The organism is Halobacillus litoralis (assembly GCF_009856355.1).
Lineage (GTDB): Bacteria > Bacillota > Bacilli > Bacillales > Halobacillaceae > Halobacillus > Halobacillus litoralis_B.
On the sequence record NZ_WMEW01000021.1, the window covers coordinates 1 to 47,468 of the forward strand.

General features: G+C 48.5%; 49 protein-coding genes and 2 riboswitches. Of the genes, 29 read left to right on the plus strand and 20 right to left on the minus strand.

The genetic code is table 11. The features are described from left to right. Nucleotides 1-150: 150 nt before the first annotated feature. Nucleotides 151-732 carry an SCO family protein gene (locus tag GLV97_RS19130; RefSeq protein ID WP_160890351.1) on the minus strand — a complete coding sequence of 194 codons (582 nt, stop codon included), beginning with the start codon at nt 730-732 and terminating at the stop codon, nt 151-153. Nucleotides 733-901: 169 nt separating this feature from the next. Here GLV97_RS19130 and GLV97_RS19135 point away from each other — a divergent pair, with 169 nt between their 5' ends. Continuing rightward, nucleotides 902-1,666 carry an alpha/beta fold hydrolase gene (locus GLV97_RS19135; protein WP_160890352.1) on the plus strand — a complete coding sequence of 255 codons (765 nt, stop codon included), beginning with the start codon at nt 902-904 and terminating at the stop codon, nt 1,664-1,666. A gap of 567 nt (nt 1,667-2,233) precedes the next feature. On the opposite strand, the gene GLV97_RS19140 is transcribed toward GLV97_RS19135, so the two are convergent. Continuing rightward, a complete protein-coding gene (locus GLV97_RS19140; RefSeq protein ID WP_160890353.1) occupies nt 2,234-3,679 on the minus strand; it encodes a hypothetical protein in 1,446 nt (481 codons plus the stop codon). A 102-nt stretch (nt 3,680-3,781) separates the two neighbouring features. After that, nucleotides 3,782-3,964, minus strand: coding sequence for a hypothetical protein (locus GLV97_RS19145; protein WP_160839639.1), 183 nt, complete (start codon nt 3,962-3,964; stop codon nt 3,782-3,784). 110 nt (nt 3,965-4,074) lie between these two features. Here GLV97_RS19145 and GLV97_RS19150 point away from each other — a divergent pair, with 110 nt between their 5' ends. The 9 genes from GLV97_RS19150 to GLV97_RS19190 all read left to right on the plus strand — a co-directional run bounded on the left by GLV97_RS19150 (nt 4,075) and on the right by GLV97_RS19190 (nt 14,363). Next, nucleotides 4,075-4,674, plus strand: a complete 600-nt coding sequence (locus GLV97_RS19150; RefSeq protein ID WP_160890354.1) for an NUDIX hydrolase — start codon at nt 4,075-4,077, stop codon at nt 4,672-4,674. 58 nt (nt 4,675-4,732) lie between these two features. Then, nucleotides 4,733-5,878 carry a trans-sulfuration enzyme family protein gene (locus GLV97_RS19155; RefSeq protein WP_160890355.1) on the plus strand — a complete coding sequence of 382 codons (1,146 nt, stop codon included), beginning with the start codon at nt 4,733-4,735 and terminating at the stop codon, nt 5,876-5,878. Between the two features lie 76 nt (nt 5,879-5,954). Then, a riboswitch (SAM riboswitch) is annotated at nt 5,955-6,063 on the plus strand. A gap of 133 nt (nt 6,064-6,196) precedes the next feature. Next, entirely contained in the window at nt 6,197-7,975 is a 1,779-nt protein-coding gene (locus GLV97_RS19160; protein WP_160839642.1) for a PLP-dependent aspartate aminotransferase family protein, read from the plus strand. 19 nt (nt 7,976-7,994) lie between these two features. Continuing rightward, nucleotides 7,995-8,978, plus strand: coding sequence for an aliphatic sulfonate ABC transporter substrate-binding protein (locus GLV97_RS19165; RefSeq protein WP_160890356.1), 984 nt, complete (start codon nt 7,995-7,997; stop codon nt 8,976-8,978). A 12-nt stretch (nt 8,979-8,990) separates the two neighbouring features. After that, a complete protein-coding gene (locus GLV97_RS19170; protein WP_160890357.1) occupies nt 8,991-9,827 on the plus strand; it encodes an ABC transporter permease in 837 nt (278 codons plus the stop codon). Between the two features lie 18 nt (nt 9,828-9,845). After that, nucleotides 9,846-10,559: an ATP-binding cassette domain-containing protein gene (locus GLV97_RS19175; protein WP_160839645.1), complete on the plus strand. Its 714-nt coding sequence runs from the start codon at nt 9,846-9,848 to the stop codon at nt 10,557-10,559. Nucleotides 10,560-10,571: 12 nt separating this feature from the next. Next, nucleotides 10,572-12,260: an acetate--CoA ligase gene (gene acsA, locus GLV97_RS19180; protein WP_160839646.1), complete on the plus strand. Its 1,689-nt coding sequence runs from the start codon at nt 10,572-10,574 to the stop codon at nt 12,258-12,260. Nucleotides 12,261-12,706: 446 nt separating this feature from the next. After that, a complete protein-coding gene (locus GLV97_RS19185) occupies nt 12,707-13,945 on the plus strand; it encodes a dicarboxylate/amino acid:cation symporter (protein ID WP_160839647.1) in 1,239 nt (412 codons plus the stop codon). A 190-nt stretch (nt 13,946-14,135) separates the two neighbouring features. Beyond that, nucleotides 14,136-14,363: a hypothetical protein gene (locus GLV97_RS19190; RefSeq protein WP_160890358.1), complete on the plus strand. Its 228-nt coding sequence runs from the start codon at nt 14,136-14,138 to the stop codon at nt 14,361-14,363. Here the strand turns inward: GLV97_RS19190 and GLV97_RS19195 are convergent. Further along, a complete protein-coding gene (locus tag GLV97_RS19195; protein WP_160890359.1) occupies nt 14,360-14,521 on the minus strand; it encodes a hypothetical protein in 162 nt (53 codons plus the stop codon). The two genes, GLV97_RS19190 and GLV97_RS19195, sit on opposite strands and share 4 nt — an antisense overlap. Nucleotides 14,522-14,652: 131 nt before the next feature. On the opposite strand from GLV97_RS19195, the gene GLV97_RS19200 reads away from it, so the two are divergent. The 3 genes from GLV97_RS19200 (at nt 14,653) to GLV97_RS19210 (ending at nt 17,827) form a co-directional block, all read left to right on the plus strand. Next, nucleotides 14,653-15,207, plus strand: a complete 555-nt coding sequence (locus tag GLV97_RS19200) for a methyltransferase family protein (RefSeq protein WP_160890360.1) — start codon at nt 14,653-14,655, stop codon at nt 15,205-15,207. Between the two features lie 12 nt (nt 15,208-15,219). Beyond that, nucleotides 15,220-16,734 carry a phytoene desaturase family protein gene (locus GLV97_RS19205; protein WP_160890361.1) on the plus strand — a complete coding sequence of 505 codons (1,515 nt, stop codon included), beginning with the start codon at nt 15,220-15,222 and terminating at the stop codon, nt 16,732-16,734. A gap of 106 nt (nt 16,735-16,840) precedes the next feature. Next, nucleotides 16,841-17,827 (plus strand): sodium:calcium antiporter, encoded by a 987-nt coding sequence (locus GLV97_RS19210; RefSeq protein ID WP_160839652.1) that lies wholly within the window; start codon nt 16,841-16,843, stop codon nt 17,825-17,827. Between the two features lie 57 nt (nt 17,828-17,884). Here GLV97_RS19210 and GLV97_RS19215 read toward each other — a convergent pair whose 3' ends face one another. Next, complete coding sequence (locus GLV97_RS19215) at nt 17,885-18,106, minus strand: hypothetical protein (protein ID WP_337192776.1); 222 nt, start codon at nt 18,104-18,106, stop codon at nt 17,885-17,887. Nucleotides 18,107-18,238: 132 nt separating this feature from the next. Here GLV97_RS19215 and GLV97_RS19220 point away from each other — a divergent pair, with 132 nt between their 5' ends. Then, nucleotides 18,239-18,883 carry a uracil-DNA glycosylase gene (locus GLV97_RS19220; protein WP_160839653.1) on the plus strand — a complete coding sequence of 215 codons (645 nt, stop codon included), beginning with the start codon at nt 18,239-18,241 and terminating at the stop codon, nt 18,881-18,883. A gap of 10 nt (nt 18,884-18,893) precedes the next feature. On the opposite strand, the gene GLV97_RS19225 is transcribed toward GLV97_RS19220, so the two are convergent. The 7 genes from GLV97_RS19225 to GLV97_RS19255 form a co-directional block, all read right to left on the minus strand. Beyond that, nucleotides 18,894-19,523, minus strand: coding sequence for a hypothetical protein (locus GLV97_RS19225; RefSeq protein ID WP_160890362.1), 630 nt, complete (start codon nt 19,521-19,523; stop codon nt 18,894-18,896). After that, nucleotides 19,516-20,082 carry a sigma-70 family RNA polymerase sigma factor gene (locus tag GLV97_RS19230; protein ID WP_202410683.1) on the minus strand — a complete coding sequence of 189 codons (567 nt, stop codon included), beginning with the start codon at nt 20,080-20,082 and terminating at the stop codon, nt 19,516-19,518. The genes GLV97_RS19225 and GLV97_RS19230 overlap by 8 nt, the downstream gene beginning before the upstream one ends. A 354-nt stretch (nt 20,083-20,436) precedes the next feature. Further along, a complete protein-coding gene (locus tag GLV97_RS19235) occupies nt 20,437-20,532 on the minus strand; it encodes a putative holin-like toxin (protein WP_156896547.1) in 96 nt (31 codons plus the stop codon). A 191-nt stretch (nt 20,533-20,723) separates the two neighbouring features. Beyond that, nucleotides 20,724-22,121, minus strand: a complete 1,398-nt coding sequence (locus GLV97_RS19240; protein WP_160890363.1) for an ammonium transporter — start codon at nt 22,119-22,121, stop codon at nt 20,724-20,726. A gap of 24 nt (nt 22,122-22,145) precedes the next feature. Continuing rightward, a complete protein-coding gene (locus tag GLV97_RS19245) occupies nt 22,146-22,487 on the minus strand; it encodes a P-II family nitrogen regulator (protein ID WP_160839656.1) in 342 nt (113 codons plus the stop codon). Nucleotides 22,488-22,676: 189 nt separating this feature from the next. After that, a complete protein-coding gene (locus GLV97_RS19250) occupies nt 22,677-23,714 on the minus strand; it encodes a ribonucleotide-diphosphate reductase subunit beta (RefSeq protein ID WP_160890364.1) in 1,038 nt (345 codons plus the stop codon). A gap of 16 nt (nt 23,715-23,730) precedes the next feature. Beyond that, nucleotides 23,731-25,962, minus strand: coding sequence for a ribonucleoside-diphosphate reductase subunit alpha (locus GLV97_RS19255; RefSeq protein WP_160842351.1), 2,232 nt, complete (start codon nt 25,960-25,962; stop codon nt 23,731-23,733). Between the two features lie 131 nt (nt 25,963-26,093). Beyond that, nucleotides 26,094-26,267, minus strand: a riboswitch (cobalamin riboswitch). 190 nt (nt 26,268-26,457) lie between these two features. On the opposite strand from GLV97_RS19255, the gene GLV97_RS19260 reads away from it, so the two are divergent. Then, nucleotides 26,458-27,141, plus strand: coding sequence for a class I SAM-dependent methyltransferase (locus GLV97_RS19260; RefSeq protein WP_160890365.1), 684 nt, complete (start codon nt 26,458-26,460; stop codon nt 27,139-27,141). A gap of 36 nt (nt 27,142-27,177) precedes the next feature. On the opposite strand, the gene GLV97_RS19265 is transcribed toward GLV97_RS19260, so the two are convergent. Further along, nucleotides 27,178-28,068, minus strand: coding sequence for an alpha/beta hydrolase (locus GLV97_RS19265; RefSeq protein ID WP_237418659.1), 891 nt, complete (start codon nt 28,066-28,068; stop codon nt 27,178-27,180). Between the two features lie 208 nt (nt 28,069-28,276). On the opposite strand from GLV97_RS19265, the gene GLV97_RS19270 reads away from it, so the two are divergent. Beyond that, nucleotides 28,277-28,702, plus strand: a complete 426-nt coding sequence (locus tag GLV97_RS19270; RefSeq protein WP_160839729.1) for a pyridoxamine 5'-phosphate oxidase family protein — start codon at nt 28,277-28,279, stop codon at nt 28,700-28,702. Between the two features lie 370 nt (nt 28,703-29,072). Continuing rightward, the gene (locus GLV97_RS19275; protein ID WP_160890366.1) at nt 29,073-29,225 is read left to right on the plus strand and encodes a hypothetical protein; all 153 of its coding nucleotides are present in this window, start codon (nt 29,073-29,075) and stop codon (nt 29,223-29,225) included. A gap of 43 nt (nt 29,226-29,268) precedes the next feature. Here GLV97_RS19275 and GLV97_RS19280 read toward each other — a convergent pair whose 3' ends face one another. Next, nucleotides 29,269-30,153, minus strand: a complete 885-nt coding sequence (locus tag GLV97_RS19280) for a cation diffusion facilitator family transporter (protein WP_160890367.1) — start codon at nt 30,151-30,153, stop codon at nt 29,269-29,271. Nucleotides 30,154-30,277: 124 nt separating this feature from the next. Then, nucleotides 30,278-31,651 carry a DUF2254 domain-containing protein gene (locus tag GLV97_RS19285; RefSeq protein ID WP_160890368.1) on the minus strand — a complete coding sequence of 458 codons (1,374 nt, stop codon included), beginning with the start codon at nt 31,649-31,651 and terminating at the stop codon, nt 30,278-30,280. Between the two features lie 117 nt (nt 31,652-31,768). Between GLV97_RS19285 and GLV97_RS19290 the strand changes: the two genes are divergently transcribed. Both GLV97_RS19290 and GLV97_RS19295 read left to right on the plus strand, forming a co-directional pair. Beyond that, on the plus strand, nt 31,769-32,218 hold the full coding sequence (locus tag GLV97_RS19290; RefSeq protein ID WP_237418660.1) for a GNAT family N-acetyltransferase: 450 nt from the start codon (nt 31,769-31,771) through the stop codon (nt 32,216-32,218). A gap of 74 nt (nt 32,219-32,292) precedes the next feature. Then, entirely contained in the window at nt 32,293-33,747 is a 1,455-nt protein-coding gene (locus GLV97_RS19295) for an aldehyde dehydrogenase family protein (RefSeq protein ID WP_160890369.1), read from the plus strand. A gap of 140 nt (nt 33,748-33,887) precedes the next feature. Here the strand turns inward: GLV97_RS19295 and GLV97_RS19300 are convergent, their stop codons facing one another. Together GLV97_RS19300 and GLV97_RS19305 are read right to left on the minus strand one after the other, a co-directional pair. Further along, the gene (locus GLV97_RS19300; RefSeq protein ID WP_160839665.1) at nt 33,888-34,052 is read right to left on the minus strand and encodes a hypothetical protein; all 165 of its coding nucleotides are present in this window, start codon (nt 34,050-34,052) and stop codon (nt 33,888-33,890) included. Nucleotides 34,053-34,212: 160 nt separating this feature from the next. Continuing rightward, the gene (locus GLV97_RS19305; RefSeq protein WP_160890370.1) at nt 34,213-35,385 is read right to left on the minus strand and encodes a pyridoxal phosphate-dependent aminotransferase; all 1,173 of its coding nucleotides are present in this window, start codon (nt 35,383-35,385) and stop codon (nt 34,213-34,215) included. Nucleotides 35,386-35,534: 149 nt separating this feature from the next. Between GLV97_RS19305 and GLV97_RS19310 the strand changes: the two genes are divergently transcribed. Both GLV97_RS19310 and GLV97_RS19315 read left to right on the plus strand, forming a co-directional pair. Beyond that, nucleotides 35,535-36,866, plus strand: a complete 1,332-nt coding sequence (locus GLV97_RS19310) for a CoA-disulfide reductase (RefSeq protein WP_160890371.1) — start codon at nt 35,535-35,537, stop codon at nt 36,864-36,866. Nucleotides 36,867-36,897: 31 nt separating this feature from the next. Then, nucleotides 36,898-38,031: a nitric oxide synthase oxygenase gene (locus GLV97_RS19315; protein ID WP_160890372.1), complete on the plus strand. Its 1,134-nt coding sequence runs from the start codon at nt 36,898-36,900 to the stop codon at nt 38,029-38,031. Between the two features lie 87 nt (nt 38,032-38,118). Here GLV97_RS19315 and GLV97_RS19320 read toward each other — a convergent pair whose 3' ends face one another. Next, a complete protein-coding gene (locus tag GLV97_RS19320) occupies nt 38,119-38,901 on the minus strand; it encodes a carbon-nitrogen family hydrolase (protein WP_160890373.1) in 783 nt (260 codons plus the stop codon). 114 nt (nt 38,902-39,015) lie between these two features. Between GLV97_RS19320 and GLV97_RS19325 the strand changes: the two genes are divergently transcribed. The 7 genes from GLV97_RS19325 (at nt 39,016) to GLV97_RS19355 (ending at nt 45,847) form a co-directional block, all read left to right on the plus strand. Next, entirely contained in the window at nt 39,016-40,761 is a 1,746-nt protein-coding gene (locus GLV97_RS19325) for a sensor histidine kinase (protein ID WP_160890374.1), read from the plus strand. Then, entirely contained in the window at nt 40,758-41,486 is a 729-nt protein-coding gene (locus tag GLV97_RS19330) for a LytR/AlgR family response regulator transcription factor (RefSeq protein WP_160839671.1), read from the plus strand. The genes GLV97_RS19325 and GLV97_RS19330 overlap by 4 nt, the downstream gene beginning before the upstream one ends. Before the next feature lie 137 nt (nt 41,487-41,623). After that, nucleotides 41,624-43,066, plus strand: coding sequence for a carbon starvation CstA family protein (locus tag GLV97_RS19335; protein ID WP_160890375.1), 1,443 nt, complete (start codon nt 41,624-41,626; stop codon nt 43,064-43,066). A gap of 566 nt (nt 43,067-43,632) precedes the next feature. Then, nucleotides 43,633-43,908 carry a GNAT family N-acetyltransferase gene (locus GLV97_RS19340; protein WP_160839673.1) on the plus strand — a complete coding sequence of 92 codons (276 nt, stop codon included), beginning with the start codon at nt 43,633-43,635 and terminating at the stop codon, nt 43,906-43,908. A 20-nt stretch (nt 43,909-43,928) separates the two neighbouring features. Then, nucleotides 43,929-44,411 carry a GNAT family N-acetyltransferase gene (locus GLV97_RS19345; RefSeq protein WP_337192777.1) on the plus strand — a complete coding sequence of 161 codons (483 nt, stop codon included), beginning with the start codon at nt 43,929-43,931 and terminating at the stop codon, nt 44,409-44,411. Between the two features lie 26 nt (nt 44,412-44,437). Continuing rightward, on the plus strand, nt 44,438-45,325 hold the full coding sequence (locus GLV97_RS19350) for a diacylglycerol/lipid kinase family protein (protein WP_160890376.1): 888 nt from the start codon (nt 44,438-44,440) through the stop codon (nt 45,323-45,325). A 93-nt stretch (nt 45,326-45,418) separates the two neighbouring features. Continuing rightward, nucleotides 45,419-45,847 (plus strand): YueI family protein, encoded by a 429-nt coding sequence (locus GLV97_RS19355; RefSeq protein ID WP_160890377.1) that lies wholly within the window; start codon nt 45,419-45,421, stop codon nt 45,845-45,847. A gap of 31 nt (nt 45,848-45,878) precedes the next feature. On the opposite strand, the gene GLV97_RS19360 is transcribed toward GLV97_RS19355, so the two are convergent. Further along, the gene (locus GLV97_RS19360) at nt 45,879-46,070 is read right to left on the minus strand and encodes a hypothetical protein (protein ID WP_160839677.1); all 192 of its coding nucleotides are present in this window, start codon (nt 46,068-46,070) and stop codon (nt 45,879-45,881) included. Between the two features lie 526 nt (nt 46,071-46,596). Here GLV97_RS19360 and GLV97_RS20230 point away from each other — a divergent pair. Next, nucleotides 46,597-47,235, plus strand: coding sequence for a lytic transglycosylase domain-containing protein (locus tag GLV97_RS20230; RefSeq protein ID WP_160890378.1), 639 nt, complete (start codon nt 46,597-46,599; stop codon nt 47,233-47,235). 32 nt (nt 47,236-47,267) lie between these two features. On the opposite strand, the gene GLV97_RS20100 is transcribed toward GLV97_RS20230, so the two are convergent. Beyond that, a partial coding sequence (locus tag GLV97_RS20100) for a hypothetical protein (protein WP_237418661.1) occupies nt 47,268-47,468 on the minus strand: 201 nt, incomplete at its 5' end.

Consider the following 47,468-nt stretch of genomic DNA (forward strand, 5'->3'; position numbering starts at 1 on the left):
CTCATAATTCCATCCACTCCGTTCATAAACTTATTTTCATTATAAACGGGTTAAATTTCTAGAGATAGAAATAACCCGAATAACGGGGCACTTTTTTATAAGTGTCCATTATTCGGGTTATAGTTCACCATACGGAGAACGGCTTCTTTTTTATGAATCCACGGCGGTTTTGGTATCTTCCACAATCTGTTCAAATGGAACATCTGTGTCCCCTTTGTATTTTTTCAGGACTTTCCCGTCTTCTCCGACTAAGTAAAAGGAAGAACCGTGGATGACCTGATCATTGCCTTCCGTTTTCTGGGCAGATGTTTTGAAACTCTCCTGTGCAAACGCCTGAATCTCTTCCTGCGTATATTCCGTCAAGAATGTCCAGTTGGATTCATCCACTCCGTATTTACTTCCGAATTCCTTCAGCTTGTCCGGAGTGTCGACAGTCGGGTCTACACTGAAGGAGACACTATGTACTTCCACCCCTTCTTCCTTCAACATCTCCTTCACTTTCACCATGTTTCTCGTCATGGGCGGGCAGACGGTATTGCAGTTGGTGAAAATGAAGTCTGCCAGCCATACTTCGCCTTCTAAATCTTCCGTAGAGAAGGATTCTCCATTCTGGGTTGTCCCTTCAAAAGATTGGACTTCCCAATCTAATGTATTCTCAAGTTCATTGGATCCGCAGGCCGCAAGGATGAAGGCGAGGCTGAGCAATCCGCCTAACAGTAACAAGCGCTTCATAGGTTTCTCCTTCCGGGATATAGAGTCCTTTCTAGTGTACGACCGCCTGAAACAACGTGTCAATCTGCTGATGGACTGTTCTTAAAATGGACATAAATACCCGGTTGAATAACCCGTTCGATCAAGGGAATCCTAAGAGTCCATGATAATCGATCAGGGAGTGACAGGGATGCCTTATTATACAGACAGCCATTCAGGGAAAGCGTTGTTCTATGAGGATTTGGGGGAAGGGCAGCCGATTGTTTTCATCCATCCGCCTGGGATGGGACGGAAAGTATTCAAGATGCAGCATGAGCTGGCGGAAAAGTACCGGATCCTCCTGCCTGATTTGAGCGGGAACGGAGACTCGGAAGTGGTGACTCACTCCCCTGACATTACCTGGTATGCCCGGGAAGTGGTGGCACTGCTTGATCATCTTCATTTGGAGTCGGCGGTCATCGCCGGTTATTCGTGTGGAGGTATGGTAGCTCAGGAAACAGCCTTGACATTCCCTGAGCGTGCTAAAGCGGTCATTTTGGCAGGGGGGTTTCCGAAGGTCGAAACCGGCGGGCTCCGCTTTGAATTTCACGGGGGGATGTACTGGGTGGAAAAAAGTCCGGAAACCCTCGCCAAGTTGTTAAGCCATTCCCACTTCAGGGACGGGGGATTGAAGCGGGAGCTGAATGAACATATGGCGAAGTCTGATCCTGAAGCGTGGTATGCTTTTTATGAACGGGCGCTTCATTATGACTGCAGTCACCGGTTGAGGAATTTAAGTCAGCCGCTGCTTCTCGTATATGGAAGCAAGGAGTTCTGGATCAGTGAACACAGTCATTTTTACCAGGGCTGTCCGCAGGCAAAAATGGTTGTGATTGAGCATGCCTATCACCAGACACCGGCCACCCACTATGACCGCTTCAATGAAGCGGCATCTCAATTCATAGACGCACTATGAAAGCAGAGGCTGCGCCTCTGCTTTCAGCTTGTAGAGAAACCCCGTTTCTTTACAAGCTTTTTTCTTTCTTACCGCCAGGAGCGAAAGCCCCTTCCCTTTCCGCGGACGAGCGCCCGAGCTTCCTCGCAAAAAAACCACGCTCGGCGATCTCGGACCACTCGTTCTTCCGCAGGAGTAGAAGGGGCACCGCTCCTTGGGGAGTTTTTTTCATATTCCGGCAGGCAGCTGCCACCAGCGCCTGTTCTTTCTCTTTTTCTTTTCCACGTAACCGGCAACAGCGCAGCCCTTACCGTTCTTTGGAATCGGCGAACCTGCATAGGGCACAATCTCTCCTATAAATTCTAACGTCGGCACGAGGAGTGTTCGGTGGTGATGCCCGCGCGAACAGCACAAGCCGAAGGTCCACTTGGGCAGGCGGTCTTCCTGGACAAGTCAGCGGAGCGCGAGCCCTCGGCATTCATCCACCAATAAGCGGAATGTGTCCCTTCACACGACAAATGGACAGCTCTCACTGGTTAACAAAGGCCTTTTCTACAGCCACAAAGCAGAGGCTGTGCCTCTGCTTTGTCATTGGGGTTTCAAATCAAAGGTCGCATCGACTTCTTTTGCATAGACCATTTGGTTGACGGTAACGGTGAGCGTCGAGGCTTCCTGTATGTCGTGGGTTGGGAAGGAGATTGTAGCCATCCCATCTGTGCCTGCATAATCGGCCTGGATTTCCCGGCCGTCATCTCCCTGTACAGAAACGAAAGAAGGATGTTCTTCCTGCCCTTTTCCTGATGCGGGAAGGGGGTGAAAGGATTCTCCGACCAGTTTTTCGCTTTGGTGGTAGTCGTGCGGGCTGTAGCTCAATTCCAAGCTCATGCGCTGGTCACTCGTCGTTTCCACGCTGTCCAGATAAATATCCGTTTGGCGTGCTTCGCCGATTTTTTCGCTGATCCGTTCCGAAGTAGACTCGTTCAAGTCCACACTGTCTATATCCACAGTAAATGAATAAGAGGCATCTTCCTTAAGGTGGACATCTTCCACAACAAGCGAAAGCTCGTCAGGGATCTCTCCTAATGGTTGAAACCGTCCTTCATACGTGTGTTCGTTTTCTTTTTGATCATATCCGAGGAATACCGGGATTCGTTCTCCTGTGTCCCTCTTAAGATAGGCCTGCATCGTATGGTTGAACGCATCATGTTCATCTTCAATGTGCATGTTCATTTTTCCGTAGGAGGCTCGGATCTGAACTTCTTCCGGTTTAATGACGAGTCCGCCTTTTTCGTACGTTTCGGTGGTAGTGAATGTTTTCAAGGTATTCGCTTCCTCATTATATACGTAGGAAACAGGGACAGCTTCTGTTTCATAGTCCTCCCCGTTAATTTGGAACGTCAGGGATGTCGGTACCGTCCGGTTAACCTCTTCAACCTTCATCTCAAAGTCACTCAGGTCCCAAGGGTCACCGACCGGCGGGGTGGAAATCGCTCCATACAGACGGTTTTCGTAGATGACAGCTTCCCGGTTCCCGGATCCTGCCTGCCTGAGGTCCAATGTCTGGGCGCTTTGGTCCTCCGTCGCTTTCATATGGATGGATTGCAGCAACGGCACATTTCCGATGCCGTCCGTACCTTCCGTATCAGAAAGGAGGGCGGATAAATCAATACGGTACAGGAAGTGAATAAACCTTTCCCCATGCCACACCTCGTAAATCCGGGCCCGGCCGTCACGACCCGGCAGTGAGGCCGAGGCGTCAGGTGTGGTGGTCAACCCTTCTTTCCGAGCAAGGGCCAGACCAGGAATGCGCTCTTCAAAATACTCATGCAGGCGCTCCTCGGATTCGATTTCCTTCCAGCTGCCGGGAACGTCTTCCATATCGACAGGCTTGGCCTTTCTAAGTAAGGAACTGTCTGCTTCGTGAACCAGTTTTGTGGAGTCCTGAGAACCTGTATAAATGTATGTACCTCCTGCAAAAATGATCAGGACAGCGCCAATGATGAGCCACTTCCATTTTGCTGTGTTTTTCCCCATGGTGTTTTCATCCTTTCATCATGCTTCTCACACTCCTCTCTATACTAACAGAATTTTCTATATTTTTGATGTGACATAAAAAAACCCGCGGGTAAACGCAGGTCATTTGTCGTCATCAGAGTAATGGTGGAGAAGGGAATCTCCTTCCGAATGGTTGTGATCTTCCTGTAAAGCTTCCGGTGGTTCGTGGGAAAAAGCCTGATTGAATTTGGCTGAACGGTTAAAGGCTTCTGCCGCCTCATTCGACTGCTCTACATGGCCGCGGCGTGTTTTCTTTTCGGTCATCGTTCCACCTCCTTTTGTTTAAGGTTTCCTCCTTGCTGATAAATTAAACTTCTGGATATCATAGACAGTAATTATGGAAACAGTCGTGTTTATGGAGAGGAGTAAAAGCGATGGATGAACTACTGGATATTTTTAATGAAAAAGAAGAAAAAACGGGGGTCAAAGCCCGGGGAGAGGTTCACAGAGACGGAGACTGGCACGAAACATTTCACTGCTGGGTTTTGGCAAAGTCGGATTCTGAATGGCATATGCTGCTTCAGAAGAGAGCTTTTGATAAAGCGGACTATCCCGGGTTCTATGATATAACGGCCGCCGGACACATCGAATCCGGGGAGGGGTTGATTCCAGGAGGCCTGCGGGAAATCAGGGAGGAACTTGGACTGTCCCTGGAACGTTCTGACTTAACCCCGGCGGGATATGTAAAAGAAGAATTGAGCGGGAAAGGCATGGTGGACAGGGAAATCTGCCGGTTGTTTTTCTATACATGGACGGGCGGGGATATGCCGATTGGACATGAAGTGGCAGATGTCCTTGCCGTTCCTCTGAAACAACTGTCTCCTTGGTTGACCGGAGAAAAAGAAAGGGTCACAGGTGTTTCTGTGTGCACTGGAAAAACAGAAGACATGAAGGCGGTGTCATGGGTTCCCCACACATCGGTTTACCGGCACCACTTGATCTCGGCCGTGTCTGAATATGTCGAAAAACTTTGACAATAACACCTTTCCATCGATATAATTCTTGATTAAGTGATCTGAAAGGAGTCGACCAATGACACAACCGAGCTTTGAAACAAAAATTGTCCATCATAAACAGGATCAGTCACAGGTGCACAACAGCAAGACTACACCGATTTACCAGACGTCCGCCTTTACTTTTAAGGATCTCGACCATCTTGAAAGTTATTATGAAGGAGAAAGTCCATATTTATATACAAGGGAAAAGAATCCGAATACCGATGAGCTTGCAGGCACCGTTGCTGAGCTGGAAGGTGCTCCGGCAGGGGTCGCTTCTTCTTCAGGTATGTCTGCAATCCTGGCAGGTATTCTGGCGGCTGTTGAACCAGGCGGCCATATCGTAGCCGCAGAGGATGTGTACGGAGGGACACATAAACTTCTGACGAAAGAACTGCCCGCCTTCGGAATCGAGGTATCCATGGTTTCCTTTACCGATTTGGAAGAGGTTGAGAAATCCATCCAGCCCCATACAAACCTGCTGTATACGGAATCGATTTCGAACCCCTTCCTGCGTGTGGAAAATTTAAAGGGCCTTCAGCAGCTCGCTCAAAAACACAGTCTGAAAACGATGGTGGATAATACATTTGCCACCCCTTACCTTGTTCAGCCTTATGAGTACGGAATAGACCTTGTTGTTCACAGCGCTACCAAATACATAGGCGGTCATAGTGACGTGACGTGCGGCGTTCTTGTCGGAGCGGAGCCATTGATTTCCAAGGCTTCTCAGAAAATCGTCACCCTGGGAGCCAATTTAAGTCCATTTGAAGCATGGCTGACCCAGAGAGGGGCCAAAACGCTTGCTCTGCGTATGAAGCAGCAGTCTGCCAATGCCCAAAGCGTAGCAGAAGCTCTTCAACAGCATGATGGGGTCGATCAAGTGTTTTATCCGGAATTCGTATCCGAGCGGGGAAATGGAGCCATTGTCACGATAGAATTATCCCGGCGTGTTAATGTGGAAACCTTCTTCAAGTCTCTCGGGTGGATTAAAATTGCCCCTACACTTGCAGGCGTCCAGACGACCGTATCCTACCCTGTCCGTACGTCGCACAGAGCTCTGTCAGAAGCGGAGCGCGAAAAAATCGGGGTGAATGATTACGTGATCCGCTTATCCATCGGAATTGAGAGCGGTGAAGATATCGTTCATCAGCTGAAAAGTACCATTGACGCTTCCATTATATAAAAATTCAGAATGTTATTGACACTTACGTGGAGAATCAGCTATAATTCACATTATAATCAAAATTAAATGACCATTACTCTTATTAAGAGCGGCTGAGGGAATAGGCCCTGTGAAGCCCGGCAACCTTCAAACATCGGTTTGAAAAGGTGCCAAGTCCTACAGATCATGGATCTGGAAGATAAGAGGAGGATACTCGAACGTTCAGCCCTCTTCTTATATGGAAGGGGGCTTTTTGCATGGCTGAAAGCACTGGAGAGGCCCCTTTTCTCAAAATGCTTATTAAAATGATGGGAATAATCAATTTTAGGAGGACATACAATGACCAATACTTTTGAAGGCTACGATATCGATACCATTTCTCTGCACGGAGGCCAGTCCCCGGATCCTACAACCGGTTCACGGGCGGTCCCGATTTACCAGACGACATCCTATGTTTTTCATGACACCGATCACGCCCAGAGCCTTTTTGCCCTTGATGAACCAGGAAACATTTATTCCCGGCTCGGAAATCCAACGGTGGATGTTTTCGAAAAGCGTATGGCGCTTCTTGAAGGCGGCGTGGCTTCTGTTGCGACAGCTTCCGGCATGTCTGCCATTGCTCTTGCTGTTTTGAACGTGGCGGGGGCAGGAGATGAAGTCGTGGCAGCCTCCAATCTGTACGGCGGAACTTATAATTTATTCGCCAATACTTTACCACGATATGGCGTTAAAGTTCGTTTTGTGGACCCAGTTGATCCTGAAAATTTCAGACACGCCATCAATGAGAACACGAAAGCGGTCTTCGCCGAAACGATCGGCAACCCGAGTCTTCACGTACTTGATTTTGAGAAAGTGTCCGCCATTGCCCACGAAAATGAAATCCCGCTGATTGTAGACAACACGTTTGCCACACCTTACACGTGCCGTCCGATTGAACACGGAGCTGACATTGTCGTCCATTCGGCTACGAAATGGATTGGCGGTCATGGTACAGCCATCGGCGGCGTCGTTGTCGACGGAGGTCAATTTGACTGGGGCAATGGAAAGTTTCCTGTTTTCACAGAGCCGGATCCGAGCTACAACGGAATTGTTTATACAGCGGATTTCGGTACGCTCGCCTATATTACCAAGCTTCGTGTCCAGCTGCTCCGTGATTTTGGTTCCTGCCTCAGTCCGCAGAATGCTTTTCTTCTGCTTCAGGGACTTGAAACGCTTCATCTTCGTGTTGAGCGTCATTCAGATAACGCCCTGGAAGTGGCTGCATACTTGGCGGAACACCCGGATGTGGACTGGGTTTCCTATCCCGGATTGAAAAACCATCCCGCTCATGAACTGGCGAATCAGTATTTAGAGGGCGGCTACGGCTCCATTGTCGTGTTTGGAATCAAAGGGGGAAGAGAGGCTGGAAGTCGGGTGATCAACAACATCTCGCTGTGGTCCCATGTCGCTAATGTCGGCGATGCGAAGTCTCTGATCATCCACCCGGCCTCCACTACGCACCAGCAGCTTTCCGTCGAGGAGCTCGCCGCAAGCGGCGTGACGGAAGAGCTCATCCGTCTTTCTATCGGACTTGAATCCAGCAAGGATTTGATTAATGACCTTGACCGTGCCATTGCCAAAGCGACGGGAAATGCATCCGAAAAACGCGCCATTACAGAGAATGACGAAGGAGTCATCAAGTGGGCGCTGAGCTCTGCGAAAATAACGGAAGAAGGAAAGACACGTCCGAAACGGCTGGCTGTTGTAGGTCTCAGCGGAAAGCCTTCCCGCCCGAGTCACCGTCTTGCAAGAAAAATGCAGCGGCTCGGCTATCAGATTGTGCCCGTGAACCCGCGGGAGGAAGAAGTGCTTGGAGAGAAAGCTTATCCAGATTTGAGATCGATCCCATTCAACGTGGATGTCGTCCAGGTCTTCCGAAGCCCTGAAGCGGCGATTGAAATTGCCAGAGAAGCAGCAGACATCCAACCCGGCGTGTTCTGGCTCCAGGAAGGTGTCATTTCACCAAAAGCAGCGGAAATCGCCAGTGAAGCGGGTCTTGAAGTTGTCCATAACCGTTGTACTTACAAAGAAGCACAGCGGCTGCGTGGAAGTATCGATACGTATGCATGCGAAATTTAAATAGGGAGTAGGGGAAAATATGAATTGGAAAAAAGCCATAGCTGTTATTGGAGCAGCGGCCGCTGTAGGGCTTGCCGGGTGCTCAAGTAATGCGGAAGGTCAGGAAGATAAGCTGGATACAGTGACCCTTGATTATGCCTATTACTCCCCAACCAGTCTCGTACTGAAAGAAAAAGGGTGGGCCGAAGAAGCTTTTGAAGACCAGGGTATTGAAGTGGAATGGGTGCTCAGCCAGGGAAGCAACAAGGCGCTTGAGTTTTTGAATTCCAGCAGTATTGATTTCGGTTCGACGGCTGGGGCGGCCGCGCTGATGGCTAAAGCGAACAATGCTCCTGTAGAATCCATCTACCTCTATTCCAAGCCGGAATGGACCGCTTTAGTGACGAATCCGGATGCCGGTATTTCCTCTGTAGAGGATTTGAAAGGGAAGAAAGTCGCTGCGACGCTCGGGACCGATCCTTATATCTTCCTTGTCCGTGCTTTAAAGGATCACGGTCTGAGTGTGGATGATATTGAGCTTGTCAACCTGCAGCATCCCGAAGGGGCATCCGCCTTGAACTCCGGCAATGTTGATGCATGGGCAGGGCTCGACCCCCACATGGCGCGTAATGAACTGGAAGCCGGGGCAGAGTTGTTTTACCGAAAGCCTGAATTCAATACGTACGGGACGTTGAATGTCCGCTCTGAGTTTGCAGATGAACACCCTGACGTCGTGAAAGATGTTATTAAAGCCTACGAAAAAGCACGGGAGTGGACGATAGAACATCCGGATGAAGCCGCTGAAATTCTAGCGGAGGAAGCCAATCTCGATCTTGAGGTAGCGAAGAAGAGTCTGGACCGCAACGACTTGTCCGGCCCGGTTCCGGGAGATGCTTTGAAAGAAACCATTCAAGGCGCCGGCACAGTCCTGCAGGAAGAAGAAGTGATCAAACCGGATGTGGATGTTGACCAGTTGACGGAAGAGCTTGTCCGGCCTGAATTTGCCGAAGAAGTGATTAAATAAGGAGGTCCAACGATGTCCAGTCGTACAGAAGCTGCTGTTTCATCACCAGCTGTGCAGCGAACGAAAATCAAGACGTCTCCGAAAAGGAAGCGGGGAGGAGCTTGGCTGGGACTGATTCTTCCGGTGCTGCTGCTCGTTCTATGGGAAACAGCTTCCCGGGCGGGATGGGTGGCCCCTTACCTGCTGCCTTCTCCAACAGCTGTTGTTGAGGAAATGACCGGTATGGCGCAGGACGGGGAATTATGGGGGCATATCAGCATTACCCTTTACCGTGTATCTGCCGGGTTTCTTGCCGGTCTGTCCGCAGCTGTTGTACTTGGAGCAGCTACAGGATACAGCCGCCTCGCCCGCCAGCTGCTTGATCCGATGCTTCAGGCGCTGAGGGCGATACCATCGCTTGCCTGGGTGCCTTTGTTCGTCCTTTGGATCGGAATTGGTGAAGCGTCGAAAATTACGCTTGTGGCTGTCGGGGTGTTTTTTCCTGTGTATTTAAATTTAACGTCCGGCATTCAGGGAGTCGATCGGAAACTGATTGAAGTCGGGCGTATCTATCAATTTACGAGTCTGCAGCAGATTAAAAAAATCATCCTGCCAGCCGCGCTTCCATCGTTTATCGTTGGACTCAGGAGCGGCCTCAGTCTCGGTTGGATGTTCGTCGTAGCCGCTGAGCTGCTGGGTGCCAGCCAGGGACTTGGTTATTTGATGGTGTATGGTCAGAATACGTCTGCCCCTGCCATTGTTATTGGAAGCATCCTTCTCTTTGCTGTTTTCGGCAAACTTACGGATGAGGTATTGAAGAGAATACAGACGAGAGCATTGAAGTGGCAGGATAATTTAGAAAATGCCTAACAGAAAGGAACGATCCATGTGCTGGCAGTCAATCAAGTGTCACGAACGTTCCAATCCGGAACGACAGGATTTGAAAATATAGATTTACAGGTAAAAAGAGGAGAGGTCGTCGGAGTGCTCGGTACGAGTGGATGTGGGAAGAGTACGCTTCTTCGTGTTCTTTCCGGTCTGGATCCGGAGTACGAAGGGAGCATCCGGACAAAATCTGAAAATCACGCCAATGCTTTCGGAATGATGTTTCAAGAGCCGCGTCTCATGCCGTGGCTGGATGTCCTCGATAACGTCACATTCGGTTTTTCCAAACCGTCCAAAAAGGAGGCCGCTTTGGAACTGATTGAAACGGTGGGGTTAAAAGGATTTGAGCATCATTATCCCAAGGATTTATCCGGTGGTATGGCACAGCGGGCCGCTATTGCAAGGTCACTCCTCAGCCGCCCGGACATCCTTCTTCTTGATGAACCTTTCAGCGCACTGGATGCTTTTACGAAGATGCAGCTGCAGGATCTTCTGCTTTCGATATGGGAACAGCATCACACTACAACCCTCCTGGTTACGCATGATATTGATGAAGCCCTTTATCTGTGTGACCGCATTGTCATCATGAGAGGGCAGCCGGGACGAATCGAGTCGGAGCTGTTCATCCAGAGACCGAAACCGAGAAAACGCGGCGATGCCGTTCTGGGTGAATTGAAAGAGCAGATTCTCCGGGAACTTGATTTTACGAAACGATAAGGAGGTACAACTATGACAACCGTAACTATTCCACCTGCGAAGGGAGATTATCAGGTCGGACGCGAATGGAGGGAAGGGGATCCGTTCCATTGGAAGGAAATCCACTCCAGATTCACCTGGCATGGGACGGGGAAGGTAAACATGGCCTATGAGTGTGTCGACCGACACGTAGCAGAAGGTAAAGGCGACAAAACAGCTCTGCACTTTTTATCTGAAGGCGAAGAGACCACGTACACGTATGCTGAACTTCAGCGTGAAGTGAACCGCTGGGCGCGTGTGCTCCAGCAGAATGGCGTGAAGAAGGGGGATTTCGTTTTTGTTTTCCTTCCCAAGCATCCTTTCTGCCACATCGCCATGCTGGCTGCCATCAAGCTGGGTGCTGTCGTCGGTCCACTGTTTGAAGCTTTTATGGAAGAAGCGGTAAAGGACAGGATCAACGATTGTGAAGGGGAATATTTAATAACCGACCACTCTTTCCTGGATCGTGTTATCCCGGAAGACATTCCAAGTCTGAAGACTATTTTTGTTACCGACAAACAGGACGGAGAGTACATTTCAATTACAAAAGAAGCAGAAAAGGAAACTCCGGAATTTGAAACGGTATGGGTCGATCTGGAGGACGGTTTAAACATTCATTATACGAGCGGATCGACCGGGAAGCCGAAAGGCATCATCCATGCCCACCGGAATATGATCCAGCAGTACCAGACAGGACGCTGGGTACTGGATCTCCATGAGTCGGATGTTTACTGGTGTACCGCCCACCCTGGCTGGGTGACAGGTACGGTGTATGGAGTGTTTGCTCCCCTGTTGAACGGGGTAACGACCGTCATTCATGGAGGACGTTTTTCTGCCGAGGCTTGGTACGGAGTACTGGAACGGGCGGGGGTAACTGTCTGGTACAGTGCACCGACCGCTTTCCGAATGCTGAAATCCCAGTTGGAAGGTCTTCATAAAGACTACGATTTATCCAACTTGCGGCATGTGCTGAGTGTCGGGGAACCGTTAAACCCGGAGGTTATTCACTGGGCTTATAAAACGTGGGGACTTCGAATCCATGATACGTGGTGGATGACGGAAACGGGGGCGCAGCTTGTAGCCAACCTGCCGACGAGAACCATTAAACCGGGGTCCATGGGACGGCCGATCCCGGGAATAAAGGCAGCTGTGCTGGATGAAGAGGGCAGGGAGCTTCCGGCCAATGAAACCGGTCATCTTGCTATACAGGCCTCCTGGCCGTCCATGATGAAGGAAGTATGGAAAAATCCTGAGAAATACAATACTTATTTTCCCTTCGGAGGGAACTGGTACCTGGCTGGTGATCTGGCCTATATGGATGAAGACGGCTATATTTTTTTCCAGGGACGGAGTGATGACATGATCAACTCTTCCGGGGAAAGGATCGGTCCTTTTGAAATTGAAAGCAAGCTGATGGAGCATCCTGCGGTCAAAGAGTCCGGGGTCATTGGGAAGCCGGATGATGTACGCGGGGAAATCGTAAAAGCCTATATCGTTTTAAATGAGGGATATGAAGGTTCGGAAGAGTTATCAAAAGACATCCGCGGCTTTGTGAAGAGCAGCCTGGCTGCACACGCTGCTCCCAGGGAAATAGCCTTTACAGCGGAACTTCCCAAGACCCAGATCAGCGGCAAGGTCCTGCGGAGAGAACTCAAAAAATGGGAAAAAGAGGGAGTTCTTTAATAAGAACGGCCGCTTCAGAGGCGGCCGTTTTTTTATGCATGAAATGTATATAATATGCACCCGGTTTTATATTTTTATAAAATTGTAATAAATTCTAAAATTTCTCATATTCCTGTAAAGACTGTCCTTAAGCGGTTCTTCCGGCCGGTGAATCGTATGAAAACTGTTCCTGAAGCGCATGCATAAAAAACTGCCAGCAAATTCTATTCAAAATTTAGTCATTCTGTGCTATAATCTATAAAGCACGATCCATCCATATGGTTGCAGCCAAAAGTTAATGATTGAAGCTACGTTTAGACACTCATACCCAAAGAGGTACAAACGCCCCACTGCGTACGTCTTTTTTTAATGGTTTAAGAATGCAATTTTTCACACTTTTTCAAAAAACTGCATTCAAAGGAAATAATAAGAAAGCGCTATCATATTTGTTTTCAGGAGGTTACGTCATGAAGTTAACAACCAAGATTTTTATAGGTTTAATCCTTGGTGCTGTCGTAGGTCTGGGCCTTCACTTAGCTGCCCCTGATCTATTTACGACTTTGGATGCCTATATTTTCAGTCCATTAGGGACGGTCTTTTTAAATCTTATCAAAATGCTCGTCGTCCCGATCGTGTTCTTCTCCATCACACTGGGAACAGCTTCCCTTGGGGATCCGAAGAAACTCGGGAGAATCGGCGGAAAAACCATCGGATTCTTTCTGGCTACGACTACTATCGCCATCTCCATTGCCATCGGACTGGCTTATCTCTTTCAGCCGGGCAATATTGATATCAGTACGACCGGTGCGGAGTATGAGGCTCAGGAAGCTCCTGGTGTTGTAGAAACCTTTACGAACATCATTCCGACCAACCCGATCCAGTCTATGACAGATGGCAACATGCTGCAGATCATCGCTTTTGCAATCTTTATCGGTTTTGCTCTGGCTATGCTTGGTAAGAAAACCGAAGGCATTTATAAACTGGTGGAGCAGGGGAACGAGATTATGATGTTCCTCGTTAATCTGATTATGCGTTTTGCGCCATATGGTGCTTTCGGTCTTCTGGCTTCAGCCATTGGAACGATGGGTATTGACGGTATGCGTGCGATGGGTATGTATATGTTTGTCGTCCTGCTCGGATTGTTTATCCATGCAATCGTAACGTATGGTTCAGCGGTTTCTTTCCTTGGTAAGATGAACCCGATTACGTTCTTCAAAGGATTTTTCCCGGCAATGACGGTTGGGTTCAGTACATCCAGTTCAAGTTCAACTCTGCCGATTTCCATGAAAACGGCTCAGGAAAACTTAAATGTTCCGAAATCCGTAAGTAGTTTCGTCCAGCCTCTCGGGGCAACCATCAACATGGATGGGACAGCGATTATGCAGGGTGTGGCGACGATCTTTATCGCTCAGGTTTATGGATCTGATTTATCCTTTGCTTCATTAATTATGGTCGTGTTAACCGCTGTGCTCGCGAGTATCGGTACGGCCGGTGTCCCAGGTGTCGGTCTGATCATGCTTGCCATGGTACTGAACCAGGTTTCCCTTCCGGTTGAAGGTATTGCGTTGATCATTGGTATCGACCGTCTTCTTGATATGACACGAACAGCTTTGAATATTACAGGCGATGCTGCTTGTGCCGTGGTTGTTGCCGAATCCGAGAAGAAACACGGATTGGAAGAAGAAACACAACGTATGCAAGCATAAACGGAACGCTTTAAAAGTGCAACCTTTTGGTTGCACTTTTTTTATTTTTTAAAGACTGCTGTGCCGGGCTTGAGAAGACATTTGGAAAAGTGCGGATCCCCTCCTGTCTTTAGTGTCTCTACGTGTAAGGGGAGCCGGCCCGGGGTATAGTAGAAGATAGATATAAAAGTAGGAAGAGGTGTTTGTTTCCATGTTTTACTCTGTAACGTTCCAAAAAATCATCTACTTAACCGCCATCGGAGTGATCATCGGGGCGATTGTCGGCTTTTCTGCCGTTCTCGGATTTGACCTCGGTGGAACATCCTTTATCCTTTCCATGTTTTTGAGCATCCTGCTCGTCTACGTGACAGCTATGTATGCCGAACTCTATCACATCCGTGAGGCCATCAATAAACAGCACAGGGACGAACGACGCTAGTGTGGACCGTTCAGCAGGCTGTAGGAAAGGACAAGCAGGTAGAAGAGGGCCAGGATCGCAATCGTCCAGTAGGTCCCTCTGGATAATTTCCTGAAGATCACAAAAAAAGTGGTGGTTACAGCGGACAGAATAAAAACCCAGTAAAATGCTTCCATCATAAAGCTCCTTCCTTTCTTTATATAGTAAAGACGTGCAGGACGATGGGCAAGACCTGTTTACGTTGGGAAGAACAGGGGAAAAAGGAGCATAGTAGCAGCTATGAAAGTGGAAAGGAGGGGGTTGGGCTGTCATGACTGTTTTTGAACTGCTTTTTATGCTCGTGACCGTCTTCTGGCTTGCGGAATTTTTCATTTTCCGTAACGACAGATCGGACAGTGATGATCAGGAGCACCGTTCCTTTCCACTGATTTTTATTATGGTCGTCTTGACTGTCGGCTCTTCTCTTATATTAAGGGAAGGGGAGGTTGGAATCACTACTGCCCCCTGGGTGTGGTGGACAGGATTAATCTTGTATGCTTCAGGGACCTTTCTCCGGTACTGGGGAATCCTTCATTTGAAGGAGCAGTTTACGAGAAACGTAGCGGTCCGTAGAGGGGACAGACTCGTCAGTTCAGGGCCCTACCGGCTGTTGCGGCACCCTTTGTATACAGGATTGTTTTTTATCATTGTCGGGTTTTGCCTTGGAACCGGCAATGTCTATCCCGCTGTTCTATTTGGCATAATGATAACAGTCGCTTTACTACATAGAATCCGGCTTGAAGAAGCGATGTTGACGAAAGAACACGGGGATATGTACAGGGAATGGTGTGTGAAAAGATACCGCTTCATTCCTTTTGTTTATTAAATTTGGAGGTGGATGGGTTTGAACAAGAAAACAGCGATTGTTGTAGGTGCAGGACTAGGTGGAATGTCAGCTGCGATCCGGCTGTCCGGAGACGGCTATGATGTAAAGGTCATTGAAAAGAACAGCAATATCGGCGGAAAGTTGAACCGAAGAGAAGGGAAAGGGTTCACGTTTGATACAGGCCCATCCATACTGACGATGCCGTGGGTGCTGGAGCAGCTTTTTGCCAGTGTTCACCGTCGTCTGGAAGATTACATTACAGTTGAACGGGTAGAGCCGCAGTGGCGCACGTTCTTTGAGGACGGGACACAGCTGGATGTAACGAGTGACCTCCCGAACATGCTTGAGGAAATGTCCAAAGTGACGAACCGGCCGAACCGGAAGTTGACGGATTTTCTCTCCTACAGCCAGGATATGTATGAACTGTGTATGAAGAGTTTTTATAAATACAGCATTCAGGATCTCAAAGATTTGAAGAAGCATCATAAGCTGAACGAGCTGATGCAGATGGATCCAATGAGTACCGTTGCGAAGTCCACACATAAACAATTCAACAATCCCTATTTGGAGCAGTTGTTCAACTATTTCGTCATGTATGTAGGGTCCAACCCGTATTCAGCACCGGCCATATTAAATCAGCTTGTTTATGTGCAGCTGGGGCTCGGGATCCACTATGTCAAAGGTGGCATGTATAAGATTGCAGAAGGTATGGGGCAGCTGATGAAAGAGCTTCGTGTGGATGTTCAGTTGAACACACCTGTGCAGCGCCTCGTTGTCGAAAACGACCGTGTGACGGGTGTGGAGACGGAAGGTGGTACTCTTCACGAGGCTGATATCGTCGTTTCCAACCTCGAAGCTATTCCGGCATACAGAAAGCTTGCGCCGAAGACATCCAAAGTGAAGAAGGAAACAAAATCTCTCGAGAAGAAGTTTGATCCAACGGTTTCCGGTCTTGTGCTGCTTCTTGGTACTGACCGTAAGTTTGACCACTTGAAGCACCATAACTTCCTGTTTTCTGAAGATCCTGAGAAAGAGTTCAAGCAGATTTTCGAAGAAGGGAAGCCGGCGGACGATCCAACGATCTATATCGGCATTTCCGCTCGTTCCGATGATACGCAGGCTCCCGAAGGCAAGGACAACTTGTTTGTGCTGACCCACGTACCGCCGATGACGGGCAAAAAACAGAAGCCTGTCGACTGGGATGCCTACCGGGAAGTGGTGTTGGATAAGCTGGAACGTATGGGAATCGAAGGCCTGCGTGATTCGATTGAGTTTGAATACCGCTTTACGCCTGAAGATCTTGAAGCTCTCTACGGTCCGAACGGAGGGTCCATTTACGGCATTGCGGCCGATAAGAAGTCGAATGGAGGATTCAAGATCCCTTCCAAGAGTCAGGTGTTTGAAGGCTTGTACTTTGTTGGCGGATCCACCCATCCGGGCGGCGGCGTCCCTATGGTGACGCTCTCCGGACAGTTGACCGCTGATTTGATCAAAGAGCATGAAAGTGAGCCCGTACCTCAATCCTGAGGCGTTATCCAGAAAAGACCAGCGTTTTCCGCTGGTCTTTTCGTTTATATGAGGGGGGACAGGGGAATGGGATAGAAGTTGCGAGAATGAAATTTGGAGTGATTATATGAGCAGCTGGATCATCTTTGCACTCTTTATCATATCAGGGATCAGTACATTTTTTGTTGCCTCCCGTTTATCGATATATGGAGATGCAGTAAAGGAAAAAACAAGAGCGTCCTCTGCGTTTATGGGAGCGATCATTGGGATCGCCATTTCCCTGCCGGAGCTGACATCAAGTGTAACAGCGATTATCATTGACAGCCCTGATCTGGCTGTTGGTAATTTAATCGGAAGTAACTTATTTAACATTATGGGGCTGGCCATTTTTGATATCATCTACAGGCGATATCAAATTCTGACCCATGCCACAGCGGAAAGCCGGATGTACGGATGGCTGGTTATTTATATGACGATCATTGTCATAGCTGGATTGAGCCTGACTCTTCCCACCCACATTTTCCACATCAGTTATACGTCCATTGCCGTCATTCTCCTGTACTTTATCGGTTCTAAATTCATTAATGACCGGACTTCCTACCAGGGGAGGAAAATAAAAAAACAGAACGACCGCTACAAGGACTACACTTATAAGCAGGTGCTGTTCAAGTTTGTGATGTATGCCTTTCTCATCATGGTCATCGGGAGTGTTTTGACCGTCACAGCCGAAAGGATATCTGTCATCACTGGAATTGGAGCATCGTTTATTGGTGCCTTCTTAGTAGCCATCAGTACATCACTCCCTGATGCGGTCAGTGTAGCCACAGCTCTGAAGCTGAGAAACTTCAATCTTGGGATCAGTTCGCTGCTTGGCAGTAATGCCTTCAACTTAATGATCCTGGCGATTACCGATTTGATTTATATCAAAGGAAACCTTCTTCAGCAGTCTTCCCCGGCCAACCTTTTTACGGGGGCGGCCTCGGTTTTGTTTATCCTGCTGATTATTTACAGCATTACAAGAAAAAAGGTGCAGTCGTGGAGCTATCTTCTGCCCTCGGTTTTAATCATTGTCAGTTATTTCGTAACGACGTATCTCGTTTTCCAGATCAAGTAATGAAGCAGGAGGCATGAGTCCTCCTGCTTTTTTACTTTGCTGAACAAACACAGACAGCTATGAATGATTATTTTGAGAGGCTGAATAGTACTGGATCCAGAAGCGGAATTCATCAAAGAACAAATCAAGGGAGAGGTCCATATGCTCAAAAAAATCCTCCAAAAGCTCCGGTTCCATTTCGTCCAGCAGTCCTGTTACATATAGAGGTGTCTTAAACCGATGATAGACGCTGCTGTATCCGTAGTCGCTGAAAATGTCAGCCATATCCTGTTCTGTCACAGACACTGCCTCCTTTTTCTTTTAGCGTGTCATCCTGGCTTCGGATTATACAGCAGGAGGATAAATCCGCTGTTCCGCGTGTAACGACCCGGACCTGGTGGAACATAAAAAAGAAAGAAAGGGAGGATGAATATGAATTGGCCGGAAGAGCTTGTGAAAGAAGCAGAACAGAACATGGAGCCTTACGATGTTGAAGGGTTTGTCCTTGGCGCGGGGGATGACCAGGCGGACATTATGATTGTGGGGGAGGCGCCGGGTGAGAACGAAGCCGTTAAAGGCCGGCCGTTTATCGGACGCGCAGGCGCCGAGCTGGATAAACACCTGGACTATGCCGGGCTTTCCCGGGAAGATGTTTATATTACAAGTGTCGTCAGAAGCCGCCCTTATAAATGGGTGGATACGAATAAGAAGGGGAGCGGAGGGAGGCGGAAGGCCAATCGGAAACCGAATCAAAAAGAGATTGACGCCCATGCCCGCCTGCTGGACTACCAGATCGCTGAAATGGATCCGGCCATCATCGTCGCTCTCGGAGGTGTCGCTTATCAGCGGCTGACAGGAAAAAATCATAAGATGACCGATGTGATCGGCCGATCCTTTCATGTTCCTGTCCAGAAAAAAGGTGACTCAGGGTATGAGCTGACCGAAAAGACGTATACCATTATCCCGTTGTACCACCCGGCTGCCGTTTTTTATAATCCCGGGATTAAGGATACGATATGGGAATCTTTAGATCATTGGAAGCGTGAAATAGAAAAGAACAGCCACCGGAAAGGGTGACCGTTCTTTTTCAGCTGTCAGAGCTTCCGGAAGGGTGTTTCTCGAAGACGAAGTATCCCTGTCTGCTTAAGGACGCCGGTCCGATACTCGTGCTGCGCCAGCTCTGAACGGCTACTTTATCTGTATGCTTTTCACCCTTGATCGTATAAATCTTCGCTTCAGGCTGGAAGTTGTTCACTCGTGTCAAAGGTTCCGCTTCCTCGCCGGGAGATTGGTGGCCGATGACCCCGACCACCTCACCAAGCTGCTCTTTTGAAACACGGGTGCTTGTCTGGTGGAATTCCTTGTCCTCATAAATGATATACGTTTCTCTTACGATAGGGGAGGGGGTGTGAGCCATATCGGCACCGGATGCACCTCCGTAAGTCTTCACATGACTTGAGATGGATTTATAGGCCATACGACCAGCTTCATCGGAAGCGGGGTGGTCTGCATTCCACGTCACTGTAAAAGCAGCGGCTGTAACGAAAGCGGGGACCCACAGCTTTTTTCTCATCCAGCTCCCGGACTTGGGACGGGGGCTTCCTTTATGCATCGACTGAATCACGTTTTTCTTCATATAGCGTTCATCAAAGGGGACATGGTCATATTTGACGCGGTGGTTCATTTTCCTTAATTTCCTGTCCGTCAAATCATTCACTTTGTGAACTCCCTTCCGTTGTCATCCGTTCTTGAAGCAGCTGGCGGGCCCGTCTCAGCCTTGTTTTGACTGTGTTAGGGCTGGTATTCAATACATCCGCCATGCTTTTGATGTCGAATTCCTCAAAGTAGTATAAGATGATGATTTCCCGGTATTTATCCTCTAAAGCTAACACGTGGGCAAGGAGCGCTTCATCTTCATCCTGACGCATCACCAACTCCTCCGGAGTCTCCCTTGGGGAAGGGATGGATCTGAACAGTTCGGTTCCTTTTTTAACGACACGCTTCATATAGGAGCTTTTCAAGTGATCTTTACAAAGGTTGACGTTAATTTTGTACAGCCATGTTTTTACAGAGGCTTCTTGTTTGAAGGATTCGTAACTTTGGTAGGCTTTGATGAAAGTTTCCTGGGTAATGTCCTCCGCAGTGGCATAATCTTTTACATAAGAATAAGCGAGCCATTTGAGGTCATGGCCATAGTGGCGTATCCATTCTTCAATCCGTTGTTCATCGAGATCATCAGGTTCGTATGTAGACTGCGGCCGCTGTCTGCGTATCAATTTGTCCCACCTCATCTGTTTAGACGACACTCCCCGGAAAAAAGTTTTCATCCGTTGTCTTTTCCTTCTATATTCGGCGTGCTGATGTATTTATCCTTGTTTTGCAATCAGACCTTAATTATGCTGTTCCACGTGAAACCTGCCGGATAAAGAGGAATGATGGCGGAGGGTGTATAGTGGAAACAAGAAGATGGATGAAAAGTTGGAGAGGAAAAACGGTGTATGAGCGGTAAACTTTTTTCTTAAGTTCTCTTCGATATGTGCTATAATAAAAGGGAATCGGCGGCAGATGCAGCTGCCGCCGCGATACCGTTCGCACAGGAAGACAGGATAGACCTTCACGTTCGTGAAGGTCTATTTTTTATTGTTCATTTTTATGATGAGCGCAAGGAGGGTAATGATGAATGTTCCAAACGCAAACATGATCATGAGGGCTTCGTATGTGCTCATTGCAGGCCTCACACCCTTTCTAGTACAGTGTTCTGTTTATCATAGGGAACGGTATCTATCTACAAGGATACCATAATTTTCGGAAAATAAGAACGTGTGTTCGTAAAATAGACGAAAGGAACTAAAAAGGGATAGATTCACAATGGTGTGAATCTATCCCTTTTATCAAAGGATAAGGACTCGTTCTTCATTTATTGAGCGGTTTTTTCCTTCGGTTTCTCCGGAACTTGTTCGGCCTGCAGGTCGTTTAAACGGTGCAGCAGTCCCACTCCGAAATCTTTAGAACCATAATCGAGATTTTCGTTGAAGATTCCTCTGGAGCTTTCATACGCTTGGGAACCATGTTCGGCAAAGTCCAGTCCGGAGATTTCCTCCTGGCGGGAGACGCGGATACCGACAGTTGCTTTAATGACAGCTACGGTACCTGCTGTTGTAACCATTGTCCAGGCGATGACGGCTAGAATACCTACAGCCTGGATGCCGAGAAGGGAAGCCCCGCCTCCGTACAGCAGTCCGCCTTCAACAGCGAATAATCCGACAGCCAGTGTTCCCCAGATCCCGCAGATGCCGTGCACAGCGATAGCGCCGACAGGGTCATCGATGCGTGCGACACGATCAAGGAACTGAACGGCTTCGACAAGAATGACACCAGCGATCAACCCGATAACGATGGCTCCAGCCAGCGAAACGTTTGCTGTACCCGCCGTAATCCCTACGAGGCCGGCCAGCGCACCGTTTAATGTAAGGGAAGCGTCAATACGTTTGAACTTGGCATAGGAGTAGAAACCGGAACCGAGGACACCGGCAGAAGCAGACAGCAGTGTCGTCGCAATGACAGAAGGGACGAGGGACGGATCGGCAGCCAGTGTGCTTCCGCCGTTGAATCCGAACCAGCCAAACCACAGGATGAATACACCAAGGGCTCCGAGAGGGATGTTATGCCCGGGGATGACATTGACCGTCCTGCCGCTGTATTTCCCGATACGCGGCCCAAGGAACAGGACGGCGGTTACGGCACCAAGGGCACCGGTCAGGTGGACGACGGTGGATCCGGCAAAGTCTACAAAGCCAAGCTCTGCCAGCCATCCTCCGCCCCATACCCAGTGGCCGACAACGGGATATATGAACCCGGTCATGACGACAGTAAGTAAAAGGTAGGATCCTAATTTAATACGTTCAGCAACAGCACCGGAAATGATGGTTGCACAGGTAGCTGCGAATACGGCCTGGAATACGAAAAATCCGATTTGATCCTCCTGGCCGGAAAGCAGGAAGCCGTCAATACCGATGATCCCGCCTCCGGATGTTCCGAACATAATGCCGTAACCGACGATGAAATAGAGAACAGCAGCGATCGACATCGTCATGAAGTTTTTCATGAGGATGTTCAAAGCATTCTTGGAACGGGTGAATCCGGATTCGACCATCGCAAAGCCTGCATGCATAAAGAATACTAAAAAGGCGGCAATCATTACCCAGGCCATGTCGACGGACTGCAGAACAGATTCAGCGGTTACGGTCGTCTGAGCGCTGGCGGCGACAGGAAAGCTGAAAAGAGCCAGCAGTGATAAAGGAATTACTTTCTTCATAAATGGATCGTCCTCTCCTATAAATTAAATAAGTGCCTGTTTGCCTGTTTCCCCTGTCCGGATGCGGAAGACTTCATCAATGGTGGAGACGAAGATTTTGCCATCCCCGACTTCATTGGTCGCGCAGGCTTCCAGGATGACGTCGACCACGGAGCCGAGCTCGTGATTCTCAATGACCATTTCGACCTTCACCTTCGGATACAGTTTAATTTCGAAGCGGCTGCCCCGGAAAATGCCTTCCTGTCCTTTCTGTTGACCGCATCCGGCTACTTCTGAAACGGTTAACCCTTTGACTCCCAAAGCGTCCAGCTGCTGCCGGAGCTCTTGGAAAGCTTCCGGGCGGATGATGGCTTCGACCTTCTTCATAGGATCAGTTCCTCCTTGTTTTCCATGTCAGGAAATATGACATGCGTAGTAGTTGTTATTTACTATAAAAGAAATATTCTGAAAAATCAATACCTTTATTGTAAATATGTGAGGAAAGTTGACATGGTTGTGAAAGTGTAAAAAAAGCCTGCAGGAACGTTTAGATCTCTGCAGGCTTTTTCTCGAGTGTTATAAGTCATCGAATCCGTTGCTGTCGGATACTTTAGTGTATTGTCTTGATTTCTGTTCGAAGAAATCGGATTTCCCTTCATCTACTTCCTGATAAGCACGAATCCATTTGAATGGGTTGGTGTCGTGTTGAGGGTAGGGCTTCCCGGTGCCGAGCATCCGGCACCGCTTGTTTGCGATATAGCGGATATAATCTTCAAGATCGTCCATCGGAATGCCTGGGAATTGATCACCAATCAAGTGGCGTCCCCATTTGATCTCCAGTTCTGTCGCAGTCTTGAACGTTTCCTTCGCAAATGCACGGTAAGCATCAGCATCAAGCTGCGGGTTTTCATTTAACGTTTCATTAAAGATCCGGGTGAACAGGCTGACGTGAATCTGTTCATCACGGTTGATGTAATTGATCATCGTACTTGTAGAAACCATTTTCTGGTTGCGGGCCAGGTTATAGAAGAAGGCGAATCCGGCATAGAAAAACAGTCCCTCCAGAACGACGTCGTAGACGATCGATTTCAAAAAGGAGTCCAGTGATGGATCATCGATGAAATCCTGGTAGCCGTCCGTAATGAACTGATTACGCTCCATCAGCACGTCATCATGCTTCCAGTATTCGAAAATGTTCTCCTGTTCCTGTTGGTCGACAAGGGAAGACAGGACATAGGAGTAGGATTGGTTATGGACCACTTCCTGGAAAGCCAGTACCTGCATAAGAGCAGATAAACTGGAATCGGTTAAATAATCAGCGATTTTCCCTGAGTAATCGGTTTGTACCGAATCCAGAAAAGCGAGAAGTCCAATGATCTTCTTGAAGGACTCCTGCTCCTGTTCATTCAGTTCCGGCCACTGTTTTAAATCATTGCTCATGTTGATTTCGCTCGGAATCCAGAAGTTTGCGAGCATCGTTTTATACATCGGGTATGCCCATGGGTAGCGGGTGTCATCCCAGTTCAAAATGTTCGAACTGCGCCCATTCACAATGCCGGTGGATGCATTGGGCGCTTCATGGTCGACCAGCTTACGTTTATTTAAAGTTTCCATAAGTATCTGTCTCCTTTTACGATGAACAGCTTTCGCATGCGTCAAAGTCTCCGGAACTTGAAGTGGAGCGGGTGTAGTAGGTGGTCTTCAAACCATTTTTCCAGGCATCTATATGGAGAGCCAGCAGTTCCTTGGCCTGAATGGTATTTCTGACATACAGGTTGAAAGAAATCGACTGATCGATATATTTCTGACGGATACCGTTCTGGCGGATGCTTGCGTGCTGGTCTACATCATAGGCTGATGGATAATAGCCGTAGGTTTCATGGTTTAGGTCAGGTGCCGTCACCGGGATTTTATAGTTTTTCTTTTCTTCGGAATAGAATTTCTTAAATACCGGGTCGATGCTTGCTGTGCTGCCGGCTATTAAAGATGTACTGGAATTTGGCGCAACAGCCATTAAGTAACCATTCCTGATGCCCTGCTGCGAGACCTTTTCCTGAAGGGCTTTCCAGTTCCATGAGCTCTCCTGGTCAAACGACCGTTTAACGAAAAATTCTCCTGTATCCCAGTCGGATCCTTCAAAATACGGGTAGCTTCCTTTTTCAGCGGACAGGTCACTGCTCGCCTCAACAGCGTGATAGGCGATCGCTTCATAAACCTCTGATGTATAGCTGAGAGCCTCATCGGATTCCCAGTCCAGCTGCTTCTTAGCAAGAAGATGGGCCCAGCCGAAGGTGCCAAGTCCCACTCCGCGGTAGGAATGGTTCGTCAACTGCGCCTGCAGGACAGGGATCGTATTCTGTTCAATGACATTATCAAGCATACGTACTTGAATGCTTATGAGCCGTTTCAGGACACCTGCCGGAACCGCCCGGCCGAGGTTGATACTCGACAAGTTGCAGACGACAAAGTCTCCGGGTGTTTTAACCGAAATGATTTTTCCGTCTTCGACATACTGTTCCTCCTGAACCGTAGCCTTCTGATTCTGGGCGATTTCTGTACAAAGGTTACTGCAGTAGATCATACCCTTGTGGCTGTTCGGGTTCATCCGGTTCACTTCATCCCGGTAGAACATGTAAGGTGTTCCAGTTTCCAGCTGGCCGATCATAATCCGTTTCATAATATCAATGGCCGGCACTTTATCCTTGGATAAATCAGGGTTTTCGACACACGCCTGATACTTTTCCCTGAAAGAACCGGATCCTTTATGTTCATCGTAGTGATCTTCAAGAGAAAAGCCCATCACGCTCCGGACTTCATGGGGGTCGAATAGGTACCAGTCCTCCCGATTTTCCACGGCTTCCATAAATAGGTCCGGAATGGAAACTCCCGTAAACAAATCGTGGGTCCGCTGACGTTCATCCCCATTGTTCAGGCGGCTGTCCAGAAATGGAAAGATATCTTTATGCCATACATCCAGATAGACGGCTACCGCACCCTGGCGTTGACCGAGCTGGTCCACGCTTACAGCTGTGTTGTTCAGCTGTTTCATCCAGGGAAGAATGCCGGAGGAGACGCCTTTGAAGCCGCGGATGTCACTGCCGCGGCTGCGGATTTTTCCTAAATATACACCGATGCCCCCGCCATGCTTGCTCAAATTGGCGATGTCTGTGTTGCTGTCATAAATGGACTGTAGAGAATCGTCGATCGTATCAATAAAGCAGGAGCTTAATTGTCCATATCTCTTTCCGGCATTGGAAAGCGTTGGTGTAGCAACGGTCATGTACAGGTGGCTGAGGGCCCAGTAGGCTTCCTTGACGAAAGAAAGGCGCTTGTTTTCATCTTCCTGAGCCATTAAAATCATGGCAGTAATCATAAACCGCTCTTGTGGAAGCTCAAAGATTTCACCGGATTTGCTCTTAGCCAGGTAACGGTCCGACAGCGTTTTCAAACCGATATACGTAAACAGATGATCCCGCTCCGGTGTGATGACCTGTTCCAGTTCATCCAGCTCTTCTTTTTTGTAATAGGTAAGCAGCTTATGTGTGTAAATCTGTTTATCGATCAATGTCTCAATCAAACCACGGAAATTCTGATATGCCTTCGCTGTGCCCCGGTTCCGGGCGGAAGATTCATACATGCGGGTAAGCAGGATCCGGCTTGCGGCATAGGTCCAGTCCGGAGCAGCTTCATCTATTTCTGCAAGGCACTCGAGGATGAGGGCATCTGCCTGTTCATCATAGGTTTTGTCTGCGATCTGTGAAGACTGCTTTTCCAGAAATCCATCCAGAGGAAGCTGAGGGAAGTCGTCCTTCCATTGTTTGATCTTGTCCACCCAGCTTGTCGTTGTTAATGTGGCAGCCATAGTGTCACTCCTTTTTTATTCATAAAAAAACCGCTCATCGGGATGAGCGGATGAAACCATGAAACGAAAAAAGGAAGAGGCAGAGCTCTTTCATTTCATCGCTTCATCTTCTCAATCCCCGAAGAAGTTGAAACTATGACGAATGAAGACAGGTCTCCTGGCTGACACTCGTTCTTACTCCGGACCTTCCCGTGCGTGGCACAGTGGTTTTCCCGTTTCGCGAGTGATGACAGTTGCGGGGGCAGCTCCGGTTTCACACCGGATTCCCTATTAAGCCTTGTGGCATCTTCGATTCGTTCATACTATATATAGTGTTATTTAAATCATTTAATAGCTTATCTTGTGTTTTTATCATAACGTGGGTGAATGAATCATGCAACTCTTTTCTTTTGGTTACTTGGTAGGATCCCCCTTTTTTGAACAGGGGAAACCAGTGAGTGGCGCGGTTTTTTATATTATAATAGAAGCAGAGAAAAATTTTCGGGAGGGTTCAGAATGAGTGAAACGTTCAACTGGCATAAGGAAGCAGAACGTCAATGGGACAGCCGTTCAGACATGTGGGGAGCAAAGAGCCGGATGATGTGGGAAGAGGGAAGCAGAAGTTCAATCATTCCCTTTGTAAAAAAGCACATGGCTGCAGGAGACACCGTGGACTTTGGCTGTGGAGACGGGTATGGTTCCTATTTGTTATCTCTGGAAGGCTGTAACGTTACAGGAGTGGACCTTTCCAAGGATATGGTGGATAAAGCGAACAAACGGATCAGCAGTGATGTCCCGTTGAGATTTGTGCAGGGGGATTTGACCTGTCTGCCTTTTCAAGATGAACAGTTTGATGGAGGGATGGCGATCAACTCACTGGAATGGACCGAGGTACCCGCGGCAGGATTAAAGGAAATGAAACGGGTACTGAAGACGGGGGGACGTCTCTGCATAGGTCTTCTCGGTCCGACGGCGATGCCGAGGGTGAACAGCTACCGGAGGCTTTACGGCGAGAAGGTGATTTGTAATACGATGATGCCCTGGGAGTTACAGAAGCTGGCTGTTGAAAATGGCTGGGAGGTTATCGATGGAGAAGGGGTTTATAAAAGAGGGGTGGAACCACACTTGATTGATACTCTTGATGAGGACCTCAAGCAGTCGCTGACGTTTATGTGGCTGTTTATTTTGGAGAAAAAATAACCCGGCACCGCTGGAAGGGTGCCGGGTCGGGCCGGATTACAGATGTTCGTCAAAGGAGTTGAGATTCTCCTTGTCTGTTTCATCCCAGAGGAAAACGGCCAGCATCCGGTCAACTTCTGCCAGCTCATGGAGACCGGAGTGAGTGGCGAGGTCATTGTAAATTTGTTCCTCTCTGTACTGGCCGAACGGTACGATTTTCTCCAGCCTGCTGACACTGGATGTATGAACAAGTCCGTCCCAGTGGTCTTCTTCAGGGTCTTTTCCATTGATGACACCTGCAATGGCGAGGACCTCAATTTCCGGAGGGAAGTTTTCCTTCTTTTCCTCCATCTGCTCGAGTGCGTTCGATCCGGGCTGCAGATCTGTGGTCGCCTCTCCGTAGTTGGAGGCAAAGTAGCCTTCCTTCTTAATTCCGTTGAAGGGACTGGCTATGACGGCGAGTTTTTCGACGGTTGGAGCAGGAATGTCGGACTCAGACATTAAATATCCGGCAGAAGCCAGGCCGCCCATGGAATGACCGACAAGATTCACCTGCTGGATTTTATGTTCGGTGTGGAGTTTTTTCATCACCTGCTGGAGCCAGTATGTCTGGTCCTGGATGCTTGCCCGGTTGTTTTCAAAAAGGACCTGGACAAACGGACGCGGCGTATTGGAAAAATTCCCTTGAATCGATACCATACCGGATGAAGAAACATAGATGGTCATATGTTTTTTTCCCCATTGGAGGTTTTCCATCCGGTCCATCATCGATTGAAAGCTGCGGGGGCCGCCTTTATATCCATGGATAAACAATGTAGGGGTCAGCTCGGAGCGATCAACCGGCTCAGAGCTGCTTGATTTTGCACTTATAAAAAATAGGATCAGACCTATAAAAACCGAGCCCATAATGATGAGGCTCCATTTTTTTGTATACAGCTGCCGATTCAACACGCTTCCTCCTGTTCATTCTGTCGATGAGCATTTCTTTTTATTTTAGCACAGACACCGGTGGGCATCGCGCATAGATGTACTATACCCCGGCGTCCTCATCTTCATGTCAAGGATTTATCCCGGCACACTTTTTGGTTTACTTCCATTATTTCGGGGAAAACTGACTGTGAAATCAAAGAAAAGAAAAGTGGAAAGGGGCATGACATTGAATCAGGAAGAATTGAAGCAGAAGATTTATACATTGATGGATCATCATAAAGTTGGAACACTGGCTACGGTGAAGGATAGTAAACCGCACACCCGCTATATGACTTTTTTCAATGATGAGAATTTCACATTTTTCACCCCCACAAGCAAGGAAACACATAAAGCTGAGGAAATTGAAGAAAATCCCCACGTTCATATTCTGCTTGGATATGAAGGAGAGGGCTACGGGGATACGTACCTGGAAGTGCAGGGACAGGCGAAAATCCGTGGAGACCAGGAAATTAAAGAGTGGATTTGGAACGACCAGATGAGCCGCTGGTTTGACGGGAAGGATGATCCGGATTTTGTCGTTCTTGAAATCCTTCCGGAAACCATCCGTTACATGAACAAAGGATCCCAAACACCAGAAACGCTCGAATTATAAAAAAACCAACGTCAGGTCGTTGATACCGGCCGAAAGAAGCATCGGCCTGCTCTGTTTCTGCCGATGCTTCCCATGACTGTACCAAATGAAAGAGGAGAATCTTCTATCCCATAGAAGATTCTCCTCAGCTTGTAGAGAAACCCCTGTTTCTTTACAAGCTTTTTTCTTTCTTACCGCTCCTTGGGGGTTCTCTAAAAATTGAAAAAGACTCTCCTTCATCCAACTCCCCATTGTTGGATGAAAGAGAGTCTTTTTTATGTTCCGGCAGGCAGCCGGCACCAGCACAGCCCATGCCGTTCTTTTGAATCTGCGAACCTGCACAGGGCAGAATCCCTCCTATATATGCTAACGTCGGCATGAGGGGCGTTCGATGGTGATGCCTGCGGGAACAGCACGGGCCGAAGATCCACTTGGGCAGGCTATCTTTCCGGTCAAGTCAGCGGAGGGCGTGGCCGCGGCATTCATCCACCCACAAGCGGAATTTGGCTCTTTACACGACAATTGGACAACTCGAACTGGTTAACCCAGGTTCTCCTCTTTTTTTTTAAACGATGAACCGGCAGGTGTTATGGATCCAGCCCGCAAGGATCATCTTCATATTCCACTTCAATCGTTACGTGTTCCAGCTGAATCGATTTCAGTGCTCCTTTAACGCCATCCTTGATGGTGCAGATATCCTGTTTCCCTGCGTCTCCAGCTACGACGACGTGAGTGGAAAAAGCGTGGTTTTCCCCGTCCAGGGACCAAAGATGGGTATGGTGGCTGGATAACACACCGGGCAGTTCGTTGATTTCTTTAATGATCCTTTTTAGATCCACATCGGCTGGGACGGCTTCCAGAAACAGCTTCATCGTCTGCACGAGATTCTTAATGACATTATACAGAATGAAAATGGTAATCCCGATAGAAGCCAGAGGATCGAGCACAGGCAGGTCGAAAAACAGCATGAGAATGCTGACTAAAAGAACAGCAGCCCAGCCTAACACATCCTCCAGCAGATGCCAGCTCAGCACTTTCTGGTTCATGGAGTCTCCACCCCTCAACCGGAAAACGGCGGCTCCGTTAATGATGATCCCGAGGACAGCCACGGCAAGCATTCCGCCTGCATGCGGTTCAGGCGGGTTGAAAAGCCGTGGGACAGCTTCCGTTATAATGAAAACCGATCCTACAATCAGAACAATACTGTTAATGAGAGCGGCCAGAAGTGAAAAACGCCGGTATCCGAAGGAAAAGCTTTCAGATGTCCCCTTTTTGGAAAACTTCTGCAGAAACCATGCAAGGCCGAGAGACAGCGAATCTCCTAGGTCATGCAGGGCGTCGGATAAAATCGCCATACTATTTGTTAACAACCCGCCGATGATTTCAATAATGGTAAAAACGAAATTCAAGAAAAAGGCCGTCTTTATTTTTCCCGTTGAAGTATCGACGTGATGATGGTGGTGATGACTCATTCTTGAACCTCCTTTATATGAGTATATGCTCATATATTAAACGTAAGTAATGAAGAAGAGGATGTCAACGTATTTCCCTCCGGGTCCGTAATGGAAGATATCCTCTTCTTCACGCTCTTATTCATTAATCGACTGGATAAAAACGCTGGTGAATATGATAATAGTCAAGCTTATGACCCGTCGTCAGAGCGAGCCTTTCTACTTCCTGCAGCAGGAAGGTTTTATCCAGTTCATAAATGACTTTCTCTTCAATATGGTCAATCGTATTGCAGGCAAATTCCCAGAGCATTTCGTGCTTGGAACTGTCGATGGATTCAGCGATGGATGCGATTGAACCGACAAGATCAGTGATAATCAGGTGGTTGTCACGGGCGTAATGGCGGATGTATCCAAACCCACGGTAAATGTAATACTCAAAGGACTCGGAAAGCAGAATGACCCGTACCTGTTCATCCTTATCCATCAAGTAAGGGGTGAAGGTAATATAATCTTCTACAGTCAGCATCAGTTCTGACATCCGGTGAATCGCATTGGAAGCCGTTTTCGGGTCATCGTTGCTGATGGATTTGATTGCGATTTCAGCCAGCTTATGCATTCCCATCTGCAGATCCTGCAGTTCCGTCTCCTTATAGCCGATGCTGATCATCCGGCAGTACTTCTCCTTATCCACGTGTTCGGAGCCCGGCCCCCAGTAGGTGATCAGCTCATTTCCACGCAGGATATAATCACCCACCTGTGCTTTGAATTGAACGATGATGTTATCTTTCCGTGCCTCTTCAATCATTGTGTGATAATCGACAAGCTGGACATATCCGGATTTAACAGCACCTACGTGGAATGTCTCCTCCTGATAGTCCTCCAACAGATTGCCCGGGTTTTCACAACGGTAGGATTCCAGATCCTTTCGCAGTGTCTGGTTGATGATTTTCTCTGAGGACTGCTTCATGGAGTCCGTAATGTTATGTACCTGCATCCATGTGGTTGCATGATTGATGAAGTAAATAAACGTAACGGAAGACGTGAAAGCCATTAAAATCGTAATGGTTGGTACGGCAACAAAATATTCGTATTCCGTATTCCCGATGAAAAGAAATACGAGAAGCACATACACAAAGTTTCCATTAAAAATGCCCAGAGCATGCTGGGTCCGCTTGTCAGCAACAAAGTTAAGAAGCATCCGCGGGGAGAACTGCCCGCTGAAAGTCGTCAGCACAACAAGCAGGGAGTTCAATGTAAAGGCACTCAATGTAAGGATTCCGCCAATCAGTGTACTGACGAGCATCCGCGTAATATCTGCATTAATCCGGAAGAATTCATGTGTATACTGTTCCAGCTGAAAAGACAGGTCCAGATAAAGCGTAGCTATGACAAAAAGAATCGAAGCGGCGATATAGATGAGCGGCATGTACCAGAGAGTCATCTGCATTTCGTGTTTCCGCTGACGCTTCGACATTTCAAAATATTTACGTAAAGATATCGGCAGTATCTTTAAAAGCATTCGTGCTCCCTCCTTATTAAGTGGGATTGGTATAGATAGTGACGTATTTATTTTCCCCTTTCCTTCCTGCCTTCAAACCGTCATAATTATAGGAAAATAGAGGGAGAGTGAAAGGGATTGGACTTGAACTGGAGCGAGAAAACGTATGAGCAGCTGACAAAACAGGAACTGTACAGCATTTTGAAATTACGCGTCGAAGTATTTGTCGTAGAGCAGGAATGTCCGTATCCGGAAATTGACGGACGTGACCCGGAATGTCTTCACATCTGGATGGAGGATGAGGGGGGAATAGCCGCCTACTGCCGCATTGTACCACCAGATCAGGAGAAAGAATCCTACAGCATCGGGCGTGTCATTGTACATAAGGATTACCGTGGAAAGGGAACCGCTCGTAAGCTGATGGATAAAGCCATTCAGGTGGTAGAAGCGAACTACAATACCGATCACATCTGGCTTTCAGGACAGGAACATTTAAGAGGGTTTTACGCTTCTTTCGGATTTGAGGAAATGACCGGCGTATATCTTGAAGACGGCATTCCCCACGTGGATATGAAGAAGAATTTGTAAAGTGTCCAAATGTTTGAAAGGCATCCAGGCGGGAATGATAGCCCTGTAAAGTTCCTGAATGGAGGTAAATAGAAATGAGTCCCCAAACATTTACGAAACAATATATCAATGGCCAATGGAAAAATGGCTCCAGTGAGAAATTTGTCGAGAATATCAATCCATATACAGAGCAGTCCATCGCATCGATCCCGTCAGCCAATGAAGATGATTTGAATGAAGCGTATGACGCGGCTGTTCAGGCCCAGGAAAGCTGGATGTCCGTCCTGCCGGCTCAGAAGCAGACATACTTCGATAAACTACTGCACGTCGTGCAGGAGCGGAAAGACGAAATCGTCGACTGGCTTGTGAAGGAATCCGGAAGCACGATCGTCAAAGCGGAAGTAGAATATCAAGCGGCTGTGTCCATCATCCGTGAATCAGCCAGTTTCCCGACGAGAATGTCCGGCACGATTCTTCCATCCAACACACCAGGGAAGGAAAACCGTGTCTACCGTTCTCCTAAAGGGGTGATCGGCATCATCGGACCTTGGAACTTCCCGTTCCACCTTGCCCTGAGATCCATTGCACCAGCTGTTGCGACAGGGAATACAGTCGTCGTTAAACCCGCTTCAGATGCACCGGTAACTTCTGGTCTATTAATCGCTGACTTGTTTGAGGAAGCCGGCTTCCCGGAAGGTGTCATCAATGTCGTGGTCGGGCGCGGATCTGAAATCGGCGACGCCTTTGTCACCCACCCGGCTGCTAAGCTGATCTCCTTTACCGGTTCAACAGAAGTGGGAAGTCATATTGGTGAGCTGGCTGGTAAACACATCAAGGATACGGCACTTGAACTCGGTGGAAACAACGCCATGATCGTCCTCGGGGACGCAGATGTGGAAAAAGCGGTGCAGGCCGCTGCTTTCGGTAAATTCCTGCACCAGGGACAGATTTGTATGTCTCTGAACAGAATCATTGTTCATGAAAGTGTTCACGATACATTCGTCGAGCAGTTCAAACAGAAAGTGGAAAGCCTGAAAGTCGGGGATCCTTCTGAAAAAGACACCGCCGTCGGACCACTGATCAACCGTGATGCTGTCGAGCGTATTCAGGAAGATCTGCAAAAGACCCTTGATCAAGGGGCGGAAGTTCTTACAGGCGGAGAAGCAGACGGCAATGTTCTGCAGCCGACTGTACTGACCGGTGTCACCAACGAGATGCCGATAGCCAATAATGAGGTGTTCGGCCCTGTAGCTTCTGTGATTCAAGTGTCTTCCGAGGAAGAAGCGATTACAGTGGCGAATGGTTCTCCATATGGACTGAGCGGGTCTGTTTTCACCCGTGATGTCCACCGCGGCGTGGAAGTAGCGAAGCGTGTGGAAACGGGAATGATTCATATCAATGATCAGTCCGTGAACGATGAAGCGCATGTCGCGTTCGGAGGAGAAAAAGAGTCAGGACTTGGTCGTTTCGGCGGTGAATGGGCTCTCGACAAATTTACCACTGTAAAATGGATCGGAGTCATGAACGGCTACCGTGAATATCCGTTTTAAATGAATAGAAAAAAGCCGGGCCTTTATCAATAGGCCCGGCTTTTTTTGGGAATTGTACAGATGTAGGTTTTCCAGAGTTCTTCTGCTGCAAGGAAGGCTGATTAAGGAAGAATAGTCGTGGAAAGGGAGGAGTGATGGAATCAATACTTCTCTATTTCCCATTTAGGTCCCTGGACAATTAATACGTTGAGCTTATCGGCATATTCTCTCGCATCTTCTTCGCGTGTGAATATCCGTTCTCTCCGGTCGATGGGATCCCTGAGGATTTCAATTACACTGCTGTCTCTTCTTACGAGCGCGTACATTCAAACCCCTCCTATAAGATATGTGTAATCTTTGTATAATATATATTTAAATCCATTTACAATAAAAGTGCAACTTTTATCTTGCGATCACATCATAAGTATGAAGAAGAATATCAATAAAAAAAACGCCTGTTCCTTATAGGACAGGCGTTTTTGATGCTTATTTCTCCGCAAATTTCTTGAAGCGTACAACAGCTTCTTTTAATGTCTCTTCTGAATTGTTCAGTCCGATGCGGACATAACCTTCTCCACTTGCTCCAAAACCGATCCCTGGTGCTACAAACAACCCGGTTTCCTCAAGCAGGGCATCCGCGAAGGACTGGGAGCTGTAGCCTTCGGGTACACGGAGCCATGCAAAGAAGGAACCCTTGCACGGTTCTACGTGATAGCCGGCCTCTTCCAAACCGGATAAAAGGAGATCGCGGCGGTGTTCATATGTCGATGCGAGTTCCTCTACACAAGCTTGTGAACTGAGAAGAGCTGTGGCAGAGGCTTTCTGAAGGCCGCCGAATATGCTGCAGAAATAGTGGTCCTGGATGGTTTCGATCGCCTTAATAACACTCGGGTTTCCGACAGCGAAAGCTACACGCCAGCCGGCCATGTTATAGGTTTTCGACATGGTGTACACTTCCACCCCTGTATTTTTGGCCCCTTCCACCTGCATAAAGCTGAGCGGTTTGACGCCGTCGAAACCGATCGCTCCATAAGCAAAATCATGAATGACGCAGACGTCATGCTTTTCTGCTTCTTTGATCGTTTCTTCGAAAAACGCCCGGTCCGCGACAGCTCCGGTTGGGTTGTTGGGGTAATTGAGGAACATGAGTCTGGCTTTTTCCCAGCTTTCGGCATCAATCGCTTCATAGTCAGGAAGGAAATCATTCTCAGCCAGCAGCGGCATCGGCTTCATTTCCGCTCCGACCATTTCAATTCCTGACCAGTAATCCGGGTACCCGGGATCCGGAACGAGGGCGACATCTCCGGGATCCAAAAAGCACTGGCTCAGTTCCACCAGTCCTGTTTTACTTCCGGGCATGATAGCGACTTCTGTTTCAGGGTCCAGATCAACGTCATACTCACGCTTATAAAACTCAGCGATCGCTTCCTTAAAGAACGTATACCCGTGAAAAGGCGGGTACTGATGAAACTCAGGGTTGTCTGCAGCTTCTTTTAAAGAGTCGACGATATGATCGGGAGTCGGCTGGTCCGGGTTTCCCTGACCAAGGTTAATGGTGTCCCAGCCCTTCCTTTCATAGGCGTTCAGTTTATCAATCAGCGTTGCGAAAAATTGATCAGGCAGACGCTTGATGGCTTTGGATGTTTGAAATTCTTTCATGTATGGTCACCTCAGGCTTATGTTTTTGGAAAAGTCGAACAAAAAGATAATATAGACAGTGTAACATGACGGAAGTTTGAGTGGGAACATTAATGGTAAAGAAGTATAAATAGAACATACGTCTGCGGACAGGAAAAGGAGTGAGCGTGATGAATATTGTGGTTATCGGCGGGGATGCTGCAGGAATGAGTGCGGCGATGCAGATTGTCCGTAATACAGATGGGCATACGATTACGGTACTTGAGAAAGGGGAGATTACTTCCTACGGTCAGTGCGGACTTCCTTATGTGTTAAAAGGGGTCGTGGATTCAACCGAAGATCTGATAGCAAGGAACCCTGAAACGTTCAGGGAGAAATACGGGATTGACGTTCGCATCCGCCATGAAGTCGAACAGGTGGATTGTGACAGGAAAAAGGTTTACGCCCGAAACCTGGTTGATGGTGAAACAGTGGAATTGAAATATGACAAGCTGTTAATCGCTTCCGGCGCTTCTCCCATCGTGCCTCCATGGAATGGACAGCATTTGGACGGGATTTATACGTTGAAGACGATTCCTGATATCGAGGAGATTATGGAAGGAACAACGAAAGCTGTTCAGCAGGTAACGATTATCGGCGGGGGTTACATCGGTTTGGAAATGGCGGAAAGCTACCGGGCGCTTGGAAAACAAGTAAGAATCATTGACCGCGGTGGTCAGTTAGCGAAAATTTTTGATGAGGACATGGGTGAACTGGTCCATGAAGAAGCACGGGAGAACGGACTTGAACTCCATCTTGATGAGTCTGTTGAAGGCTTTCAGGGACAGGACCACGTTGAAGCGGTTGTAACAGATAAAGGGACCTACGAAAGTGACCTTGTGCTTGTGGCCGCGGGAGTGACGCCTAATACCTCGTTTCTTGAGGGGACGGGTATATACAAAGGGATCAAGGATGCTGTGGCTGTCAATGCGTTTATGGAGACAAGCATTATGGACATTTATGCCGCCGGCGACTGCGCTGTTCAATATCACCGGATCAAAGAAAAAATGGATTATATTCCGCTTGGGACCCATGCCAACAAACAGGGCCAGATTGCAGGATTGAATATAGCTGGTATCCGTACACCTTTCCGCGGAATCGTAGGCACATCCATATTGAAATTTTTTGATTTAACGCTTGGACGCACAGGTTTATCGGAGCGTGAAGCCGTGCAGGAGAAGTTTTCGGTGAAGACGATGACCGTCCAATCCACCCACGAAGCCGGCTATTATTCTAAGGAAAACCCGATGACTGTAAAGGTGATTTATGATGCAGGGACCCGGCAGCTCCTTGGCGGACAGATTATAGGGAAGGAAGGGGTGGACAAGCGGATCGACGTGCTTGCCACTGCATTGTTCCACAAAATGAAGGTGGATGATCTTCAGGATCTTGATCTCAGCTATGCCCCTCCCTACAACAGTGTGTGGGATCCAATCCAGCAGGCGGCGCGTAAAGCGGACTGATCGATAGGGGAATCTATAGGAGTATGGTAGGATGGGGAATGAGCAACCTACAGGAGGATGTCGTACTGTGAATACAGATCTATATACAAAGGCGGAGGAATTCATCCGCCTGTTTTACCATGAGCAGCAGCTTTCCGGGGTAAAGGCCCGGCTTGCTGTTGTCCGACAGGCCATTGAAGAGGAAGGAACCTATACCCATACCTCTGAGGAATTGGAATTCGGTGCCAAAGTGGCATGGCGGAATAGTAACCGCTGCATCGGCCGGCTGTTCTGGGATACGCTGCGCGTGTTCGATGCCCGTCATCTGGACACGGCCGAAGCTATGCGCGACGCTCTTTTTGACCACATCGATTACGCCACGAATGGAGGGCGGATCCGCTCAACCATCACCATCTTCAAACCGGAAACCGAGAAGCACCAGGTGCGTCTCTGGAACCACCAGCTCATCCGGTACGCCGGCTACGAGGAAAATGGCAGAGTGATCGGAGATCCTGCTTCTCTGGAATTCACCAAACGCTGTCAGGAACTTGGATGGCAGGGGGAAGGGACGGCTTATGATGTTCTTCCTTTAGTCATTGAAGCGGATCATCAGCAGCCTCAGTGGTTTGAAATCCCCCGGGAAAAAATTCTGGAAGTCCCATTAAGGCACCCGGATTTTGACTGGTTTACAGATATGGGATTGAAGTGGTACGCCGTGCCGATCATTTCGGACATGCGTCTTGAAATCGGTGGGCTGAACTATACCGCGGCGCCGTTCAACGGGTGGTACATGGAAACGGAAATCGGAGCCCGTAATCTGGCTGATGAATTCCGCTATGACCTGCTTCCGGCAGTGGCTGAAGCGATGGGGCTGAATACCCGGCGCAATGCATCGTTATGGAAGGACCGTGCCTTGATTGAATTGAACCAGGCCGTTCTTTATTCCTACCAGATGGATCGGGTGAATATCGTCGATCATCACACCGCAGCCAAACAGTTCCAACGATTCGAGCAGAAAGAACAAGCCTGCGGGCGGCAGGCGACAGGCGATTGGACGTGGTTGATCCCACCTGTATCGCCGGCAGCCACTCACATTTTCCATTCTTCTTATGAGAATCGGATGGATTCACCAAACTATTTTTATCAAACGCCTGCTTATGAAGCAGAAAAACCGTCGGACCTTTGAAGGTCCGGCGGTTTTTTTGTGGGTCTTATCATATTTGTTCATGATCTTCCGCCTATATCCATTTATCCCCAGTGGATAGCTGTGAAGTCATTGATAAAGGTCTGGACGGCGGTCCTGGAAAATCGGAATCTGCCTGCGGATCGCCTCAACTTCGGAGAAGTCGACCTCCCCATAGACAATTTCTTCGTCCAGTCCCCCCTCGGCGACAACGGTTCCCCATGGGTCAATAATGAGTGAATGACCGCCAAAGGTATTATTCGGATCAGAACCGGAGCGGTTGCAGGCCATGACAAAGCATTGGTTTTCAATGGCACGGCTGATCAGGAGGCTCCGCCAGTGATCGACGCGCGGCTTCGGCCATTCTGCGACAACCATCAGACCCCGGGCCCCGTCGAGCATTTCCGTACGCATCCATTCAGGGAAACGGATGTCATAGCAGATCGCTCCTGCCAGCGGCACGTTATGTAAGTGGAAGGTTCCCTGTGTATCTCCGGACTCCAGGTATTTTTCTTCATCCATCAGGCGGAACAAGTGAACTTTGCGATATTTGAGCAGGCGGCCGCCCTGTTCGTCGTAAACGACCATCGTATTGTAGAAGGACTCTCGATCTCGTTCAGCGATTGAGCCGGCAATTGTTACGCTGTAATCACGGGCAAGCTTCTGCAGAAGCTGATGCGTCGGCCCCTCCATATCTTCAGCGATTTCTTCCAGGCGTGTCAGGTCATATCCCGTTGTCCAGAGTTCGGGAAGCAGGATCAAAGCACTTCCCTGATCAGCCGCTTCTTTTATTTTAGCCTCCGCTGTTCTTCGGTTGGCAGCCGGGTCTCCGAAGGCAATATCCATTTGAATCATAGCGATCTTTGTTTTCATTATCATCACCTCATTTTCCCCTAGTGTATCAAATTATTCTGACGTTTTCCCGCTTTCCGTCACTTTTTTGGAAGCGTGATACAATAGAAAAAAAGATAGAAAGAGGAATGTGCGATGTTCGAACTTTTTCTGCCTATGCTGGAACGGCTTGGGATCATCGTCACGGCAGCCTTTATATTCACGCGGTTCCACTTTTTCCGTGAACTGGCCGATCAGAGGATGTTAACAGGGAAACAGCAGATGACGGCCATCGTTTTCTTCGGGTTGTTTGGAATAATCGGAACATACACTGGAATTACGTATGACACCAATTCCTTGGAATTCGGCCGGTGGGCGTATCAGCTTGTGGATACTGAAGCACTGGCGAACTCCAGGGTGATTGGTATTGTGGCTGCAGGTCTGTTCGGCGGCTGGCGGATCGGACTTGGAGCGGGAGTGATTGCCGGGCTGCACCGGTTTTCCCTTGGAGGATTTACGGGTTTGGCCTGTGGTATTTCCGCTGTCGTTGCAGGTTTGATCGCTGGATTTTTTCATCAAAAAGGAAAGCCCTTGAAGCTGAAAACGGCTTTGTTCGTGGGGGCTCTGGCGGAGACGATCCAAATGGGAATTATTCTCCTGATGGCGCAGCCGTTTACAAGAGCATGGGCACTTGTCCAGGAAATCGGCCTCCCTATGATCGCCGCCAATGGCGTCGGGTCTGCACTCTTTCTGCTCATTATCCGGAATGTGTTGAATGAGGAGGAAAAAGCAGGAGCCGTTCAGGCACAGAAGGCCCTGAAGCTCGCTGAACTGACTGTCGCCCATCTCCGTAAAGGTTTGACAAAGGAATCGGCGGCAAGAGCGTGCCGGATCATTTATGACGAAGTTCATGTAAGCGCTATATCTATGACGGATAAACAGACGATTCTTGCTCACGTTGGTCTTGCTGATGATCACCATCATTACGGGGAAGCCATTCAAACCGATGCGACGAAAGAGGTGATCCGCTCTGGACGCCGTGTCATAGTCGGGCATGAGGATATTCAATGTCAGCACCAAGACTGCCCGCTGGGGGCGGCTGTGATTGTGCCTCTGAAAAAACGGGATGAAGTGGTAGGGACATTGAAATTTTATGTGAGAACAGAAAAAGAAATTCCAACCGTTCTTCTGGAACTGATTCAGGGATTGAGTGCGCTCCTCAGCCAGCAGCTTGAACTGGCGGATGCCGACCAGGCGGAGGAGCTGGCAAGAAAGGCCGAAGTAAAGGCCCTGCAGGCCCAGGTGAACCCACACTTTTTGTTCAATTCGTTGAACGTGATCGTTTCGTTGACACGAACGGAGCCGGATAAAGCACGTTCTCTGCTTATCGCGCTTTCTAAATTTTTCCGAAAAAATCTCGGGGCGACAACGAAAACATGGGTCAGTCTTGAGGAAGAATTGAAGCACGTCCGTGCCTATCTCTTAATAGAAGAAACGCGATTTGTAGACAGGTTGAAGATTGATTATGACATTGATGAATCCGCCCTGTCTGCAAAAATCGCTCCGCTTACGCTTCAGCCTCTAGTGGAGAACAGCATGAAGCATGGGGTGAAGGATCAGGATGAAGAAGCCCGGATCACATTAACCATTCAAAAGGAGGGCACCTGTGTCCGCGTATCCATTGCTGATAATGGCAGGGGGATTGACCCGGTCCGCCTTCAACAGCTGGGTGAAGGGGTTGTAGACTCAGAGAAGGGGGCTGGATTTGGTTTGTATAATGTTAACAAGCGATTGGAATACATGCATGGGGAAGAAGCGAAACTGCACATCGAAAGCAAGCCCGGGCAGGGGACGATAATCAGCTTCATTCTTCCTCTGGAAGAAAAGGAGGAGACAGCATGACTGATATAAGGGTGCTGATCGTTGATGATGAACGCTTCAGCCGGGAGGAGTTATCGTTCCTGCTTCAACCCTTTGAACGGATGAAAGTGGTCGGGGAAGCGGCCTCCGGCGATGAAGCTATTGTGGCTGCTTTGAAATACCAGCCGGACGTCATGTTTCTGGATGTCGAAATGCCCAAGATGGATGGACTGGCTGTAGCTGCTGCCATAAAGGATTTAAAAAAGGTACCCGAAATCGTGTTTGCCACAGCTTATCCGGATTTTGCAGTAGAAGCCTTCCGTCATCAGGCACTCGATTATCTGCTTAAGCCGTTTGATGAGGACCAGCTGGCTGAGACGATCAAACGGATTGAAAAGAAGCTTCAGCTTCAGGAAGACCATCATCCGGTTACAGTTCCTTCCAAATTTGCAGTTGAGGTGGACGACACGATTGAATACCTCAACCCATCAGATATCCTGTATGTGTACAGAGAGGACAGAACAACGAAGATCGTCGGCCGGACAGCGGTCTATGAGACAAACGATCCATTGAAAGACGTAGAGGAGCGGCTGCAGCCGTTCTCGTTTTTCAGGATTCATAAAAGTTACCTCGTCAACCTTGATTATATTTACAGACTCACCCCATGGTTTAACGGAGCCTGGCAGCTCGAGCTGCGGGGGGCGGAAGAAAAATTGTCTGTGAGCAGGAATTATGTAAAGGATTTACGAAGAAAGCTGGAGCTGTGAAAGACGCATTTTTTCGATGCGTTTTTTCTGCATGTTGAACACGTGGAACGACATGATAAACAGAACCCCCTCTTTTGTAAGCGTTACCATGGTATGCTTTATGCAACCGATTACAAACAAGGGGAGGAGAGCAGCTGATGATTACATTTCTAGTCAGTATTGCGCTTTTAATCGTCGGATACTTTACTTATGGAAAATACGTAGAAAAACAGTTCGGAGTTCAGACGGGTCGTGAAACTCCTGCTTACAGCCACGGAGACGGTGTGGATTATCTGCCGATGGGGGAAAAGCGGAACTCGTTGATCCAGCTTTTGAACATTGCCGGAGTCGGCCCGATTTTCGGTCCTATTCTCGGGGCACTTTACGGGCCTGTCGCGTTTTTGTGGATTGTATTTGGCTGCATTTTCGCTGGAGCTGTCCATGATTACTTAACCGGAATGATATCCATCCGGAACCGCGGGGCTCACCTGCCTGAGCTGGCTGGAAAGTTTCTCGGAAAAGTGATGAAGCATGTGGTGAACGCCTTTGCTATTCTACTTCTCGTTCTTGTCGGAACTGTGTTTGTGACTGCGCCCGCTGATCTTCTGCACAATATGACGAGCGGCTGGCTGTCACTGCCGGTGATTCTGGCAGCGATATTTGTATATTATCTGCTGGCCACGATGCTTCCGATTGATAAAATTATCGGGCGTTTCTATCCGATCTTCGGAGCGCTGTTATTAATCAGTGCGATTGGAGTCGGCGTGTCTCTGGTAGTTACCGGCGCACCGATTCCAGAGCTGTCGATGACGAACATGCACCCTGATGACGCACCGATTTTCCCGCTGTTATTTCTAACGATTTCCTGTGGAGCGCTGTCCGGTTTCCACGCCACTCAGACTCCGATTATTTCAAGAACGACTCAAAAAGAAAAACAGGGGCGCCGCATTTTTTACGGGATGATGATTGCGGAAGGGGTCATCGCCATGATCTGGGCGGCTGCAGCAATGAGTCTGTTCGGAGGATCGGGCGGATTAAATGAAGTGCTTGCAAGTGGAGGACCGGCTGCTGTCGTCAGTGAAGTATCGATCGCTATGCTTGGTGCTGTCGGTGGAACGCTTGCTGTCCTTGGTGTCATTATCCTGCCGATTACTTCAGGGGATACAGCTTTCCGCAGTGCCCGTATGATCATTGCTGACTACTTGAATATCTCCCAGAAAAAGCTTGCCAGCCGTATCTGGATTGCGCTGCCATTGTTTGTCATTTCCTTTGCTCTGACACGTATAGACTTCACCCTGCTTTGGAGGTATTTCTCCTGGGCCAACCAGTCCACGGCTGTCATTGCGCTGTGGGTGGGAGCAATGTATCTGTTCCTCGCCAGAAAAAACTATTGGATCGCCGCTGTCCCGGCAGCATTTATGACGATGGCTACGTTTACGTACATCATCAATGCGCCGATCGGATTCGGTCTTCCATTAAACGTCGCTTATGTGCTTGCTGCAATCATTACCACCGGCGTTGTTACAGCTTTCTTTGTGGCTGCCAAACGCGGTCTGCAGCGGAACATCCCGCTGGAGGAAGACTTGAAGACAACTGCCTGAAGTTATATTCCTGAAAAACATCCACGGGCCTTCCGTGGATGTTTTTCATATGGGAGGGAGGGAATGCTTTTTATAAGAAGGCTCTGTTATGGCTTGGTGTTGTTATTTAACATGTGAGCTCCTATCCCCCCTTTCTGTCATGGGATTTGTATGAGGCGGCCTTGGGAATGACTCCCTTTCCGTGGGGTACCGTGAGCCTCCTCAGGCTGTGCCTTCCGGGGTCTCACGATGTACCTTCATCCCACAGGAGTCTCGCCATTCCCAAGGCCGCCTCTGCTAAGAAGGGTAGTTAGAATGGACATAACCGAAGTCCGTTACACCACTATGAAAGGGATGGCAGGGAAAACAGGTAGACTCCTGCGGGAAAAAGGAACAAGTTGAGACCCCGGAGAACGAAGTTCGAGGAGGCTCATCGTTCCCCGCGGAAAGCGGACGGTTTTCCCTGCCATCCCATGCTCTGAGTAAACAACGGACCGGCCCCTTAATTCCAGACAGAGACGATTTAGTAATCGTTTAAAATATCAACAACAGACTTTAACAGAGCCTATAAGAAAGGGGAGTTGAATATGGAACGAATGATTCATGAAGAAAAAGGAAGACTTTATATGGGAGAAAAACAGAATCCGGATGCAGAACTGGTTTTTGATTTGGAAGATGATACAATGATCATTCTGAGCACACATGTAGATCCTGCCGAGCGTGAACAGGGGCTTGGCGGGCAGCTGGTGGACGAAGCCGTGAATTATGCCAGAAAACATAAATTAAAGATCGACCCTGTGTGCTCTTTTGCGCATAATGTAATAGAAGAAACCCCGGAATATCAGGTGGTTCGTAAGAAGTAGAGGAGGCGTTTGATTTGGCAGTGATCAGGGAAGTAGAGGACAGGGATTTAATGCACTTTACAAGATATGCCGTGGATTTTCTGCATGCAGTGAAAGATGAACAGGAAGGACAGCTGTCAGGAGATGTGCTCCGGGATCGTAAATTCTGGGCGGCTGATCAGTTTACAAATGCCGCACCGGAACAAAAGCTGATGGCCGCCGAAGTGGAAGGGCGGCTGATCGGATACGGCCTTGCTGTGTTGGATCAGGATTCCGTCGGGGAGAGAACAGGACGGATTCGAGAACTGTATGTGGATGAATTTTACCGCCGGGAAGGCATAGGTACGGAGCTGTGCCGCGCCCTCTTGGACTGGATGAAACAGCAGCATGTCACGTGCATCCAGGTCGAGTGGCAGGGGACGAAACAGGGAGGACAGGAATTCTTCCAATCGTTCGGGTTCATTCCTGTGCGGACGGTTTATCAATATCCTGAACATTTACCCAGTGGGGGCCGGGAAGAATAAGGTCCCTCAAACAGGGAGGCTGAATCATGAAAAGCGCGATGCTGATTGTCAATCCATCTTCCGGTAAAGAAGAGGCCGTTACCTATGTGGCTGAGATTCAGGAGATACTGGAGGATAAAGGCTATAACGTGAAAGAAGTGCAGACAGAAAAAGAATTGGATGCTACAAAGTACTGCCGGAATGCGTGTGAAGAAGCATATGATCTGGTCGTTTCCCTTGGAGGGGACGGCACCCTTCATGAAACTATCAACGGCATGGTCAATCAGGACCACCGGCCTTTATTGGCAGTTATCCCACTGGGGACCGTCAACGATTTCGCCAGAGCTTTGAACATCCCGCTTCATCCGGATGAAGCAATCCAGCTGCTGCGGAATGACCATTCCCGGAAAGTGGATATAGGTAAAGTGAACGACCGGTATTTTGTAAATATTACAGCTGCCGGGGCTCTTGCGGAAGCGACGTATGAAGTCAGCCCGGAGCAGAAGACACGCTTCGGTCCGCTTGCCTATGTAATGGAAGGGATCAAAACGCTGTCTTCAGATGTGACCAGTCCTCTCAGAATCAAATTCGATGAGGATAGAGTGTGGGAAGGAGACGCTTTCCTGTTTCTGGCCGCTTTAACAAATTCCACAGGTGGATTTGAGCGCCTGGCTCCTGAGGCGGAAGTGGATGACGGTGTGCTGCACTGCTTTATTCTCCCTCGGATGAATATGATGCGGCTGGCTTCCATCGTGACGTCGATTTTGAAAGGGGAATTACAGGGGGATTCCTCCGTCGAGTATTTCAAGGCCCGCCGTGTTGAGCTTTCATCCGCGGAAACGGTAAAAACAAATGTCGATGGGGAAGAGGGAGATCCACTCCCTGTTGCTCTTGATGTACTTCCTTCTCATATAGAAGTTATATCTGTACCTTAGGACGGTGTCTCTGGACCCGTCCTTTCTACTGGGCTTTTTGAATGGATGTCCGTTGGTTGAACGTTCATAATAGAAGAGTGAGGTGATAGGAATATGAAAAAACCGGATTTGGAGGATTACCTGCAGGAAGGAATATACGGAAGCAGAGAAACCAACCCGGGTGAACGAAGGAAATTCCTGGGTACGCTGCGGGAGCGGATACTGCTTGCCCTGACTAACGGACAAGTGATGCAGGAAGAAGGTTTTGAGGAGTTGGAAAAGGAAATGAGCCGCTGGCCCAAGGCCACTCTTTTATTAAACGGGGAAATCAGCTATCGTTTTTTATCGCCGTTAAAGGACCTGGCGGATAAGCACAACATTCATCATACAACTATTTCGAATCAGGAAACAGAAACGGAATACGGAGCGGTTTTAACGCTCGATTACGCCGTGGAGAAAGAAGAGATCCATTACCATCCGCCGGTGGAACAAGAAGAAGCCCCTGAGCGGAAAAGCTTCCTGAAACGATGGTTCGGCATATGAAAAAGGACTGCAGGGAGCAGTCCTTTTTTTATTATTGATATTGTTTGAGGAACCGGGCTAAGCCAGTAAATATAAGTACAAATGAGAACAGAATCATCGCAATGTAGCCTGCGTAATACAAGAATTGATCAAAGAAATTCCCACCCGTGTCACCTAAGCTGAACAGGGCATAACCAGCGAGCAGGGCAGCCAGGAAATAAAACGCATTGTTGTTGAAGTCCATGATGGTTTCCCACCTCCTTTGTACTTTCAATATATGAGGGGCAGGCAGGCAATATTTATCTTTTAGAAAATATTTTGTCCTTCATGAACAGCATAAAAAAACTCCCTTTTGACATTCAAAAGGGAGATGGTGCTCGTCTTTCGATGAGGGAAGACGTACCATGAAATCTACAGGTTATTTTTCCTGGCGGGGAAAAATAATAGGGTCATTCGACGTAAGAGACAAAAGAGTGTACCTATGTAAGAACAGTTACGATATCAGCAATCGCAGAGAAGCGTGGACAACCTCACGCCCTACCACTTACGGTGATGAGGAAACTCTTTTGCTTCTTTTAGTATACCACTGCCTGGGCCGGTTCTGCTTTGGGAAAAAGAGAGGGAAAAAGGATACTTAAATGAGTGATTCAGGAAAGTTTTTTCTCAAGTTCTGTCTAAGATTGGAAACTTGTAAAAATGATCCATTAGAATATTGTCGGAAGTCGTCGCATCCTGTACACTTTACATATTAATGAGACGAGGTGGAAGCAATGGATATCAACAGGCTTCAATGGATGATGCAGATGCAGAGCGTTTCTTCTTTTATCACCAGTCAGCAGAAGAACCAAGGGCAGGCACTGCAGGGATTATCCTTTCAGGATCTGTTTCAGGCAGCCGTCAGCCGGACGTTGGCGTCAGGCGTTTCTCCTGTGCAGACGAGTACGGATTCCCTTTATTTAAACGGAGCGGGGAGAATACCAGCGTCACTTGTCCCAACAGCACCGGCACAGCCGGCCTCCATGGGGGAAACCGAAAGCCCTCCAAGTCTTGATGGTTTGATCTCGAAGGCCTCTTCCCGTTACGGTGTGGATGAACGTCTGATCAGGTCTGTCATTCAGACAGAATCCAATTTTGATGCAGATGTCGTGAGTCATGCCGGAGCCCAGGGGCTGATGCAGCTGATGCCGGCTACAGCAAGGGGGCTCGGAGTGGAAAATCCTTTTGACCCGGAACAGAACATTATGGGTGGGACTAAGTATTTAAAGCAGATGCTTGACCGCTACAATGATGATCCATCTCTGGCTCTTGCGGCCTACAATGCCGGTCCGGGCAACGTCGATAAGTTCGGTGGCATTCCTCCTTTCCGTGAAACAGAGAATTATGTAAGTAAGGTGCTTGGACGCGTGTGAAAAACCCCTGACAGGTCTCTGTCAGGGGTTTTTCACCGATGTTTATATGCCATGTAACTTTTACCGTCACGACCCGTCGGGGCTGACCGGGGCGCCTGCGCATGTGTTTTTTGTAATCCGGTTCCGAGGAGCAGCCCTTCGCGGTATAAGCCGGTCAATTCCGTGAAGAAAGTTCCCTTCACTGCAATGCCCGGCTTATACGTGTCAGGCCTCCCAGCTCCTCTCCACACCCT

Excerpts from the sequence above, each read along its gene's own strand:
- GLV97_RS19155 (WP_160890355.1), top strand. The coding sequence starts at position 4,733 with ATGACACAACCGAGCTTTGAAACAAAAATTGTCCATCATAAACAGGAT.
- GLV97_RS19260 (WP_160890365.1), top strand. The coding sequence starts at position 26,458 with ATGAGTGAAACGTTCAACTGGCATAAGGAAGCAGAACGTCAATGGGAC.
- GLV97_RS19330 (WP_160839671.1), top strand. The coding sequence starts at position 40,758 with ATGACTGATATAAGGGTGCTGATCGTTGATGATGAACGCTTCAGCCGG.
- GLV97_RS19220 (WP_160839653.1), top strand. The coding sequence starts at position 18,239 with ATGAATTGGCCGGAAGAGCTTGTGAAAGAAGCAGAACAGAACATGGAG.
- GLV97_RS19130 (WP_160890351.1), bottom strand. The coding sequence starts at position 732 with ATGAAGCGCTTGTTACTGTTAGGCGGATTGCTCAGCCTCGCCTTCATC.
- GLV97_RS19295 (WP_160890369.1), top strand. The coding sequence starts at position 32,293 with ATGAGTCCCCAAACATTTACGAAACAATATATCAATGGCCAATGGAAA.
- GLV97_RS19165 (WP_160890356.1), top strand. The coding sequence starts at position 7,995 with ATGAATTGGAAAAAAGCCATAGCTGTTATTGGAGCAGCGGCCGCTGTA.
- GLV97_RS19355 (WP_160890377.1), top strand. The coding sequence starts at position 45,419 with ATGAAAAAACCGGATTTGGAGGATTACCTGCAGGAAGGAATATACGGA.
- GLV97_RS19140 (WP_160890353.1), bottom strand. The coding sequence starts at position 3,679 with ATGGGGAAAAACACAGCAAAATGGAAGTGGCTCATCATTGGCGCTGTC.
- GLV97_RS19275 (WP_160890366.1), top strand. The coding sequence starts at position 29,073 with ATGGTGATGCCTGCGGGAACAGCACGGGCCGAAGATCCACTTGGGCAG.
- GLV97_RS19305 (WP_160890370.1), bottom strand. The coding sequence starts at position 35,385 with ATGAAAGAATTTCAAACATCCAAAGCCATCAAGCGTCTGCCTGATCAA.
- GLV97_RS19210 (WP_160839652.1), top strand. The coding sequence starts at position 16,841 with ATGAGCAGCTGGATCATCTTTGCACTCTTTATCATATCAGGGATCAGT.
- GLV97_RS19350 (WP_160890376.1), top strand. The coding sequence starts at position 44,438 with ATGAAAAGCGCGATGCTGATTGTCAATCCATCTTCCGGTAAAGAAGAG.
- GLV97_RS19190 (WP_160890358.1), top strand. The coding sequence starts at position 14,136 with ATGTTTTACTCTGTAACGTTCCAAAAAATCATCTACTTAACCGCCATC.
- GLV97_RS19255 (WP_160842351.1), bottom strand. The coding sequence starts at position 25,962 with ATGGCTGCCACATTAACAACGACAAGCTGGGTGGACAAGATCAAACAA.
- acsA (WP_160839646.1), top strand. The coding sequence starts at position 10,572 with ATGACAACCGTAACTATTCCACCTGCGAAGGGAGATTATCAGGTCGGA.
- GLV97_RS19285 (WP_160890368.1), bottom strand. The coding sequence starts at position 31,651 with ATGCTTTTAAAGATACTGCCGATATCTTTACGTAAATATTTTGAAATG.
- GLV97_RS19235 (WP_156896547.1), bottom strand. The coding sequence starts at position 20,532 with ATGAGCACATACGAAGCCCTCATGATCATGTTTGCGTTTGGAACATTC.
- GLV97_RS19185 (WP_160839647.1), top strand. The coding sequence starts at position 12,707 with ATGAAGTTAACAACCAAGATTTTTATAGGTTTAATCCTTGGTGCTGTC.
- GLV97_RS19320 (WP_160890373.1), bottom strand. The coding sequence starts at position 38,901 with ATGAAAACAAAGATCGCTATGATTCAAATGGATATTGCCTTCGGAGAC.
- GLV97_RS19240 (WP_160890363.1), bottom strand. The coding sequence starts at position 22,121 with ATGAAGAAAGTAATTCCTTTATCACTGCTGGCTCTTTTCAGCTTTCCT.
- GLV97_RS19280 (WP_160890367.1), bottom strand. The coding sequence starts at position 30,153 with ATGAGTCATCACCACCATCATCACGTCGATACTTCAACGGGAAAAATA.
- GLV97_RS19340 (WP_160839673.1), top strand. The coding sequence starts at position 43,633 with ATGGAACGAATGATTCATGAAGAAAAAGGAAGACTTTATATGGGAGAA.
- GLV97_RS19315 (WP_160890372.1), top strand. The coding sequence starts at position 36,898 with ATGGGGAATGAGCAACCTACAGGAGGATGTCGTACTGTGAATACAGAT.
- GLV97_RS19170 (WP_160890357.1), top strand. The coding sequence starts at position 8,991 with ATGTCCAGTCGTACAGAAGCTGCTGTTTCATCACCAGCTGTGCAGCGA.
- GLV97_RS19145 (WP_160839639.1), bottom strand. The coding sequence starts at position 3,964 with ATGACCGAAAAGAAAACACGCCGCGGCCATGTAGAGCAGTCGAATGAG.
- GLV97_RS19360 (WP_160839677.1), bottom strand. The coding sequence starts at position 46,070 with ATGGACTTCAACAACAATGCGTTTTATTTCCTGGCTGCCCTGCTCGCT.
- GLV97_RS19160 (WP_160839642.1), top strand. The coding sequence starts at position 6,197 with ATGACCAATACTTTTGAAGGCTACGATATCGATACCATTTCTCTGCAC.
- GLV97_RS19250 (WP_160890364.1), bottom strand. The coding sequence starts at position 23,714 with ATGGAAACTTTAAATAAACGTAAGCTGGTCGACCATGAAGCGCCCAAT.
- GLV97_RS19205 (WP_160890361.1), top strand. The coding sequence starts at position 15,220 with ATGGGTTTGAACAAGAAAACAGCGATTGTTGTAGGTGCAGGACTAGGT.
- GLV97_RS19150 (WP_160890354.1), top strand. The coding sequence starts at position 4,075 with ATGGATGAACTACTGGATATTTTTAATGAAAAAGAAGAAAAAACGGGG.
- GLV97_RS19300 (WP_160839665.1), bottom strand. The coding sequence starts at position 34,052 with ATGTACGCGCTCGTAAGAAGAGACAGCAGTGTAATTGAAATCCTCAGG.
- GLV97_RS19335 (WP_160890375.1), top strand. The coding sequence starts at position 41,624 with ATGATTACATTTCTAGTCAGTATTGCGCTTTTAATCGTCGGATACTTT.
- GLV97_RS19135 (WP_160890352.1), top strand. The coding sequence starts at position 902 with ATGCCTTATTATACAGACAGCCATTCAGGGAAAGCGTTGTTCTATGAG.
- GLV97_RS19200 (WP_160890360.1), top strand. The coding sequence starts at position 14,653 with ATGACTGTTTTTGAACTGCTTTTTATGCTCGTGACCGTCTTCTGGCTT.
- GLV97_RS19245 (WP_160839656.1), bottom strand. The coding sequence starts at position 22,487 with ATGAAGAAGGTCGAAGCCATCATCCGCCCGGAAGCTTTCCAAGAGCTC.
- GLV97_RS20230 (WP_160890378.1), top strand. The coding sequence starts at position 46,597 with ATGGATATCAACAGGCTTCAATGGATGATGCAGATGCAGAGCGTTTCT.
- GLV97_RS19325 (WP_160890374.1), top strand. The coding sequence starts at position 39,016 with ATGTTCGAACTTTTTCTGCCTATGCTGGAACGGCTTGGGATCATCGTC.
- GLV97_RS19310 (WP_160890371.1), top strand. The coding sequence starts at position 35,535 with ATGAATATTGTGGTTATCGGCGGGGATGCTGCAGGAATGAGTGCGGCG.
- GLV97_RS19195 (WP_160890359.1), bottom strand. The coding sequence starts at position 14,521 with ATGATGGAAGCATTTTACTGGGTTTTTATTCTGTCCGCTGTAACCACC.